Below are 40,935 nucleotides of genomic sequence, written 5' to 3' on the forward strand. Positions count from 1 at the left end.
GTGGGTGACCGCCGACCCGCCGCTGCCCGCCGGCGCGGTGCGCTGGGCCGATGCGCTGTCCGCCGGCCACCAGCCCGGCCCGCACACCGCCGGCCCCGATGACATGGCCCTGCTGCCCTACACCTCGGGTACCACCGGCCTGCCCAAGGGCTGCATCCACACCAACGCGACGCTGATGTCCAACACCGTCGGCGGCGGCCAGTGGGGGCATGCGGGCGCGGAATCGGTGGGCCTGTCGGTGGTGCCGATGTTCCACATCACCGGCATGCTCTACGGCGTGCTGGGCTCGATCTACCTGGGCATGACCATCGTGATCCTGCCGCGCTGGGATCGCGAGCTGGCCGGCAACGCGATCTCGCGCCACGGCATCACGCACTGGACCTGCATCCCGACGATGATCATCGACCTCTTCGGCAGCCCCAACTTCAAGAGCTTCGACCTGGGCCGGCTGAAGAACCTCAACGGCGGCGGCGCGGCGATGCCGCATGCGGTGGCCGAGCGGCTGAAGGCCGAGTACGGCCTGACCTTCTGCGAGGGCTACGGCCTGACCGAAACCGCCGCGCCTTCGCACGGCAACCCGCCCGAGCGGGCCAAGCTGCAGTGCCTGGGCATCCCGATCTACGGCGTCGATTCGCGCATCGTCGACCCGGTCACGCTGGAGGAGATGCCGATCGGCGAGGTGGGTGAGATCGTCACCCACGGGCCCATGGTGTTCAAGGGCTACTGGCAGCAGCCGGATGCCACCGAGGCGGCCTTCATCGAACTGGACGGCAAGCGCTTCTTCCGCACCGGCGACCTGGGCCGCATGGACGAGGAGGGCTACTTCTTCATCACCGACCGGCTCAAGCGGATGATCAACGCCAGCGGCTTCAAGGTCTGGCCCTCGGAAGTGGAGATGCTGCTGTACAAGCATCCGGCGGTGCAGGAGGCCTGCATCATCGCGGCCAAGGACGCCTACCGCGGCGAGACGGTGAAGGCCGTCGTCGTGCTGCGCGCCGAGGCCAAGGGCAAGACCAGCGCCGAGGACATCACCGCCTGGGCGAAGGAGCACATGGCGGCGTACAAGGTGCCCAAGCTGGTGGAGTTCGCCGACAGCCTGCCCAAGTCCGGCTCGGGCAAGGTGATGTGGCGGCTGCTGCAGGAGAAGGAAGAGACGTCGTCCTCAAAAGCCTGAGCCGGGCTGCTTCAGGAACTCGATTTCCTCGGGCGTGGACTCGCGGCCGAGGATCGCGTTGCGGTGCGGGTAGCGGCCGAAGCGCACGATGACCTCGCGGTGGCGGCGGGCATAGTCCAGCGCGTCCTTGAGCCGCGCATCACTGGCGGCCAGCGCCTCGAACTCGTGCACGCTGCGGTCCTGCACGGCGAGATCCTCGGCGTGTTCCAGCGGCATCAGCGCGAACCAGCGCTCCAGCGGCGCCAGCTCCACGCCGCTGTGCAGCAACTCCAGCGCGATCGTCAGCGCCTGCGGGTCGCCCGCGAAGGACCGGGCCTGCCCGCGGAAGGCATTGCGGGTGAACTGGTCCAGCACCAGGATGGCGGCGAGCTTGCCCTGCGGCCTGACCAGCCAGTCGTGCAATTCACCGTCCAGTGACTTCTCGATCAGTGCGCCGAAGCGCCGGCGGATCTCCTCGTCGAAGGCCTCGTCCTTGACGAACCATTGGCGGCGGATCTGGCCGTCGTCCGCGCTGCCTACGGCGCCGAACCAGAAGTTCAGCACCTGCTGCACCGCCGCCGGCTCCAGCAGCCGCTGCCAGCGCCGGTGCCGTGCCATGTGGACCTGCACATAGCTGCAGGCCGGCACCACCTGCAGCGCCAGCGGCGCGGCCCAGTGCAAGGCGTGCTCGACCATCTGCCCCGCCAGCCCCCGCCCGCGCAGCGCAGGATGCGTGCCGGTGTGGGTGAAGACCAGGCGCTCTCCCTGGCGCACATAGCTCACGTCGAGCGGATAACCGTCAAGTTCAGCGGTGAACTCGCCGCGCGCCTCATCGTGCGCGATCGTCAATGTGTCCTTCATGGTTTGCTCCTATGCCGAGGGCGCCCTGCGCTGTTCCAGAATCCGCGGATGAAAAAGACCGCCCTGCTGCTGTTCGCCGTCGCCACCCTGCTCGGCAATGCCCGTGCCGCTGACGACCTCATCTTCCAGCCGAATGCCAATCTCTACGCGGAGGGTATCCCGGCCGTGAGCCTGGCGCTGGCGAAGTCGGTCGAGCGTTATAACGACTTTCGCGGCCACGGCTTCGCGGCCTGGCATCCGGGCAAGCGCGAGATGCTGGTGAGCCACCGGCAGAAGGGCGCCAACACCGCGCAGATCTATCGCCTGGCCTCGCCGATGGGCGAGCTGGAGCCGCTGACCGAGGACAGCGACCCGATCAGCCAGGCCAGCTACGAGCCGCTCGCCGGCCGCTACATCGTCTTCCAGCGCGCCAGCGGCGGCAACGAGGTGAGCCAGCTCTACCGCCTGCAGGGCAAGGACAAGCCGGTGCTGCTGACCGACGCGGACCAGCGCAACGAGTTCGGCGGCTGGCTGCACGGCAGCGCCCGCATGATCTACACCAGCGTGCCGATCGACCGCACCGCCAGCGGCGGCTCGCGCGCCGAGATCAACACGAGCTTCTGGCTGATGGACCCGGACAAGCCGGCCGAGCGCAAGCGCCTGGCCGAGCTGCCCGGCGGCGGCTGGGGGCTGACCGCGGTGTCTCGCGATGACCGCCAGGCCGCGCTGATCCAGTACATCTCCGCCACCGATTCGCGCCTGTGGCTGATGGACCTCGCCACCGGCGAGCGCCGCCAGTTGCTGCCCGCCGCCGACGACAAGGGCAGCAGCAAGGCCAGCTACGCGGGCGTCGACTTCAGCGCCGACGGCAAGTCCCTGCTGGTGGTCACCGACCGCTTCGGCGAGTTCCAGGAACTGGCGCGCCTGGACCTGGCGAGCGGCAAGCTGGATCGGGTCACGGCCCACATCCCGTGGGACATCGAGGACGCCACGCTGACCGAGGATGGCAGCCGGCTGGTCCTCGTCGCCAATGCCGATGGCCGGCGCGAGCTGCACTTCCTCGACGGCCGCACGCTGAAGGAACAACCGGTGCCGGCCGGGCTGCCGGCCGGCAGCGTGACGACGGTGCGCTTCGACCGCCAGCGCGGTGAACTGGCCTTCGCCGTCAACGGCGCGCAGGGCCCCAGCCAGCTGTTCACGCTCGACGCCAAGGGCAAGCTGCAGCCCTGGACCCAGCCCTATGTGCCGGAGGGCATCGACACCGCGAAGTTCGCCGAGCAGCAGATCGTGCGCTGGAAGAGCTTCGACGGCCGCTCGATCTCGGGCCTGCTGACGCTGCCGCCGGCCGACCGCTTCCCGGGCAAGCGCCCGGTGCTGATCAGCATCCACGGCGGGCCCGAGGGCCAGGCCGGCGTCGGCTTCCTCGGCCGCAACCGCTACTTCACGCAGGAGATGGGCGTGGCGCTGATCCAGCCGAACGTGCGCGGCTCCAGCGGCTTCGGCAAGACCTTCATCTCGCTGGACGACGGCTTCAAGCGCGAGGACTCGGTCAAGGACATCGGCGCGCTGCTGGACTGGATCGCCACCCAGCCGGGGCTGGACGCCTCGCGCGTGATGGTCACCGGCGGCTCCTACGGCGGCTACATGACGCTGGCCGTGGCCACGCACTACTCCGACCGCATCGCCAGCGCGCTGGACGTGGTGGGCATCTCGCACTTCCTCACCTTCCTGAAGAACACGGAGAGCTACCGTCGCGACCTGCGCCGCGTCGAGTACGGTGACGAGCGCGAGCCGGCGATGCGCGATTTCCTCGAGAAGATCTCGCCGCTGACCAACGCGTCGAAGATCAGGAAGCCGCTGTTCGTCGTGCAGGGCCGCAACGATCCGCGCGTGCCCTACACCGAGGCCGAGCAGATCGTGGCCAAGGTGCGCGAGAACGGCACGCCGGTCTGGTACCTGCGCGCCGCCAACGAGGGCCATGGCTTTGCGCGCAAGGAGAACCAGGATTACCAGTTCTATTCGACGATCCTCTTCATGCAGCAGACGCTGCTGAAGTAACTCCTTACCTGCCGAGCTGCTGCCAGAGGAAGGAATACTCCAGCGCCTGCATCGTCGCGCGCTGCTCGTTGTCGGCCGCGCCGCCGTGGCCGCCTTCGATGTTCTCCCAGTACAGCAGCGGGTGGCCCTGGCTCTCCATCAGCGCGGCCATCTTGCGGGCGTGGCCGGGATGGACGCGGTCGTCGCGGGTCGAGGTGGTGAACAGCACCTTGGGCGTCTTCATGCCCGGCTTGACGTTCTGGTAGGGGCTGTACTTCGAGATCCACGCCCATTCGGCGGGCACGTCCGGGTCACCGTACTCGGCCATCCAGGAGGCGCCGGCCAGCAGCTTGTGATAGCGCTTCATGTCCAGCAGCGGCACCTGGCAGACGACGGCGTTGAAGAGCTCCGGTCGCTGCAGCATCGTGGCGCCGACGAGCAGCCCGCCGTTGCTGCCGCCCATGATGCCCAGGTGCTTCGGCGAGCTGATGCGGCGCTTGATGAGGTCCTGCGCCACGGCGATGAAGTCGTCGTAGCTGCGCTGCTTGTGGGCCTTGACGGCCGCCTGGTGCCAGCCCGGCCCGAACTCGCCGCCGCCGCGGATGTTGGCGATGACCAGCACGCCGCCGCGGCCATACCAGGCCAGGCCGCGGCCGCCCGAGTAGGCCGGCGCCATCGAGACCTCGAAGCCGCCGTAGCCGTAGAGCAGGGTCGGGTTGGCGCCGTCGGCTCGGGCGCCCTTGGGCCAGATCACGAAGTAGGGCACGCGGGTGCCGTCCTTCGATGCGGCGAACAGCTGCTGCACCTTCATGCCTGTGGCATCGAACTGCGGCTGGCGCGACTTGTAGGGTTCGCGCGCATCGGTGCCGGCCTTGGCGAGGTAGAGGGTGTCCGGGGTCAGGAAGTCGGCGTAGTGGACCCAGTAGCGATCGGCCAGTTCGTCCTTGGCGAGTTCGCTGTCGTACAGGCCCGCCACGCTCAGCGTGCCGGGGAAGGGCGCCTCGATCTTGCGGTGCGTCGGCTTGACGGCGGCGAAGCTCCATTCCTCCAGCCTGCTGGCCACGTTCTCGCTGATGTTCAGGATCACCTGCTCGTGGGTCACCGTCCAGCCGGCGAGCGAGCGGGTCTTGGTCGGCTTGAACAGGATCGTGAGCTTGCGTTCGCCGCGCAGCCAGGCGGCGGCGTCGGCGAGCAGCAGCGAACCGGCCGCATAACGCTGCTTCCCGACTGACCAGTCGCTGCGCGGGTGCAGCAGCAGGCGGCCGTTCCAGAACTGCTCCTGCAGGTCGTCGGGCAGGTCCAGTGCGCTGAGCTTGCCGTCGGCGCCGAGCAGGAAGCGGGTCTGGCGATAGAAGTCCAGTGCGCGGGAGAAGATCGTGTGCTCGAACCCCGGCGTGCGGTCGACCTGAACGCTGACCGAGACGTCCTTGGCCTCGCCTTCGAACACCGTCTTCGCCTCGGCCAGCGGCGTGCCGCGGGTCCACAGCTTGACGACGCGAGGGTAGCCCGAATCGGTCAGCGAGCCGGGGCCGAAGTCGGTGCCGACGTAGAGGTGGTCGGCGTCGCGCCACTCGGCGCGCGACTTGGCCTCGGGCAGCGCAAAGCCGCCGGCGACGAAGGCCTTGGCCTCGGTGTCGAACTCGCGTGCCACATGGGCATCCGAGCCGCCGCGGGACAGGTAGACCAGGCAGCGCTTGTAGGTCGGGCCCAGGCAACTGGCGCCGTGGAAGACCCAGCTCTCGTTCTCGGCGGCGCCGAGTGCGTCCAGGTCCAGCACCGTCTCCCAGGCCGGCTCGGGCTTGGCGTACTCGGCCAGCGTCGCGCGGCGCCACAGGCCGCGCTTGTGCTGCTCGTCCTGCCAGAGGTTGTAGAACCAGGGGCCGAGGCGGCTGACGCCGGGAATGCGGTCGCGCGCGTTCAGCACCTTCAGCAGGTCGGCGCGCAGTCCCTCATAGGCCGGGCCTTTCAGCGCCCGCTCGCTGACGGTGTTGTGCTCGCGCACCCAGGCGAGCGCTCGCTCGCCCTGCACGTCCTCGAGCCAGAGATTGGGATCTTCTTGGGCCATGGCGACTCCGCAGGACAGCAACAGGGTGGCGAGCAGCGACTTCACGCTTGGGCTTCCTTCAAGGCGTGCGGGTGGATTTCGACGGAGGCCTGCGAGGTCGAGACGTAGATGCCGCCGTCCTGCACGGTCACCTGCAGCTGCATGCTGCGCTCGGCCAGCGCAGCCAGCGCCTGCGACTGCTCGGCGGGAATCTGCCAGACGGCCAGGCGCGGCACGCGGGTCAGCTTGCCGGCGATGCCCTCCCACCAGACCGGCGTGCTGGACGCATAGGCATAGACGCTGACGCGGCCGGAGCGCCCGTGGGCCTTCTGCAGGCGGCGGTCATCGGGCTGGCCGAGGTCGATCCAGTGGACGACCTCGCCGGTCAGGTCGCGCTCCCAGAGGTCGGGTTCGTCGACGTCGGACAGGCCCTTGGTCAGCTCCAGCTTGCTGTGGGTGTCGTCGGCCGGCGCGTTCAGCGCAAAGGCGAGGATGCGGATCATCATCCGCTCGTCGGTCTCCGACGGATGCCGTGCAATGGTGAGGTTATGTTCGCCGTAGACGTTGCGGTCCATGTCGGCGATCTGCAGCAGGGCTTTGTGGATGGTGGCTTTGATGGCCATGGGGCGGCGGACTCCGGACGGGGGCTGGCAAAGCGGGCAATTATCGGGCCGGCATCGGGCCGGCTTACTGGTCGTTTCTGGAGGTTTCGGTCGACCGTGGCATCATTCGACCCTTCGCCGCCGCCCGTCGCGGAGGCTTGTTGATATCACGCATCGCCATGAAACGACTCCTGATCTCCCTCGCTGCTGCCGCCGTCCTGCTGCCTGCCATGGCGCAGACGACGGTCAACCCGAACGCCAAGGTCGACCCGAAGAACAACAAGGTCAGCAAGCCCGTCGTCGAGAAGGCCAAGCCGAAGCCGCAGCTGACCCGTGACCAGCTGCGCAGCTGCATGGACCGCAGTGATGCCAACAACGTCGAAGCCGACAAGATCAAGGGCCTGCAGGACAAGTACAAGGCTGACAGCGCCGCGCTGAAGCAGGAAAAGGCGGACATGCAGAAGCAGGAAGAGGCCAACGCCGCCCAGCTCGCCGCAGCCAAGGAAGAGCGCACCGCCATCGAGAAGTTCGGCGCCGACCTGACCGCCAACGGCTCCAAGCTGCCCAAGGACGAGCTCGAAGCCAAGAAGAAGGAATACCAGACCCGCGCCGCCGCCTTCGACGCCACGGCCAAGCAGGTCAGCGAGGCCAACAACGCGATGAACGCCCGTCGCGAGGCCTTCAACGCCCGCATCCCGGCCCTGGAAGCGCTGTTCAAGGAAATGGACGATCGCACCGAGGAACACTCGGACAAGATCAACGCCTGGAAGACCGAGTGCAGCAACAAGACCTTCGAGGAAGCCGACGAGATCGCGATCAAGAAGGAACGCGCCGCGGCCGGCAAGCAGTAAGCCGCTTCGGAGCTTGAGAATGACAAAGGGGCCGCGAGGCCCCTTTGTTCTTTGTGGCTGCTGCGCGCCGCGTGACGATCGTCAGACCAGCCCCTGCTTGCTCGCCAGCACCGCGGCTTCGGCGCGGCTGCTCACGTTCAACTTCTTGTAGATCGACTTGATGTGGTCGTTCACCGTGAACCACTTGATGCCCATCAGGTTCGCGATCTCCTTGATCGTGAAGCCCTTGCTGAGATAGGTCAGCACCTCGTTCTCGCGCGGCGTCAGGCGTTCCCACTCGGGCGGCGGGTCGAGCACCACGCCGCTGCGGCCGGGCGCGAACTGCGCGTTGGACTGCAGGCTGCCGAAGCCGGACTGCAGCGGCATCGGGCCGCTGTCGCCGGTGGAGCCGGGGCGGAAGTGCGAGAGCAGACGGCGCGCGATGGCCGGCGAGAGCGGCGGCTGGCCGCGCACGATGCGCTGCAACTCTTCCACGAGCACCTCGAAACGGTCTTCCTTCAGCAGGTAGCCGTCGGCGCCGCACTGCAGCGCGGGGAACAGGTGGTCGTCGTCGGAGTAGAGCGTGGTGACGATCTTGGTGGCCGGCGTGCCGGCCACTTCGCCGAGGAACTCCATGCCGTTGCCGTCAGGCAGTTCCAGGTCCACCAGCATCAGCTTGAAGATGCCTTCCGGGCCGGTCTCGGCCAGGCGGGCCACATGGCGGCGGGCGGTCTCGAGATCGCCGGCTTCGGTGATGTCCATCGCGTCGCTGAAACTCTCGCGAACGACCCGGCACAGAAAACTGCGGGCGACCGGGTTGTCTTCGATGATGAGTACTTTGACTGCCATGGTGTGCTCTGCGATCCGGAGTGAGCGAAGTGAGTCAATCCTAGCCCACAAAGCCTTACAAACCGCGTGACATATGCACAGCGCCCCCCAGCCGTGTGGCGGAGGGCGCGGCGGGCTGCAATCCCCTTAAATACTAGGGATTGCTCAATACCAGCTTGCCCACGACCTGCCTGCTCGCCATGCGCTCGAAGGCCTTCGGCAACTGCTCCATCGGCAGCACGGCATCGAGCACCGGCTTGACCTTGCCCTGCGCATACCACTGGGCCAGTTGCCCCAGCATCTCGGCATTGCGGCGGGGCTCGCGGCGCGCGAATTCGCCCCAGAAGACGCCCACCAGCGAGGCGCCCTTGAGCAGCGCCAGGTTCAGCGGCAGCGCCGGGATCTGGCCCTGGGCGAAGCCGATCACCAGGTAGCGGCCGCGCCAGGCGATCGAGCGGAAGGCCGGCTCGGCGAGGTCGCCACCGACCGGGTCGTAGATCACGTCCGGGCCCTTGCCCTCGGTCAGCGCCTTCAGCTCCTCGCGGAAGTTGCCGGTGCTGTAGTTGATCGAGGCATCGGCGCCGAGCTCGATGCAGCGCGCGCACTTGGCGTCCGACGAAGCGGCGGCGATCACGCGGGCGCCCGCGGCCTTGGCAATCTGGATCGCCGCGGTGCCGACACCGCCGGCCGCGCCCAGCACCAGCACCGTCTCGCCCGGCTGCAGGGCGGCCCGGTCGATCAGCGCATGGTGGCTGGTGGCATAGGTGCAGATGAAGGCCGAGGCATCCTCGAACGGGAAGCCGGGTGGCAGCGGCATGGCCAGCGCCGCGGGAATGCAGGCGTGGGTGCCGAAGCCGCCGGTGCCGCCGAAGGCCGCCACCGCATCGCCGACCTTCAGCCCCTTGACGCCTTCGCCGATCGCATCGACGACGCCGGCGAACTCGGTGCCCGGCACGAAGGGCAGCGGCGGCTTCATCTGGTACTTGTTCTGGATGATCAGCAGGTCCGGGAAGTTCAGGCTCGCGGCCTTGATGGCCACGCGGATCTGGCCGGCGGCAGGCTCGGGCGTGGGCAGTTCCTTCCAGACCAGCGCCTCGACGCCGACGGGGTTTTCGCAGAGCCAGGCTTGCATTGTTTCGTCTCCTTGAGGGGTTTGCGCGGGATCATAGGCAGCGCTGGTTTGGGTATCGGTCGCCCAGGTGACGCGGTGCCTACAATGAGCCCATGCGCATACTGATCGCCAATGATGATGGGTACCTGGCGCCGGGGCTCCATGCCCTGGTGAAGGCGTGCGAAGGCCTCGGTGAGATCGACGTGATCGCGCCCGAGCAAAACGCCAGCGGTACCTCCAACTCGCTCACGCTGAGCCGGCCGCTGTCGGTCTACACGGCGGCCAACGGCTTCCGCTATGTCAACGGTACGCCCTCGGACTCGGTCCATGTGGCGCTGACCGGCCTGCTGGACTACAAGCCCGACCTGGTGCTCTCCGGCATCAACAACGGCGCCAACATGGGCGACGACACGCTGTACTCCGGCACCGTCGCTGCGGCCACCGAGGGCTATCTGTTCGGCATTCCGTCGATCGCCTTCTCGCAGGCCGAGAAGGGCTGGGGCGAACTGGAGGCTGCCGCCGCCGCGGCGCGCCAGATCGTCGAGCAGGTGATTGCCGGCGGCCTGGCCCATCCCTTCCTGCTGAACGTCAACATCCCCAACCGCGCCGATGCCGCCAGCCTCCCGCGGCGCATCACGCGGCTGGGCCGGCGCCATGCCAGCGAGGCGGTGATCCGCCAGAAGAGCCCGCGCGGCGAGACGATCTACTGGATCGGCCCGGCCGGCGATGCCCGCGAGGCCGGCGAGGGCACCGATTTCCATGCCACGTCCAACGGGCAGGTCTCGATCACGCCCCTGCAGGTGGACCTGACCGACCACGCCGGCATGCCGGCATGGCGCGCGCGGCTGGGCCTGCAGGGATGAGTGAAAGTAACGCCAAGCCTCGACGGTTTCCGTTGGGCCTGGACAAGCTGGCTTCGCCCGCTGCCGCGAAGCCCCGCGAGGTGCTGATGCCGCAACGCCACCTGCGCGAGGCGGCCGCCGACGCGGCCCGCCAGCAGTCGCCTGCCGGCCTGGGCCTGGACTCCGACAAGGTGCGCCGCCGCATGGTGCAGCGCCTGCAGGCCGAGGGCCTGGCCGACGAGCGTGTGCTGCAGGCGCTGGCCTCGGTGCCACGCCACGATTTCGTGGACAGCGCGCTGGCCATCCAGGCCTACGAGGACACCAGCCTGCCGATCGGCCATGGGCAGACGATCTCCAAGCCCTCGGTGGTCGGCCGCATGATCGCGATGCTGTTCGCCGGCTCGACCGCGGCCGCCAGCGGGCGGCTCGGCAAGGTGCTGGAGATCGGCACCGGCTGCGGCTACCAGGCCGCCGTGCTGGCGCTGCTGGCGCGCGAGGTCGTCTCGATCGAGCGCCTGAAGCCGCTGCACGACAAGGCCCGCGCCAACCTGGCAGCCCTGCGCGGCACGCGTGTGCGCCTGGTGTACGGCGACGGGCGCGTGGGCCACGCGCCGGCCGCGCCCTACGACAGCATCATCGCGGCAGCGGGGGGCGACGACATCCCGCCGGCCTGGCTCGCGCAACTGGCGCCCGGCGGGCGCCTGGTGGCGCCGATGGCAGCGCCGGGCGGCCGCGGCCAGGTGCTGGTCGTGGTCGACCACCTGCTGGAGCGCGGCCAGAGCCGCTTCGTGCGCAGCGAGCATGAGGCGGTGCTGTTCGTCCCTCTAAAATCAGGCGTGATGTGAGGCCCACGGGCTTGCTCACCGCTCGACAGTCCGCGCCAACCCCGCACCCGGTGGTGCGCCCACAGATTCACAAGCGACGCATGCAAAAGACCTCCCAACGTTCCCTCCAGGTTCTTCTGGCCCTCGTCGTGGCCGCCGGCCTTTCGGCCTGCTCCGTCACGCCGCGCCGCGCGGCACCGGTGGAGGACCGTGCGCTGGGCAGCAACGGCACCCGTCCCGCGCCGCCGTCCGGCCCGGCATCGGCGGCCAGCGCCCCCAGCGATACCAAGCCGCTGCCCGGCGCGGAGAACGCCGGCAAGCCCGGCTACTACACAGTCAAGCCCGGCGACACGCTGATCCGCATCGCCCTGGACAACGGCCAGAACTGGCGCGACCTGGTCAAGTGGAACGGGCTGGACAAGCCCAACCTGATCGAGGTGGGCCAGGTGCTGCGCGTCGTGGCGCCCGGCGTGGACCCGACCGCAGTGGCCACGCGGCCGATCACCAGCGGCAAGGTGGAGTCCCGTCCGCTGGACAGCAAGCCGGTGGCCGGCGCCGCCTCGGCACCGGTGGCCGCAGCCAGCACGCCGGCTCCGGCGGTCGCTGCCGCCCCGGCTCCGCGCGACACCGGCGGCGATGACGAGCCCGCCTGGGGCTGGCCGGTCGCCGGCGCGGTCAGTGCCGGCTTCGATGACCAGCGCAACAAGGGCCTGGACTTCAACGGCAAGGCCGGCGAGCCGGTGCTGGCCGCCGCCGATGGCCGAGTGATGTATGCGGGCTCCGGCTTGCGTGGTTACGGCAACATGGTCATCATCAAGCACAACAACAACTACCTCACCGCCTACGCGCACAACCAGACCCTGCTGGTCAAGGAGGACCAGGCGGTGCGCAAGGGCCAGAAGATTGCCGAGATGGGTTCCAGCGACGCCGATCAGGTCATGCTGCACTTCGAGGTGCGCAAGCAGGGCAAGCCGATCGACCCGGCCAAGCTGCTGCCCGCTCGATAGCCCGAATCTTGCGCTGGATGGGCTCAGCCACTTCATGTCATGAAACGTGCTGCGCCCGACAAAACCGATGCTCCTGCATTGCCGCCGCTCGCGGCCCTGATCGGATCGACCAACGGCGAGGCGCCGCCGCCGGTTGCCGAGGAAGGTGCCGATGAAGACGAGGGCGTGCTTCGCAATGGCGCGATCGAGCAGGGCGAGGTCGAGGTGGGCAATGCGCTGCAGGCCTACCTGCGCGACATCCGCCGCACCCCGCTGCTGACGCCCGATCAGGAATACGAGACGGCCCAGCGCGCCCGCGCCGGCAGCTTCGAGGCGCGCCAGGCGATGATCGAGCACAACCTTCGCCTGGTCGTCAGCATCGCCAAGAACTACCTCGGCCGTGGCCTGCCGATGAGCGACCTGATCGAGGAGGGCAACCTCGGCCTGATGCACGCGATCGGCAAGTTCGAGCCCGAGCGCGGCTTCCGTTTCTCGACCTATGCGAGCTGGTGGATCCGCCAGAGCATCGAGCGCGCGCTGATGCACCAGGCGCGGCTGGTGCGGCTGCCGGTGCATATCGTGCGCGAGCTGAACCAGGTGCTGAAGGCGCGGCGCGCGCTGGAGGCGCTGCAGGGGCAGCGCGGCGCGGAAAGTGTCGTTCGCGCCGAAGACATCGCGTCCGCCCTGGGTCGTCCGCTGGAGGAAGTGTCGGAGCTGCTGGCCTTTGCCGAAGTGCCGAGTTCGCTCGATGCGCCGGTGGACCGCAACACCGAGGGCGGCGAGTCGATGATGGACCTGGTGGCCGACGAGCAGGCGGTCGACCCGCTGGGGCTGCGGCTGTCGCATGAAATCGAGCAACTGCTGGACCATGGCCTGGCCGGGCTCAACGAGCGCGAGCGCGAGGTGCTGGCGGGGCGCTACGGCCTGTCCGATCGCGAGCCCGAGACCCTGGACGTGCTGGCGATTCGCCTGGGCCTGACGCGCGAGCGCATCCGCCAGATCCAGATCGAGGCACTGGCCAAGCTCAAGCGCAACATGATGCGGCACGGGGTCGATCGGGATTCCATCTTCTGAGCCCGGGGATAATCCCCGGCATGAGTCAAGTTTCGGAATGGCTGAAGGTCGATGCGCTCGACCTGGACGCCCAGGGCATCGCCCGCAATTCAGAAGGCAAGGTCGTTTTCATCGAGGGCGCGCTGCCCGGCGAAGAAGTCCAGATCACCGTCGGCCGCAAGAAGAACAACTGGGAGCAGGGCGCGCTGACGGCGCTGCGCCGCGAGAGTTCGCAGCGCGTGTCGCATCCCGCCTGTCCGCATTTCGGCCTGCATGCCGGTGCCTGTGGCGGCTGCAAGATGCAGCACCTGCATACCGGCGCCCAGGTGGCCGTCAAGCAGCGCGTCGTCGAGGACAACCTCTGGCACCTCGGCAAGGTCAAGGCCGAGACGCTGATGCGCCCGATCGAAGGCCCGGCCTGGGGCTACCGCTACCGCGCGCGCTTCTCGGTGCGCTACGTGCCCAAGAAGGACAAGGTGCTGATCGGCTTCCACGAGCGCAAGAGCCGCTATGTGGCCGACATGGAAGTCTGCAAGGTCGTGCCGCAGGCGGTCAGCGACCTGCTGCTGCCGCTGCGCGCGCTGATCATGGCGATGGACGAACGCGACCGCCTGCCGCAGATCGAACTGGCGATGGGCGACCAGGTGATCGCGCTGGTGGTGCGGCACCTGAACCCGCTGGGCGCGGCCGACAAGCAGCGGCTGCGCGACTTCGCCGCCGAGCATCCGGCGGTGCAATGGTGGTTGCAGCCCAAGGGGCCGGACACGGTGCACCTGCTGGACGAAGGCGGCCCCGAGCTGTCCTACGCGCTGCCCGAGTTCGGCGTCGTGATGCCTTTCAAGCCGACCGACTTCACGCAGGTCAATCCGCACATCAACACGGTGCTGGTGGGCCGCGCGCTGCGGCTGCTGGACGTGCAGAAGAGCGAGCGCGTGATCGACTGGTTCTGCGGCCTCGGCAACTTCACGCTGCCGCTGGCGACGAAGGCGCGCGAAGTGCTGGGCATCGAGGGCAGCGAGACCCTCGTGCAGCGCTCGCGCGAGAACGCGAAGCGCAACGGGCTGGATGCGAACACGAGCTTCGTCGCCCGCAACCTGTTCGAGATGACGCCGGCGCAGCTCGCGCTGGACGGCGTGGCCGAGAAGTGGCTGGTGGATCCGCCGCGGGACGGCGCCTTCGCACTGGCCAAGGCGGTGGCCGATGCGGTGCAGGATCCGTCGCTGGCGCCGGGCTGGACGCCGCCGAAGCGGATCGTCTACGTCTCCTGCAACCCGGCCACGCTGGCGCGCGACGCGGGGCTGCTGGTCAATGTGGCGGGCTACCGCTGCACGAAGGCGAGTGCGGTGAACATGTTCCCGCATACCTCGCATGTCGAGAGCATCGCGGTCTTCGAGCGAGACTGAAAATGAAAACGGGGTCCGCGAGGACCCCGTTTGCTTTGGGCGTTAGCGGATCTTAGCGACGATCGCCGCCAAAGATGCCCAGCAGCGACAGCAGGCTCTGGAACACGTTGTACAGGTCCAGGTAGATGTGCAGCGTGGCCGAGATGTAGTTCGTCTCGCCGCCGTCGATGACGCGCTTGACGTCGTACAGCATGAAGGCCGAGAAGATCACCATCGCCATCGCCATGGTCGCCAGCATCATCGCGGAGGACTGCATGAAGATGTTCACGATGCCGATGACCATCAGGATCACCGCGCCGACGAACAGGAACTTGCCCATGCCGGACAGGTCGCGCTTGATCACCGTGGCGAGCGAGGCCATGGCGAAGAAGATCGCCGCCGTGCCGCCGAAGGCCATCATGATCAGCTGCGCGCCGTTGCTGTACGAGCGCAGCGTCAGCGCCAGCAACTGCGACAGCATCAGGCCCATGAAGAAGGTGAAGCCGAGCAGGGCGACGACGCCGGTGCTGCTGTTCTTGGTGCGCTCGATGACGAACATCAGGCCGAAGGCGCCGACGAAGAACAGGATCGTGCTGGCGCCGAAGCCCATCGCCGCGATCACGCCGGTGGTGACGCCGATCCAGGCGCCCAGCACCGTCGGGATCATCGACAGCGCGAGCAGCCAGTAGGTGTTGCGCAGCACCTTGTTGCGGTCGCCCGCAAAGGCCACGGTGCGGCCGTATTGGTCTTGCACTTGGTCAAACATGGAAAACTCCTTTCGTCTCACTGGGCATCACTCTAGCAGCGCACGCTGGGCAGAATTGCGATTTCCAGCAGGAATTCCCTGTGGGGATGCCGCTAAAGTGAGGCTTCCCAAAAGGATATCAAGCCATGAATCAGAAGCCTTACCTCAGCCTTAACGACGTCAAGAAGATCGCCGCCGCCGCCGAGGCCGAAGCCATCGCCAACAAGTGGGCCGTCAGCATCGCCATCGTCGACGATGGCGGCCACCTGCTGTGGCTGCAGCGCCTGGACGGCGCCGCCCCGATCTCCGCGCAGATCGCGCCCGCCAAGGCGCAGACCGCCGCTTTGGGCCGCCGCGAGTCGCGCCTGTACGAAGAGATGATCAACCAGGGTCGCGTCTCCTTCCTGAGCGCACCCGGCCTGCAAGGCCTGCTGGAGGGCGGTGTGCCCATCACCGTTGACGGCCATGTGGTCGGCGCCGTGGGCGTCTCCGGCGTCAAGTCGACCGAGGATGTGCAGATCGGCAAGGCCGGCATCGCTGCGCTGAACTAACCGACTATTTCGGTGGGGTCGCGTGGTTCGGGGTAACCCTGATCGGCTATACTTGATGGGTTTACCCCCAACCACCCGCCCCCAGCGAAACTCGACCCGTTTCCACCACCGGATTCAGGCTCGTACCAGGCCCGTCGCCGACTGACGAGCCCCGGTGCCCGAGCAGAGCTGGGCGCGCACAAACCGGAGTTCCTCCCCGTGCTGCCTGATCTGCTCAACAAACCCAAAGCGATCCTTGCCCTGGCAGACGGCACGATCTTCCAAGGCACCTCGATCGGCGCTGCCGGTCACACCGTCGGCGAAGTGGTGTTCAACACCTCGCTGACCGGCTATCAAGAAATCCTCACGGACCCGAGCTACTGCCGGCAGATCGTCACGCTGACGTATCCGCACATCGGCAACTACGGCGTCAACGAGGAAGATGTCGAGGCGTCGAAGGTCTTTGCCGCTGGCCTGATCATCAAGGAAGCGCCGCTTCTCGACTCCAACTTCCGCAAGACCCGCACGCTGCAGCAGTACCTGCGCGACGAGGGGACGGTCGCCATCGCCGACATCGACACGCGCCGCCTGACGCGCGTGCTGCGCACGACCGGCGCGCAGAACGGCTGCATCCTGGCGCTGGCCGCCGGCGAGGCCGTGACGGAAGCTCATATCGCCGATGCGATTGCGAAAGCCAAAGCGGCCCCGAGCATGGCCGGCCTGGACCTCGCCAAGGTCGTCAGCCGCACCGAGCAGCAAGCCTGGACGCAGACCGAGTGGAAGCTCGGCAGCGGCTATGGCGAGCAGACCGCGCCGAAGTTCCACGTCGTCGCCTACGACTTCGGCGTCAAGAGCAACATCCTGCGCATGCTGGCCGAGCGTGGCTGCCGCATCACGGTGGTGCCGGCGCAGACTCCCGCGTCCGCCGTGTTCGACCTGGAGCCGGACGGCGTTTTCCTGTCCAACGGCCCCGGCGACCCGGAGCCCTGCGACTACGCGATCAAGGCCACCACGCAGCTGATCGAATCGGGCATCCCGGTCTTCGGCATCTGCCTGGGCCACCAGATCATGGCGCTGGCTTCGGGTGCGAAGACCTTCAAGATGAAGTTCGGCCACCACGGCGCGAACCACCCGGTCAAGGACCTGGACAACGGCCGCGTGTCGATCACCAGCCAGAACCACGGCTTCGCGGTCGACGCCGAGACGCTGCCGGCCAATCTGCGCCCGACGCATATCAGCCTGTTCGACGGCACGCTGCAGGGCCTGGCCCGCACCGACAAGCCGGCCTTCTGCTTCCAGGGCCACCCGGAAGCGAGCCCCGGCCCGCACGACATCTCCTACCTGTTCGACCGCTTCATCGGCCTGATGGCGAAGGCATAAGGATTCAGACGCCATGGCAAAACGTACCGACATCAAGAGCATCCTCATCATCGGCGCCGGCCCGATCATCATCGGCCAGGCCTGCGAGTTCGACTATTCCGGCGCCCAGGCCTGCAAGGCGCTGCGCGAAGAGGGCTACCGCGTCATCCTCGTCAACAGCAATCCGGCGACGATCATGACCGACCCGGACACCGCCGACGCGACCTATATCGAGCCGATCACCTGGCAGGTGGTCGAGAAGATCATCGCCAAGGAACGCCCCGACGCGATCCTGCCGACGATGGGCGGCCAGACCGCGCTGAACTGCGCGCTGGACCTGCACAAGCACGGCGTGCTCGACAAGTACAAGGTCGAGATGATCGGCGCCAACGAGCACGCGATCGAGAAGGCCGAGGACCGCCTGAAGTTCAAGGACGCGATGACCAAGATCGGTCTCGGTTCCGCGCGCTCGGGCATCGCCCACTCGATGGAAGAGGCGCTGGCCGTCCAGAAGAAGATCAAGGAAGAGACCGGCAGCACCGGCTTCCCGATGGTGATCCGCCCCAGCTTCACGCTGGGCGGCACCGGCGGCGGCATCGCCTACAACCCGGAAGAGTTCGAGGAGATCTGCAAGCGCGGCCTGGACCTCTCGCCGACGAACGAACTGCTGATCGAAGAGTCGCTGATCGGCTGGAAAGAGTACGAGATGGAAGTCGTGCGCGACCGCGCCGACAACTGCATCATCGTCTGCTCGATCGAGAACCTGGACCCGATGGGCGTGCACACCGGCGACTCGATCACCGTCGCCCCGGCCCAGACGCTGACCGACAAGGAATACCAGTTGCTGCGCAACGCCTCGATCGCGATCCTGCGCGAGATCGGCGTGGACACCGGCGGCTCCAACGTGCAGTTCTCGATCAATCCGAAGGACGGCCGCATGGTCGTCATCGAGATGAACCCGCGCGTGTCGCGCTCCTCGGCACTGGCCTCCAAGGCGACCGGCTTCCCGATCGCCAAGATCGCCGCCAAGCTGGCTGTCGGCTACACGCTGGACGAGCTGAAGAACGACATCACCGGCGGCATCACCCCGGCTTCGTTCGAGCCCTCGATCGACTACGTCGTCACCAAGATTCCGCGCTTCGCCTTCGAGAAGTTCCCGATGGCCGACTCGCGCCTGACGACGCAGATGAAGTCCGTCGGCGAAGTGATGGCCATGGGCCGCAGCTTCCAGGAGTCCTTCCAGAAAGCGCTGCGCGGCCTGGAGACCGGCATCTCCGGCATGGACGAACGTTCGACCGATCGTGAAGAGATCGTCCAGGAGATCGGCGAGCCCGGTCCCGAGCGCATCCTGTTCGTGGCGGACGCCTTCCGCGTCGGCATGAGCATGGAAGAAGTCTTCGAAGAGACGGCGATCGATCCGTGGTTCCTCGCGCAGATCGAGGAACTCGTGAAGATCGAGAACTCGCTGAAGGGCCGCACGCTGGCGAGCCTGTCGACGGACGAGCTGCGCCTGCTGAAGAAGAAGGGCTTCTCCGACAAGCGCCTGGGCAAGCTGCTGGAAACGAACCAGTTCGAGGTTCGCAAGGCCCGCGTCGCTCAGAACGTCCGCCCGGTCTACAAGCGCGTAGACACCTGCGCCGCCGAGTTCGCCACCGAGACCGCCTACCTCTACTCGACCTATGACGAAGAGTGCGAGGCCGAGCCCACCAGCAACAAGAAGATCATGGTGCTGGGCGGCGGCCCGAACCGGATCGGCCAGGGTATCGAGTTCGACTACTGCTGTGTCCATGCGGCCCTCGCGATGCGCGAGGACGGCTACGAGACCATCATGGTCAACTGCAACCCGGAGACCGTCTCCACCGACTACGACACGTCCGATCGCCTCTACTTCGAGCCGGTGACGCTGGAAGACGTGCTCGAGATCGTCGACAAGGAAAAGCCGGTCGGCGTGATCGTGCAGTACGGCGGCCAGACGCCGCTGAAGCTGGCGCTGGACCTGGAGAAGGCCGGCGTGCCCATCATCGGCACGACACCCGATTCCATCGACATCGCCGAGGACCGCGAGCGCTTCCAGAAGCTGCTGCACGAGCTGGGCCTGAAGCAGCCGCCGAACCGCACCGCGCGTACCGAAGAGCAGGCCGTGGCCCTGGCCAACGAGATCGGCTACCCGCTGGTCGTGCGCCCGAGCTATGTGCTGGGCGGCCGCGCGATGGAAATCGTGCACGGCGACAAGGATCTGGAGCGCTATATGCGCGAAGCGGTGCGTGTGTCCGACAAGTCGCCGGTGCTGCTGGACCGCTTCCTGCAGGACGCCGTCGAGGTCGACGCCGACTGCATCAGCGACGGCGAGACGGTGATGATCGGCGGCATCATGGAGCACGTGGAAGCCGCCGGCATCCACTCGGGCGACTCGGCCTGCTCGCTGCCGCCGTACACGTTGTCCAAGGAACTGCAGGACGAACTGCGCCGCCAGACCGCGGCGATGGCCAAGGCGCTGAAGGTCGTCGGCCTGATGAACGTGCAGTTCGCGATCCAGGGTGACGTGACCGGCGGCCTCGACAAGGCGACGGTCTTCGTGCTGGAAGTGAACCCGCGCGCCTCGCGCACGGTGCCCTTCGTCTCGAAGGCCACCGGCCAGCAACTGGCCAAGATCGCCGCGCGCTGCATGGCCGGCCAGAAGCTGTCGGACCAGAAGGACCGCAAGGGCCGCGTGCCGGCCGAGGTGATCCCACCGTACTTCAGCGTCAAGGAAGCCGTCTTCCCGTTCAACAAGTTCCCGGGCGTGGATCCGATCCTGAGCCCCGAGATGCGTTCGACCGGCGAGGTGATGGGCGCGGCCAAGACCTTCGGCGAAGCGATGCTGAAGAGCCAGCTCGGCGCCGGCTCGCGCCTGCCGCGCCAGGGCAACGTGCTGATCACGGTAAAGAACAGCGACAAGGTGCGCGCCGTGGCCGTGGCCAAGGACCTGCATGCGCTCGGTTTCGGCGTTATCGCCACCAAGGGCACGGCCGCGGCCATCGCGGAAGCCGGCGTGCCGGTGACCGTGGTGAACAAGGTCAAGGACGGCCGGCCGCACATCGTCGACATGCTCAAGGGCGGCGAGATCCAGCTGGTGTTCACGACCGTGGACGAGACCCGCGCCGCGATCGCCGACAGCCGCCACATCCGCCAATCGGCGCTGGCCAACCGCGTGACCTACTACACGACGATGGCCGGCTGCGAAGCGGCGGTCGAGGGGATGAAGCACCAGGACGGTCTGCTGGTGCAATCCCTGCAGGAACTGCACGCTGAACTGAACTAAACTTTCCCCGACCACCCATTCCGCCGCCGTGTTCCGGTTCTTCCGGGGCGCGGCGGCGGAACTGCTTTTCTGAACCAAGGTTTTACTGAAAATGGCCACGATCCCACTGACCAAGCGCGGCGCTGAAATGCTCAAGGAAGAGCTGCATCGACTGAAGACGGTCGAGCGACATGCCGTGATCCAGGCCATCGCCGAAGCCCGCGCCCAGGGCGACCTGTCCGAGAACGCCGAGTACGAGGCCGCCAAGGACAAGCAGGGCTTCATTGAAGGCCGCATCCTCGAGCTGGAAGGCAAGCTGGCGGCTGCGCAGGTGATCGACCCGTCGGCCGTGGACGCCGGCGGCCGCGTGATCTTCGGCGCCACCGTGGACCTGGAAGAAGAGGCCAGCGGCTCGGAAGTGACCTACCAGATCGTCGGCGACGACGAGGCCGACCTGAAGCAGGGCAAGATCTCGATCAGCTCGCCGATCGCCCGCGCGCTGATCGGCAAGGAAGCCGGCGACGTGGCGGATGTCATGGCGCCTGGCGGCGTCAAGCGCTACGAGATCGTCGAAGTCCGCTACGTTTGAGCAGCGTGAAGCTGTACCGCGTTCGCACGATGCTGGCCGCCCTGTGGGGCGGCCTTCTCTTGTGCGTGGCCTTCGTGGCGACGAACAGCGCCTTCGCGGTGCTGGAGCGGGCTCAGGCCGGGATCTTCGTGGCGCGGGTGTTCGCGCTGGATGCCAACATCAGCCTGGCCGCGGGCCTGCTGCTGATGGTGATCGAGCGGCGGCTGACGCGGGATTCGGGCGGGCCGAATTTCACGGCCAACTTCCTGCTGCCGGCCGGTGCCTTGTTCTGCACGGTGGCCGGCTACTTTGCGCTGCAGCCGGCGATGGAAGCCGCGAAGGCGGGGCAGGGCAGCGTCTCGTTCCTGACGCTGCATGCGATCTCGCTGGGCTTCTACGGTGTGAAGGGCCTGCTGGTGCTGGCGCTGGCGTGGCGCGCGACGGCGTTACCGCCGCGCAGCTAACGCATTAGTTCGACTGCGCCAGCTTCTTGGCGCTGGTCGTGCGCTTCTTGGCGCGCTTCACCTCGCCGCCCTGGGCGATCCGCTGGTTGCCCAGCAGGTTGATCTTCTTCATCTGCGGACGGTGGTTGCCGCTCTTGGAGAACTTGACGATCTTGACCACGCGCGGGCCGGGCATCGCGTCCTCGGCGCGCTCGGCGGCTTCCTTCTCGGGAATCGGGCGCCACAGCACCAGCAGCTTGCCGATGTGCTGGATCGGTGCCGCGCTCAGCTGGTCGGCCAGGATGTGGAGCATGCCTTCGCGAGCAGCGCGGTCGTCGGACAGCACGCGGACCTTGATCAGGCCATGGGCATTCAGTGTGTTGTCGATTTCCTTCACCACGGCCGGGGTGAGTCCATCGCCGCCCACCATGACGACGGGGTCGAGGTGGTGCGCGTCGGCACGCTTGTCCTTGCGCTGGGCAGGGGTCAGTTGGATAGCAGGCATAACCCTTATTATCGTTGGAAGATGAAAGTTCAGACCAAAAGCAAGAAAGTCAACAAGGCCTGGCTCAACGACCATGTCAACGATCCCTATGTGAAGCTGGCGCACAAGGAGGGCTACCGCGCCCGTGCCGCCTACAAGCTCAAGGAGATCGACGAGGAGTTGAAGTTGCTGCGGCCGGGCCAGGTCGTCGTCGACCTGGGCGCCGCGCCCGGAGCCTGGAGCCAGTACCTGCGGCGCAAGTTCGCCCCCGCGGGCGCCGGTGTCGGCGAACTGAACGGCACGATCATCGCGCTGGACCTGCTGGAATTCGAGCCGATCGAGGGCGTGCAGTTCATCCTCGGTGACTTCCAGGAGGATGCGGTCTTGAAGGAACTGGAAGGCGCGCTGGCGGGGCGGCCGGTCGATGTGGTCGTCTCCGACATGGCCCCGAACCTCAGCGGCATCGAGAACGTCGACGCCGCCCGCATCGCCAACCTGATCGAGCTGGCGCTCGATTTCAGCCAGCAGCACCTGAAGCCGGACGGCGCCCTGGTGGCCAAGGTCTTCCACGGCAGCGGCTATTCCCAGCTGGTCGATCTGTTCAAGGCGCAGTTCAAGAAGGTCAAGGCGATCAAGCCCAAGGCCTCCCGCGATCGCTCCTCTGAAACATTTCTTGTCGGCATGGGCCTGAAGGCAGTTGCGGCCAAGCGGTAATCTGTTGCATTCCGCGATATGACCGCAGGAACAGGTCAGGGGCTTGACTGCAATAGAATCAACCCCATGTGTCGGGCTATGCCCGTGGACGCCCCGCTCGGGGGCGGCCGGTAAGAAATGACGACGAAGGAGTCGCGGTGAACAATCAGTGGTTCTCGAAGGTTGCCGTCTGGATCGTGATCGCCCTGGTGCTGTTCACTGTATTCAAGCAATTCGGCGACCGGGGTGCGGTGGGCGGCAATGCGCTCGCCTATTCCGACTTCCTCGAAGAGGTGCGCGGCAAGCGCATCAAGCAGGTCACCCTGCAGGAAGGCACGGGCGGCACCGAAATCGCCGCCACCCGTACCGATGACACCAAGGTCCGCAGCACCGCCCCGTTCTGGGATCGCGGCCTGTACGGCGACCTGATCAACAACAACGTCAAGTTCGACGTCAAGCAGCGCGAGGAGCAATCCTTCCTGGTGTCCATGCTGATCAGCTGGGGTCCGATGCTGCTGCTGATCGGCGTCTGGGTCTACTTCATGCGGCAGATGCAGGGCGGCGGCAAGGGCGGCGCCTTCAGCTTCGGCAAGAGCAAGGCCCGCATGCTGGACGAGAACAACAACACCGTGACCTTCGCCGACGTCGCCGGCTGCGACGAGGCCAAGGAAGAGGTCAAGGAGCTGGTGGACTTCCTGAAGGATCCGCAGAAGTTCCAGAAACTCGGCGGTCGCATCCCCCGCGGCGTGCTGATGGTCGGCCCTCCGGGTACCGGCAAGACGCTGCTGGCCAAGTCGATCGCCGGCGAGGCCAAGGTACCGTTCTTCACGATCTCGGGTTCCGACTTCGTGGAAATGTTCGTCGGCGTCGGTGCCGCCCGCGTGCGCGACATGTTCGAGCAGGCCAAGAAGAGCGCCCCCTGCATCATCTTCATCGATGAAATCGACGCGGTCGGCCGCCATCGCGGCGCTGGCCTCGGCGGCGGCAACGACGAGCGCGAGCAGACGCTGAACCAGATGCTGGTCGAGATGGACGGCTTCGAGACGAACCTCGGCGTCATCGTCATCGCGGCCACCAACCGCCCGGACATCCTCGACCCCGCGCTGCTGCGCCCGGGCCGCTTCGACCGCCAGGTCTACGTGACGCTGCCGGACATCCGCGGCCGCGAGCAGATCCTGAACGTGCACATGCGCAAGGTCCCGATGGGCCAGGACGTCAACCCCAGCGTGCTGGCGCGCGGCACGCCCGGCATGAGCGGCGCCGACCTGGCCAACCTGGTCAACGAGGCCGCGCTGTTCGCCGCCCGCCGCAATGGCCGCGTCGTCGAGATGATCGACTTCGAACGTGCCAAGGACAAGCTCTACATGGGCCCCGAGCGCAAGAGCATGGTGATGACGGACGACGAGAAGCGGGCCACCGCCTATCACGAGTCCGGCCATGCGATCGTCGCCGAGATGCTGCCGGGCACCGACCCGGTCCACAAGGTCACGATCATGCCGCGCGGCCGCGCGCTGGGCGTCACCTGGCAACTGCCGGAGCGCGACCAGTACAGCAAGTACTACAAGCAGATGCTCAACGAGATCAGCATCCTGTTCGGCGGCCGCGTCGCCGAGGAACTGTTCCTGAAGGACATCTCCACCGGTGCTTCGAACGACTACGAGCGCGCCACCCGCCTGGCCCGCGACATGGTCACCCGCTACGGCATGAGCGAGGTGCTGGGCCCGATGGTCTACGCCGAGAACGAGGGTGAGGTCTTCCTCGGCCGCAGCATGACCAAGACGGCCAATATCAGCGAGACCACGCAGCAGAAGGTCGACGCCGAGATGCGCCGCATCCTGGACGAGCAGTACGCGATCGCCAAGAGCATCCTGGTGAACCACCGCGACAAGGTCGAAGTGATGACCGATTCGCTGATGAAGTGGGAGACGATCGACCGCGACCAGGTGCTGGACATCATGGCCGGCCGGCCCCCGCGCGGCCCCGGCGAATCGCCGACGCCGCCCAGCGGCGGCCCGAGCGGTACGCCGCCGGTCAGCACCGACGGCGCGCCAGCCGCGGCCTGATCCCCGACAGGCACCCGAGGCCCGACTGAACAGGTCGGGCCTTTTTACTTCCATCGACCGATTCTTCTTTCCATGCACTGGCAGACCGCCCGCTTCCGCATCGACCTGAGCCGCCCGCGCGTGATGGGCATCGTCAATGTGACGCCCGACTCCTTCTCCGATGGCGGCCAGCACGGCACGGCCGCGGCCGGCATCGCGCACTGCAAGCGGCTGGTGGAGGAGGGGGCCGACATCCTGGACATCGGTGGCGAATCAAGCCGCCCCGGCGCCACGCTGCTGACCGTGGAAGAGGAATGGCAGCGCATCGCCCCGGTACTCGCCGAGGCCGTGAAGCTGAACGTGCCGATCTCGGTCGACAGTTTCAAGGCCGAGGTGATGCGCCGCGCGCTCGACGCTGGCGCCGACATCGTCAACGACATCCACGCGCTGGAGTCCGACGAGGCGCTGCGCGCCGTGCAGGCCCAGCCGCAGGCCGGCGTCTGCCTGATGCACATGCGCGGCGACTCGCAGACGATGCAGGGCCTGGCTCAGTACGAAGACGTTACCGTCGAGGTAGGCCGTTACCTCGACGCACGGGCCCGTGCCGTCCGCGAAGCCGGCATCGCTGCCGAGCGCATCGTGCTGGACCCGGGCTACGGCTTCGCCAAGACCACCGAGCACAACCTCGCGCTGCTGGCTCGGCAGTCGGAACTGCTGAAGCTCGGCTACCCCGTGCTCGCCGGCCTGTCGCGCAAGCGCATGGTCGGGGACCTTACCGGCCGGCCGGTCGGCGAACGCCTCGCCGGCAGCCTCGCCGCTGCCCTGGCTGCCGTGGCGCAGGGCGCGCGCATCATCCGCGTCCACGACGTGGCCCCGACCGTGGACGCCCTCACGTTGTGGGTGGCCGCCGGCGGATCGACGGGGTCGACTGACCGACAATAGCGCCCACCGAATATAAGCAGGAGATGCTCTCGATGAGCCGTACGTATTTTGGAACCGATGGCATCCGCGGCACCGTCGGCCAGTCGCCGATCACGCCGGATTTCATGCTGCGCCTGGGGCATGCGGTCGGCCGCGTGCTGCACAAGGAAGCGCGTGGCGGCAAGCCCAGCGTGCTGATCGGCAAGGACACGCGCATCTCCGGCTACATGATCGAGTCGGCGCTGGAGGCGGGCTTCGCCTCCGCTGGCGTCGACGTGCTGCTGACCGGCCCGCTGCCGACGCCCGGCGTCGCCTACCTGACCCGCGCGCTGCGCCAGGACCTGGGTGTCGTCATCAGCGCCTCGCACAACGCCTACCCCGACAACGGCATCAAGTTCTTCTCGGCCAAGGGCGAGAAGTTGCCCGATGCCTGGGAGATCGCCGTCGAGCAGGCGCTCGAGGAGCCCGCGAACTGGGTCGACTCCGCCAGCCTGGGCCGCGCCAAGCGCATTCCCGAGGCGCGCGGCCGCTACATCGAGTTCTGCAAGAACAGCTTCGGCCCGGACCTCACGCTCAAGGGCCTGAAGATCGTCGTCGATGCGGCCAACGGCGCCGCCTACAACGTGGCGCCCGAGGTGTTGCACGAGCTGGGCGCCGAGGTCATCTCGATCGGCTGCAAGCCCGACGGCTTCAACATCAACGCCGGCTTCGGCGCCACCTCCCCGGCCGCGCTGGTGGCCGCGGTCAAGGAGCACGGTGCCCACTACGGCATCGCGCTGGACGGCGATGCCGACCGGCTGCAGTTCGTGGACGGCGCCGGCCGCCTCTACAACGGCGACGAACTGCTCTACGTGATGGTGGCCGACCGCCAGGCCCAGGGCCAGCGGGTGCCGGGCGCCGTCGGCACGCTGATGACGAACATGGCCGTCGAGCTGGCGCTGAAGGCGCGCGACGTCGAGTTCGTCCGCGCCAAGGTCGGCGACCGCTACGTGCTCGAAGAACTGGCCGCCCGCGGCTGGCAGCTCGGCGGCGAAGGCTCCGGCCACCTGCTGGCGCTGGACAAGCACACGACGGGCGACGGCATCGTCAGCGCGCTGCTGGTGCTGCAGGCGATCCAGCGCACCGGTCGCCCCCTGGCCGAGCAACTGGCCGGCGTCGAGCTGTTCCCGCAGACCCTGATCAACGTCCGCATGCAGCCCGGCCAGGACTGGAAGGGCAATGCCCGCCTGGCCCAGGAGCAGGCCGAGGTGACGGCCGAACTCGGCCGCCGCGGCCGCGTGCTGATCCGCGCCTCCGGCACGGAGCCGCTGCTGCGCGTGATGGTCGAAGCGAGCGATGAGCAATTGGCGCGCCAGTGCGCGCAGCGACTGGCCGAAGCCGTGAAAAACTGACCGAAATGCGGCTGTCACAAAGTTTGTGACAGCCCGTCGAGGCTGGTTGTTAGTTGTCACTGGCTTGTCATATTGGGTTTCTACGATGGCGAGAGTTGCCCATCAACCAACCCAACGGACAGGCTACAGATGAAATTCAGCACGCTTCACATCGCAGCATCGATCGCCACCCTGGCCCTGCTGCCCATGATGGCGAATGCTCAGGACGTCACCGGCGCCGGCGCCTCCTTCCCGGCTCCGGTCTACGCCAAGTGGGCCGATGCCTACAACAAGGCCACCGGCACCCGTATCAACTACCAGTCGGTCGGCTCCGGCGCCGGCATCAAGCAGATCAAGGCCAAGACGGTCGACTTCGGCGCTTCCGACGCTCCGCTGACCGATGAGGAACTGGCCAAGGAAGGCCTGATCCAGTTCCCGACCGTGATCGGCGGCGTGGTGCCCATCGTGAACATCCCCGGCATCGCTGCCGGCCAGATCAAGCTCGATGGCAAGACCCTGGGCGACATCTACCTGGGCAAGATCGCCAACTGGAACGATGCGGCCATCAAGGCGCTGAATCCCGGCGTCAAGCTGCCCGACACGCTGATCACCGTCGTGCGCCGCGCCGACGGCTCCGGCACCAGCTTCCTGTTCACCAACTACCTGTCCAAGACCAACGCCGACTGGAAGTCCAAGGTCGGCGAAGGCACGGCCGTGAACTGGCCGGCCGGCGTGGGCGGCAAGGGCAACGAAGGCGTCTCCGCCTATGTGATGCGTCTGAAGAACTCGATCGGCTACGTCGAGTACGCCTATGCCAAGCAGAACAAGATGGCCTTCGTGCTGATGAAGAACCAGGCCGGCAACTTCGTCTCGCCCAGCGACGAGGCCTTCAAGGCTGCCGCCGCCGGCGCCCAGTGGGACAAGAGCTTCTACCAGGTGCTGACCGAGCAGGCCGGCAAGGACAGCTGGCCCATCACCGGCGCCACCTTCATCCTGATGCACAAGACCCAGGAGAAGCCCGCCAACGCCGCCAACGTGCTGAAGTTCTTCGACTGGGCCTACGCCGCCGGCGGCGACAAGATGGCCGACGACCTCGACTACGTGCCGCTGCCCGGTACGCTGAAGGACCTGATCCACAAGCAGTGGGCCAGCAACCTGAAGGACAGCGGCGGCAAGGCCATCACCATCCGCTGATCGCATGCCCTTCGCAGAAGGGTCAAAATCGAAGCCCGGCCACCTTGTCGCAAGGCGCGCCGGGCTCTCTTTCGAGCAAGTCAGCAAGCTAACCCCTCAACCAAGCGGAGTCCCCTTGGCTGCCATCCTCCCCGCCAATCCCCTCGAGATGGCTGACCGCGCCGAGCGCGTGCAGCCGCTCGGCCCGCCACCGTCGCGCAAGCGAGTCGCGCCCTGGGCCGACACCCTGTTCGCCGCGCTCGCGCAGGGCGCCGCCTGGCTGACGCTGGCGATGATGGCCGGCATCATCATCTCGCTGCTGGTCGGCGCCGCGCCGGCGATCCAGAAGTTCGGCCTGGGCTTCCTGCTCAGCACCGACTGGGATCCGGTCAAGGAGAACTTCGGCGGCCTGGCGATGATCTACGGCACGCTGATGACCTCGTTCATCGCCTTGCTGATCGCCGTGCCGGTGAGCTTCGGCATCGCGCTGTTCCTGACCGAGCTGTCGCCGGGCTGGCTGAAGCGACCGCTGGGCATCACGGTGGAACTGCTCGCCGCCGTGCCGTCCATCGTCTACGGCATGTGGGGCCTGATGGTCTTCGGGCCGCTGCTGTCCTCCTGGGTGCAGCAGCCGCTGCAGGCGCTGCTGGGCAACGTGCCCTTCCTGGGTGCCCTGGTGTCCGGCCCGCCGGTGGGCATCGGCATCCTGTCCGCCGGCATCATCCTGGCCATCATGATCATTCCGTTCATCGCCTCGGTGATGCGCGACGTGTTCGAGGTCACGCCGCCGATGCTCAAGGAATCCGCCTACGGCCTGGGCTCGACCACCTGGGAGGTCGTCTCCAAGATCGTGCTGCCCTACACCAAGACCGGCGTCATCGGCGGCGTCATGCTGGGCCTGGGCCGTGCCCTGGGCGAGACGATGGCCGTCACCTTCGTGATCGGCAACACGACGCAGCTGAATTCGCTCTCGGTCTTCGAGGCCGCCAACAGCATCACCTCGGCGCTGGCCAACGAGTTCGCCGAAGCCGGCGAGGGCCTGCACCAGGCCTCGCTGATCTATCTCGGCCTGGTGCTGTTCTTCATCACCTTCGTCGTGCTGGCGTTCTCGAAGCTGCTGCTGAGCCGCCTGAAGAAGAATGAAGGAGGTCGGGCATGAGCCGTGAATCGATGCAGGCGCGCCGCCGGCGCGTCAATGCGGTGGCGCTGACGCTGTCCCTCGGCGCCATGGCCTTCGGCGTGTTCTGGCTGGTCTGGATCCTCTACGAGACGGTCCACCTGGGCATCGGCGGCCTGAACGTCGCCACCTTCACCGAGATGACCCCGCCGCCGCAGGCGGAAGAGGGCGGCCTGGCCAATGCCATCGCCGGCTCCGCGATGATGGTGGCGCTGGCCACCTTTGTCGGCACCCCGATCGGCGTGCTGGCCGGCGTCTACCTGGCGGAATACGGCCAGAAGAGCTGGCTGGGCAGCGCGGTGCGCTTCATCAACGACATCCTGCTGTCGGCTCCGTCCATCGTCATCGGCCTGTTCATCTACTCGCTGGTGGTGGCGAGGATGAAGAGCTTCTCCGGCATTGCCGGCGTGATGGCGCTGGCGCTGATCGTGATCCCCGTGGTGATCCGCACGACCGAGAACATGCTCTCGCTGATCCCCAACGCGCTGCGCGAGGCCGCCTACGCGCTGGGCACGCCGAAGTGGCGCGTGATCCTGTCGGTGACGCTGAAGTCGGCCCGCGCCGGCGTGATGACCGGCGTGCTGCTGGCGGTGGCCCGCATCTCGGGCGAAACCGCGCCACTGCTGTTCACGGCCCTGTCGAACCAGTTCTGGAGCGCGGACCTGAGCCAGCCGATGTCGAGCCTGCCGGTGACGATCTTCAAGTTCGCGATGAGCCCCTACGAGAACTGGCAGAAGCTGGCCTGGGCGGGTGTCTTCATCATCACGATGGGTGTGCTGGCGCTGAACATCATTGCCCGCACCCTGTTCAAGAACAAGCACTGACAAGCAACGAGCAAACCATCATGGACGCGAAAGTCGAAATCCCCGTCACCGAGCGCGCCAAGCTGTCGGTGCGCAACCTGAACTTCTTCTACGGTGGCTTCCACGCGCTGAAGAACATCAACCTGGACATCCCGGAGAAGAAGGTCACCGCCTTCATCGGCCCCTCGGGCTGCGGCAAGTCCACGCTGCTGCGCACCTTCAACCGCATGTTCGAGCTCTATCCCGAGCAGCGCGCCGAGGGCGAGATCATCCTCGACGGCAGCAACATCCTGGCCAGCAAGGAAGACGTCTCGCTGATCCGCGCCAAGGTCGGCATGGTGTTCCAGAAGCCGACGCCGTTCCCGATGTCCATCTACGACAACATCGCCTTCGGCGTGCGCCTGTTCGAGACGCTGCCCCGCGTGGAGATGGACGAGCGCGTGGAGTGGGCGCTGAAGAAGGCGGCGCTGTGGACCGAGGTCAAGGACAAGCTGAACCAGAGCGGCTCCGGCCTCTCCGGCGGCCAGCAGCAGCGCCTGTGCATCGCCCGTGGCATCGCGATCAAGCCCGAGGTGCTGCTGCTCGACGAGCCCTGCTCGGCGCTGGACCCGATCTCCACCGGCAAGATCGAGGAACTGATCCACGAGCTGAAGAGCGACTACACGGTCGCCATCGTGACCCACAACATGCAGCAGGCCGCGCGCTGCTCGGACTACACCGCCTACATGTACCTGGGCGACCTGATCGAGTTCGGCCCCACGGCCGAGCTGTTCATGAAGCCCAAGCGCAAGGACACGGAAGACTACATCACGGGCCGTTTCGGCTGAGGCGCAAGCAATGAGCGACAAGCATCTTTCGACCCAATTCGACGCCGAGCTGAGCGGCATCTCCACGCGCGTGCTCGAGATGGGCGGCATGGTCGAGGCCCAGGTGGCCCAGGCCGTGCAGGCGCTGACCACCTTCAGCACCGAGCAGGCATCCTTCGTGCTGCAGACCGAGGAGAAGGTCAATGCGATGGAGGTCGACATCGACCGCAACCTGCACAGCATCATCGCCCGCCGCCAGCCGACGGCGCGCGACCTGCGCCTGCTGATTGCCGTCTCCAAGACCATCGCCAACCTGGAGCGCGTCGGCGACGAGGCGGCCCGCATCGCCCGCACGGTGCAGCGCCTGATCGATGCCGGCGTGTCCACCCGGCTGCCGATCTCGGACCTGTCCTTCGAGGCCCAGCTCGCCACCGCGCAGCTGCGCAAGGCGCTCGACGCCTTCGCCCGCCTGGACGTGGACCGCGCGCTCGAAGTGCTCAAGCAGGACGACGAGATCGACAAGGAATTCGACGGCCTGATGCGCAAGCTGATCACCTACATGATGGAAGATCCGCGCACGATCTCGGCGGCCATCGACCTGGTCTTCGTCGCCAAGGCGATCGAGCGGGTCGGCGACCACGCCAAGAACCTGGCCGAAGTGATCATCTACGTGGTCAAGGGCACGGACGTCCGCCACAACACGCCGGAAGCGGCAGAAACCATGGTGCGCTGAAGCTTATGGGAATGAGCCGAATCCTGGTGGTCGAAGACGAGGCCGCCATCGCCGAGCTGATCTCGATCAACCTGCGTCACGCGGGCTTCGAGGTCGCCATCGCCGCCACCGCCAGCGCCGCGCAGGACGAGGTCGACCGCGTGCTGCCCGACCTGGTGCTGCTGGACTGGATGCTGCCGGGCCAGTCGGGCCTTGCGCTGGCGCGCCAGTGGCGCTCGGCCACGCGCACCAAGGAGCTGCCGGTCATCATGCTGACCGCCCGCGCCGAGGAGAGCGACAAGGTGTCAGGTCTTGATGCCGGCGCCGACGACTACCTCACCAAGCCCTTCTCGACCAACGAGCTGCTGGCCCGCATCCGCGCGGTGCTGCGCCGCAAGGCGCCGAACGCGCTGGATGCGGTCGTGGAAGTCGGCCAGCTGACGCTGAATCCGACGACCCACCGCGTCAGCCGCGACGGCGTCGAACTGAAGCTGGGCCCGACCGAGTTCCGCCTGCTGCACTTCCTGATGACGCATCCGGAGCGGGTGCATGCGCGCTCGCAGCTGCTGGATCGCGTCTGGGGCGACCATGTCTTCATCGAGGAGCGCACGGTCGACGTCCACGTCAAGCGGCTGCGCGAGGCGCTGGACAAGGTGCAGTGCGCCCGCATGATCGAAACGGTGCGTGGCGCCGGTTACCGGCTGACACAGCACGTCAGCGCCCTCTCGGCCTGATACTGGGCCGATGAAGGACTCGCTTGCCTGGCTGCCCCCGCGGCTGATCTACGCGGCGCTGTCGGTCGCGATGGCCTCGCTGGTCGGATGGTGGGTGGATGGTGCCTTCCACCACCGCTGGCTGACGATGCTGGCGGTGGCCGTCAGCGGCGTGGCGGTGGTGACCGTCGTCGACGCCGTGCGCGGCCATCGGCTGCTGCAGTGGCTGCGCGGCGACCAGGACGGCACCGCGCCGCGCGACACCGGCCTGTTCGGCGAGATCGCCTATCGCATCGAGCGGGCGATCCGCGAGCGCGACAAGACCATCACCCGCGAGCGCCTGCAACTGGCCCAGTTCCTTTCCGCCATCGAGGCCTCGCCCAACGGCGTGCTGATGCTGGACGAGAACGACCACATCCACTGGTGCAACAGCGTGGCGGCCGAGCACTTCGCGCTCGATGCCCGGCGCGATCTGCGCCAGCGCATTACCAACCTCGTGCGCTCGCCGGGCTTCGTCACCTACCTGCAGGCCGGCCAGTTCGCCGAGCCTCTGATGCTGCCCAACGTCCGCGGGCCGGGCACGCTGTCAGTCATCGTAAGAAGTTATGGCGACGGCATGAAGCTGGTGCTCTCGCTGGACATCACCGAGCGCGAGCGGGCCGATGCGATGCGTCGTGACTTCGTCGCCAACGTGTCGCACGAGATCCGCACGCCGCTGACCGTGCTGGCCGGCTTCATCGAGACGATGGATTCGCTGCCGCTGTCCGAAGCCGAGCGCCGCCGCGTGCTGCAGCTGATGGGCCAGCAGACCCAGCGCATGCAGACCCTGGTCAGCGACCTGCTGACGCTGGCCCAGCTGGAAGGCAGCCGGCGGCCGGCGGCAGACCAGTGGGTGTCGCTGGACGGGCTGCTGAGGCGGGTCGCGTCGGACGTCACGGCCCTGTCGGCCGGCCGCCATCGCATCACGGTGCAGGCCGAGACGCGGGTGGAACTGGCCGGTGTCGAGGCCGAACTGCTCAGCGCCATCGCCAACCTCGCCACCAACGCGGTGCGCTACACGCCGGACGAGGGCGCGATCGAGATCCAATGGCGCCAGCTCGGCGACGGCGCCGGCGAGATCAGCGTGATCGACACCGGCGTGGGCATCGCCCGCGAGCACATCCCGCGCCTGACCGAACGCTTCTACCGCGTGGACGGTAGCCGCTCACGCGAGACCGGCGGCACCGGCCTGGGCCTGTCCATCGTCAAGCACGTGCTGCAGCGCCACGGTGGGCAACTGCAGGTGGAGAGCGAGCCGGGCAAGGGCTCGAAGTTCAAGCTCGTGCTGCCGGCGTCGCGGGTGCGCCAGGCGGCGGCGCAGGCGCTGGCGGCGGTGGTCTGAGAGACGTCAACGACGCCTGAGCACGACGTAGTTCAGCTGCCGCTCCGAGGGGCGGCGCACGACGGCGATCTGCTCCCAGCCCTCGGGCACCGTGGCCAGCCCGCTCTGCACGGCCCAGCGGCATTCGCTCTTCGCCAAAGGCAGGTCGGCGCGCACGGTCCAGCGGCCCTGGAACTCCAGCGCGGCCAGCATCGACAGGGCCTGGCCCGGCGCAGCCACGCAGGCGCCGTCGGTCGGCAGGTGCGGGCGCAGCCGCTCGACCAGCGGGCTGTTGCTGCGCACGTAGTTGGCGATCGGCAGCCACAGCGTCATCGCCAGCAGCCAGCACAGGGCGACGCCGCCGGCCGGTAGCGCCAGGCTCTTCCAGAAGGCATGGCGGATGCGGGCCGTACGCCAGCGCACCAGGGCCAGCCAGGCGGCCGTGGCCACCAGCGCGAGCAGCAGGGCGACCAGGTTGAAGCTCGGCTGGAAGCCGACGTACAGGCGCTGCACGTTGGCCAGCGGCCGGGTGCTCGGCCAGCCCCATTGCATCGACAGGTAGTACAGCCAGACGAAGATTGCGCAGGCGGTGAAGAAGAACACCGCGTACCAGTCCATCGCCGCGGCGATCCCGCGCCTCAGCGTCGGCAGCGCGAAGGCGGCCAGCACGGCGAGCGCGGGCAGCGCGAGCAGCAGCGCGCTGTCCTGGCCGTTCATCAGCAGGCTGGTGACGATCGGCACCAGCGCCGTCACGGTCGGCACCAGGATATGGCGGCGCTGCCAGTGCGAGCGCCAGCGCCACAGCGTCCACAAGGCCAGCGGCCAGACCGGCCAGCAGAACCAGCCGATCAGGGCCAGCATCTCGGTGGGTAGCGCGATGCCGTCGTCCAGCCGCACGCGCCAGGCCCAGCCCTTGAAGGCGGTGGCGCTCAGGGCCGTCAGCAGGCCGGCGCCAAGCAGCCACCAGGCGAGCACGCGCACCTCCTCGTAGCTGGAGCGGCGGCACAGCCAGGCACCGATGACGGTCAGCGCCAGGGCCACCGCCGGAGCCCCGCTGGCACCCAGCATCGGCAGCGAGACCAGCAGCGCCCAGCGGGCCTTGCCGGCGCGGAAGGGCGCGGCGGCCATGCCGTAGAGATAGAGCGTTATGGCGAGCAGCTGCAGCAGTTCGGGCGTGGTCTCGTGGCCCAGCCGCAACAGACCCAGCGTGGCGATCATCGCCAGCAGCGCGCCGTCGGCCAGCGCGCGGGCGTAGTCGATCGAATGCGCCTCGCCGCCGAAGGCGAAGGCCACCGGCTGCGCGGCCTCGGTGCGCGCGAGATGGAAACTGCTGTACCAGGCGAGTATCAGCACCAGCGCCAGCGCGACGGCGTAGGGCAGCCGCGCGGCGAAGGCCGCGTCGAGGAAGGGCAGGGCCTTGATCGCCAGCGCGCCGATCCAGTAGGGCAGCGGGGCACCCTCGGCCGGGATGCCGGCGATGGCCGGCTGCCACCAGGAGGCATGGCCCTGCGCGATGCTGGCCATGAAGCCGAAGGCGGAGAGGTCGGCATTGCGCCACGGGTCGCGGCCGAACAGGCCGGGCAGCACATAGGCCGCGCAGAAGGCCAGCAGCGCCCAGCGCGGCAGCCGCTGCGCGCCGCGTTCGGCAACGATGGCGGGGGTCGGGAGATTCACGCGGTCTGGAGTTCTAGTTGTTCGGGAAGGTCGGTCGGCATCATGCCCCAGGAAATAAAAAAGCAGCCCGAAGGCTGCTTTCTGAGATGCAAATCCGAAGAGGATTTACTTCTTGAACTGGGCAAACTTGTTGCGGAACTTCTCGACGCGACCGCCCAGGTTGTCGATGGACTTCTGGGTGCCCGTGTAGAACGGGTGCGATTCGCTCGTGGTTTCCAGCTTCACCAGCGGCATGGTCTTGCCGTTGAATTCGATGGATTCCTTGGTCTGGATGGTCGAACGGGTCACGAACTGGAAGCCGTTGGACTGGTCCACGAAGACAACTTCGCGGTAGTTGGGGTGAATGCCGTCTTTCATGGAGCTCTCTCGAGATCAGTGCCGGGAGCCACGCCGCAAACCAGATGCCGCGCACTTTCCTGCTTAGGGAACCGCGGATTATAGGGGAAATGAAAAAGGCCGGGCAAGAGCCCGGCCTGTGGATGCCTGAGGTCGGATCAACCGCCGCGGCGCATCATGTCGAAGAAGTCGTGGTTGTTCTTCGATGCCTTCATCTTGTCGAGGATGAACTCCATCGCCTCGATCTCGTCCATGTTGTAGAGCAGCTTGCGCAGGATCCAGCTCTTCTGCAGGATCTCGGGCTTGAGCAGCAGCTCTTCGCGGCGGGTGCCGGACTTGTTGATCAGGATCGACGGGTAGACGCGCTTCTCGGCCATGCGGCGGTCCAGGTGGATCTCGCAGTTGCCGGTGCCCTTGAATTCCTCGTAGATGACTTCGTCCATCTTCGAGCCGGTGTCGATCAGCGCGGTGCCGATGATGGTCAGCGAGCCGCCTTCCTCCACATTGCGCGCGGCGCCGAAGAAGCGCTTGGGGCGCTGCAGCGCGTTGGCGTCGACGCCGCCGGTCAGCACCTTGCCGGAGCTGGGCAGCACGTTGTTGTAGGCGCGGGCCAGGCGGGTGATCGAGTCCAGCAGGATCACCACGTCCTTCTTCAGCTCGACCAGGCGCTTGGCGCGCTCGATCACCATCTCGGCGACCTGCACGTGGCGGGCGGCCGGTTCGTCGAAGGTGGAGCTGATGACCTCGCCGCGGACGGTGCGCAGCATCTCGGTCACTTCTTCCGGGCGCTCGTCGACCAGCAGCACGATCAGGTGGCAGTCCGGGTGGTTGGCCACCAGCGCGTGCGCCAGGTGCTGCATCATCACCGTCTTGCCGGTCTTGGGCTGGGCCACCAGCAGCGCGCGCTGGCCCTTGCCGATCGGGGCGATCAGGTCGACGATGCGGCCGACGATGTTCTCGTCGCCACGGATCTCGCGCTCGAGCCTGAACTGTTCCTTGGGGAACAGCGGCGTCAGGTTCTCGAACATGATCTTGTGCTTGCTCTCCTCGGGCGTGAGGCCGTTGACACGGTCCACCTTCACGAGCGCGAAGTAGCGCTCGCCGTCCTTGGGCACGCGCACCTCGCCTTCGATCATGTCGCCGGTGTGCAGGTTGAAGCGGCGGATCTGGCTCGGCGAGAGATAGATGTCGTCGGTGGAGGCCATGTAGCTGGCCTCGATCGAGCGCAGGAAGCCGAAGCCGTCCGGCAGGACTTCCAGCACGCCGTCGCCGAAGACCTGCTCGCCGGCCTTGGCGCGCTTTTTCATGATCGCGAACATCAGCTCCTGCTTGCGCAGGCGGGCAACGTTCTCGATCTCCAGCTCTTCGCCCATCTTGATCAGGGCGGAGACGTGAAGCGCTTTCAGTTCGGAAAGATGCATGGGTGAACACCCGGTGAGAGGGCCGATCTCCCTGCCCAGGAGCGGCGGCCAGAAGCTTCGGCGATGTGCCACAAGCGCCCGTGCGGGAACCCGTCAGGGGTCGTCACACGAACAACGTCAAATCAAGAAACGCGGGAGCTTGGGCGCCGAGTCCATGCACGGTCACCCAAGGCGGGCCGGCATGTTGGCAGTCGGTCCGGCGCGCTGTTTACAGCAAGCGCGCCGGCCTTGGAGAGGAATTATAGGTGCTGGTCGAGGAAGGCCGTCAACTGGGCCTTCGACAGCGCGCCGACTTTCGTGGCGGCGAGCTGGCCGTCCTTGAACAGCATCAGCGTCGGGATGCCGCGGATGCCGTACTTGGCCGGCACTTCGCGGTTCTCGTCCACGTTCATCTTGGTGACCTGCAGGCGCTCGCCGTAGGTGGACGAGACCTCGTCCAGGATCGGGGCGATCATCTTGCAGGGGCCGCACCACTCGGCCCAGTAGTCCACCAGCACCGGCTTGCCGGACTTGATGACGTCGGTGTCGAACGACGCGTCGGAGATGTGTTTGATCAGTTCGCTGCTCATGGGGGATGTCCTTGGACGTACGGGAAGATTCTGACACAAAGCCCCTCGGCACGAGGGAGAGCGGTCATCGACATCCAGGTGAGGGCAGGGCGACCCGGTTCAAGACGCAAGTGCTGACCCTGGCGACCCCTGACGGCGAATTTCGACTGACCGCTCCGGAGGCGGGTGAAAACCGGGCTAGAATACGAGCTTCGTCGGAGCGTAGCGCAGCCTGGTAGCGCATCTGCTTTGGGAGCAGAGGGTCGCGAGTTCGAATCCCGCCGCTCCGACCACCAAAATGATTGGCCCGCAACGGTGTCTGCCGTTGCGGGCCAAGTCATTTCTGCGCCGCGGTTCTGCGCCGCGACAAGGCCTCAGATGAACATCCGCACCCCCGGCTTCATCTTCGGCGTGAAGTGCTTCAGGGGCTGGCGGCCCTGCAGGTGCTCGATGAAGTAGTCCCAGGTCCGCTTGTGGAAGTAGGCCTCGGCCGAGAAGCCGTGGTTGCGGCCCGGCAGCATCAGCAGGTCGAAGCTCTTGCCCGCGGCGATCAAGGCATTGGCGAAGTGGAAGAGGCCGGCGGGCTGGATGTTCTCGTCCAGGTCGCCGCCCGCCAGCAGCAACTGGCCCGCCAGCCGCCCGGCCATGCGGCTCGGCGACATGGCCTGGTGCTTGGGCGCCACCTCGTCCGGCCGGGTCTTCACGAAACGGTCCGCCTCGTAGGCGGGCCGGCCGAAGTAGTTCTCCAGGCCGGCATAGGCCCAGGCCACGTCGTACATGCCGGCCGAAGACACGCCCACCTTGTAGAAGTCGGGCTCCAGCAAGAGCGCCGCGGCCGTGCCGTAGCCGCCGAAGGAATGGCCGCGCACGCCGACGCGGGACAGGTCCATCCAGGGCCGGCTCGCCGCCGCGCCTTCCAGCGCCGCCCGGTGGTGCGCGGTGCCCCAGCGGTCGGCCTGGCCGTAGGTCATGTCGTGGAAGGCCTTGGAGCGCGACGGCGTGCCGGGCCCGTCCAGCACCGCCACGATGAAGCCCAGGTCCGCCAGCGTGTTCATGCCGTAGAGGAAGGAGCCGTTGATCCCGTCGAGGAAGGTGCGCGGCTGGGCGACGATCTGCGGGCCGCCGTAGATGTGTTCGATGACCGGATAGCTGCGCTGCGGATCGAAGTCGCGCGGCTTGACGAGCACACCGTAGAGCTCGGTGACGCCGTCCGCGGCCTTCGCGGAGAAGATCTCCGGCGGGCGCCAGCCGGCGGCTTCCAGCGCGGACGCATCGGTGCGCGCGATCTCGCGGATCGCCCGGCCGTCCTCGGCATCGCGCACGATGAAGCGGGCCGGCAGGTCGACCCGCGTGACCGTATCGAGGAAATAGCGCGCGGAGGGCGAGATCGGCCTCAGGCCGGCGGGGCGGTTCAGCGAGCGCACGACCGCGGGCGTCGGCTCGCCGCTGAAGCCGTGGTCGGCATCGTCCGACGTCAGCAGCGTGAGGCCGGCGTTGGGGCCGCCGCTGCCATCGAGGTCCACGCGGTAGAGATGGCGGTAGTACGGGTGACGTCCGGGCTCGCGGCCGCCGGCGGTGAAGAACACGCGGTCCTCGGTCATCCCGATGATGTCGTTGACCGCCCATGCGCCCTCGGTGAGCGCGCGCACGGCGCCGGTCCGCAGGTCCAGCAGGTACAGGTGCCCCCAGCCCGATCGCTCCGAGAACCAGATCGCCTCGCGCCCGTTGGCGCGCATGCGCACATTGGCCCGGTTGTAGAGATAGCTGTTGAAGTCGAAGAAGCTGTCCACCACCTCCTGGTGGATCACCCGCGCCGCGCCGCTGGCCAGCTCGATCTCGACGAAGGCCGCGCGCCGCGCGTCGAAGCTCGTGGCCACCGTGTGGGCATGGCGGCCATCGGCGCTCCACCACAGCGCGCCGACATCCGGGCGCAGCTTCAGGCCGTCGGTCAGCGGGCCGATCGGCGTGCGCGCGCCGCTGTGGCTGTCGATCAGCGCGAAGGCGTGCGGCGGCGGCGCCTCGCCGAGCATCGTGTGGCGGATCAGGTGCAGCTTGGGCCGCACCGAGCCGTCCGCGGGCACGTATTCCACATACGGATAGGGCTCGACGCCGCGCTCGTCGGCCCGCTCGGCGAGGATCAGCCGCCCATCGTCCGACCAGTGCAGGCCGGTCGGTAGCGGCGGGACCTGGCCGCGGTTCTCGGCCACGCGGCGCATGTTGAAGTCCGGGCCGTGGCCCCAGGCGAAATGGGCCTCGCCGTCGGTGGTCAGCGCGCGTTCCTCGCCGGCGCTGTCGCGCACCCACAGGTTGTGCCCGCGCAGGAACAGCACGCGGCCGTCGGGCCCCGCGAGCTCGGCCGGATTGGCGCGCGGCGCCGGCGTGGCGGAAGCATCGACGGGATCGATGCGGAAGTTGCCCTTTGCCGTCGTGGCGACGAGGGCGGCACCGCCGTCCACGAACTCGAAGCTCGTGATCGGCAGCGCGGCCGCATCGGCCGGCACCTCCACCGAGCGCAGCGCCTGCGCCACGCGCTCATGGTCGAAGGCCGGCCGGCTCTCGCCGGTGGGCGCGTCGACGACGAGGAAGCGGTGGCCGCCCTGGTGCTCGTCCTTGAACCAGAAGCGGTCCTCGCGGCCGAACCAGTGCGGCACGATGTGCGCGTTCCTGACCAGGTCCAGCACATGGCCCGGCCACAGCTCGATGGCGCGGGTGTAATCGGCTTCTCTCATCGCTCCGCTGGCTGCGATCGTCGTCACTTCGGTGCTCCTCGGGGTCAATACCGCGCACCTTAGCCAGCTGCCACAGCGGGCGCTTTGGGCAAGGCCCGCAGTTTTTACTCCGGATGCATCATCATGATGTTCATCGCGGAGCACCTCCCGCCACCACCCGCTTCACCGCCTCCACGATCGCGGCGACGGTGATCCCGAAGTGCTCGTACAGCGCCGCCACCGGCCCCGATTCGCCGAAGCTGTCGATGCCGACGACGGCGCCCTCGAGGCCGACGAGCTCGCGCCACCAGCCGGTCACGCCGGCTTCCACCGCCACGCGCGGCAGGCCTGGCGGCAGCACGGCGGCCTGCCAGGCTGCGTCCTGGCGTCGGAAGCGGAACCAGGACGGCAGCGAGACCAGGCGCACCGCGATGCCCTCGGCCGCCAGCGCCGCCTGCGCCTGCGCGGCCAGCTGCAACTCGCTGCCGGTGGCGATCAGCACGGCGCTCGCCGCCTCGGCGTCGCGCAGCACATAAC

General features: G+C 67.4%; 37 protein-coding genes and 1 tRNA gene. 25 read left to right on the forward strand and 13 right to left on the reverse strand.

All coding sequences use genetic code 11. From position 1 onward, the window contains the following. Positions 1-1,174: AMP-binding protein (locus B0W88_RS06235; protein WP_077033798.1), on the forward strand; the 1,174-nt coding region annotated here is incomplete at its 5' end. Here the strand turns inward: B0W88_RS06235 and B0W88_RS06240 are convergent. After that, the gene (locus tag B0W88_RS06240) at positions 1,163-2,014 is read right to left on the reverse strand and encodes a DUF924 family protein (RefSeq protein WP_158080807.1); all 852 of its coding nucleotides are present in this window, start codon (positions 2,012-2,014) and stop codon (positions 1,163-1,165) included. The two genes, B0W88_RS06235 and B0W88_RS06240, sit on opposite strands and share 12 nt — an antisense overlap. Before the next feature lie 48 nt (positions 2,015-2,062). On the opposite strand from B0W88_RS06240, the gene B0W88_RS06245 reads away from it, so the two are divergent. Then, complete coding sequence (locus B0W88_RS06245; protein ID WP_083748617.1) at positions 2,063-4,051, forward strand: prolyl oligopeptidase family serine peptidase; 1,989 nt, start codon at positions 2,063-2,065, stop codon at positions 4,049-4,051. 4 nt (positions 4,052-4,055) lie between these two features. Here B0W88_RS06245 and B0W88_RS06250 read toward each other — a convergent pair whose 3' ends face one another. Then, complete coding sequence (locus tag B0W88_RS06250) at positions 4,056-6,095, reverse strand: prolyl oligopeptidase family protein (protein WP_077033831.1); 2,040 nt, start codon at positions 6,093-6,095, stop codon at positions 4,056-4,058. A gap of 41 nt (positions 6,096-6,136) precedes the next feature. Next, complete coding sequence (locus tag B0W88_RS06255) at positions 6,137-6,697, reverse strand: YaeQ family protein (protein WP_077033799.1); 561 nt, start codon at positions 6,695-6,697, stop codon at positions 6,137-6,139. A gap of 158 nt (positions 6,698-6,855) precedes the next feature. On the opposite strand from B0W88_RS06255, the gene B0W88_RS06260 reads away from it, so the two are divergent. After that, positions 6,856-7,527 (forward strand): hypothetical protein, encoded by a 672-nt coding sequence (locus tag B0W88_RS06260; RefSeq protein ID WP_077033800.1) that lies wholly within the window; start codon positions 6,856-6,858, stop codon positions 7,525-7,527. 81 nt (positions 7,528-7,608) lie between these two features. On the opposite strand, the gene B0W88_RS06265 is transcribed toward B0W88_RS06260, so the two are convergent. Continuing rightward, complete coding sequence (locus tag B0W88_RS06265) at positions 7,609-8,355, reverse strand: response regulator transcription factor (protein ID WP_077033801.1); 747 nt, start codon at positions 8,353-8,355, stop codon at positions 7,609-7,611. A 133-nt stretch (positions 8,356-8,488) separates the two neighbouring features. Next, positions 8,489-9,466, reverse strand: a complete 978-nt coding sequence (locus B0W88_RS06270; protein ID WP_077033802.1) for an NADPH:quinone oxidoreductase family protein — start codon at positions 9,464-9,466, stop codon at positions 8,489-8,491. A gap of 92 nt (positions 9,467-9,558) precedes the next feature. On the opposite strand from B0W88_RS06270, the gene surE reads away from it, so the two are divergent. The 5 genes from surE (at position 9,559) to rlmD (ending at position 14,553) form a co-directional block, all read left to right on the forward strand. Beyond that, a complete protein-coding gene (surE, locus tag B0W88_RS06275; protein WP_077033803.1) occupies positions 9,559-10,308 on the forward strand; it encodes a 5'/3'-nucleotidase SurE in 750 nt (249 codons plus the stop codon). Continuing rightward, a complete protein-coding gene (locus tag B0W88_RS06280; protein ID WP_077033804.1) occupies positions 10,305-11,132 on the forward strand; it encodes a protein-L-isoaspartate(D-aspartate) O-methyltransferase in 828 nt (275 codons plus the stop codon). The genes surE and B0W88_RS06280 overlap by 4 nt, the downstream gene beginning before the upstream one ends. Before the next feature lie 80 nt (positions 11,133-11,212). Further along, complete coding sequence (locus B0W88_RS06285; RefSeq protein ID WP_077033805.1) at positions 11,213-12,118, forward strand: peptidoglycan DD-metalloendopeptidase family protein; 906 nt, start codon at positions 11,213-11,215, stop codon at positions 12,116-12,118. Positions 12,119-12,196: 78 nt separating this feature from the next. Beyond that, entirely contained in the window at positions 12,197-13,171 is a 975-nt protein-coding gene (gene rpoS / locus B0W88_RS06290; protein WP_369973849.1) for an RNA polymerase sigma factor RpoS, read from the forward strand. 20 nt (positions 13,172-13,191) lie between these two features. Then, a complete protein-coding gene (rlmD, locus tag B0W88_RS06295) occupies positions 13,192-14,553 on the forward strand; it encodes a 23S rRNA (uracil(1939)-C(5))-methyltransferase RlmD (RefSeq protein ID WP_077033807.1) in 1,362 nt (453 codons plus the stop codon). A 52-nt stretch (positions 14,554-14,605) separates the two neighbouring features. On the opposite strand, the gene B0W88_RS06300 is transcribed toward rlmD, so the two are convergent. Next, positions 14,606-15,298, reverse strand: a complete 693-nt coding sequence (locus B0W88_RS06300) for a Bax inhibitor-1 family protein (RefSeq protein ID WP_077033808.1) — start codon at positions 15,296-15,298, stop codon at positions 14,606-14,608. A gap of 125 nt (positions 15,299-15,423) precedes the next feature. On the opposite strand from B0W88_RS06300, the gene B0W88_RS06305 reads away from it, so the two are divergent. The 5 genes from B0W88_RS06305 (at position 15,424) to B0W88_RS06325 (ending at position 21,478) form a co-directional block, all read left to right on the forward strand. Further along, positions 15,424-15,828: a heme-binding protein gene (locus tag B0W88_RS06305; RefSeq protein ID WP_077033809.1), complete on the forward strand. Its 405-nt coding sequence runs from the start codon at positions 15,424-15,426 to the stop codon at positions 15,826-15,828. Between the two features lie 198 nt (positions 15,829-16,026). Next, positions 16,027-17,187 carry a glutamine-hydrolyzing carbamoyl-phosphate synthase small subunit gene (carA, locus tag B0W88_RS06310; RefSeq protein ID WP_077033810.1) on the forward strand — a complete coding sequence of 387 codons (1,161 nt, stop codon included), beginning with the start codon at positions 16,027-16,029 and terminating at the stop codon, positions 17,185-17,187. Positions 17,188-17,200: 13 nt separating this feature from the next. Then, positions 17,201-20,467, forward strand: coding sequence for a carbamoyl-phosphate synthase large subunit (carB, locus tag B0W88_RS06315; RefSeq protein WP_077033811.1), 3,267 nt, complete (start codon positions 17,201-17,203; stop codon positions 20,465-20,467). Between the two features lie 91 nt (positions 20,468-20,558). Next, positions 20,559-21,035: a transcription elongation factor GreA gene (gene greA / locus B0W88_RS06320; RefSeq protein WP_077033812.1), complete on the forward strand. Its 477-nt coding sequence runs from the start codon at positions 20,559-20,561 to the stop codon at positions 21,033-21,035. Positions 21,036-21,040: 5 nt separating this feature from the next. Beyond that, positions 21,041-21,478 carry a DUF4149 domain-containing protein gene (locus tag B0W88_RS06325; protein ID WP_233151638.1) on the forward strand — a complete coding sequence of 146 codons (438 nt, stop codon included), beginning with the start codon at positions 21,041-21,043 and terminating at the stop codon, positions 21,476-21,478. 4 nt (positions 21,479-21,482) lie between these two features. Here B0W88_RS06325 and B0W88_RS06330 read toward each other — a convergent pair whose 3' ends face one another. Then, on the reverse strand, positions 21,483-21,962 hold the full coding sequence (locus B0W88_RS06330; RefSeq protein WP_077033813.1) for a YhbY family RNA-binding protein: 480 nt from the start codon (positions 21,960-21,962) through the stop codon (positions 21,483-21,485). A gap of 21 nt (positions 21,963-21,983) precedes the next feature. Between B0W88_RS06330 and B0W88_RS06335 the strand changes: the two genes are divergently transcribed. The 11 genes from B0W88_RS06335 to phoR all read left to right on the forward strand — a co-directional run bounded on the left by B0W88_RS06335 (position 21,984) and on the right by phoR (position 33,732). Continuing rightward, positions 21,984-22,655 (forward strand): RlmE family RNA methyltransferase, encoded by a 672-nt coding sequence (locus B0W88_RS06335; RefSeq protein WP_077033814.1) that lies wholly within the window; start codon positions 21,984-21,986, stop codon positions 22,653-22,655. A gap of 137 nt (positions 22,656-22,792) precedes the next feature. Next, a complete protein-coding gene (gene ftsH / locus B0W88_RS06340) occupies positions 22,793-24,697 on the forward strand; it encodes an ATP-dependent zinc metalloprotease FtsH (RefSeq protein ID WP_077033815.1) in 1,905 nt (634 codons plus the stop codon). A gap of 72 nt (positions 24,698-24,769) precedes the next feature. After that, on the forward strand, positions 24,770-25,618 hold the full coding sequence (gene folP, locus B0W88_RS06345; protein ID WP_077033816.1) for a dihydropteroate synthase: 849 nt from the start codon (positions 24,770-24,772) through the stop codon (positions 25,616-25,618). Positions 25,619-25,650: 32 nt separating this feature from the next. Continuing rightward, positions 25,651-26,988 (forward strand): phosphoglucosamine mutase, encoded by a 1,338-nt coding sequence (gene glmM, locus B0W88_RS06350; protein WP_077033833.1) that lies wholly within the window; start codon positions 25,651-25,653, stop codon positions 26,986-26,988. A 129-nt stretch (positions 26,989-27,117) separates the two neighbouring features. Continuing rightward, positions 27,118-28,161, forward strand: coding sequence for a phosphate ABC transporter substrate-binding protein PstS (pstS, locus tag B0W88_RS06355; RefSeq protein ID WP_077033817.1), 1,044 nt, complete (start codon positions 27,118-27,120; stop codon positions 28,159-28,161). A 148-nt stretch (positions 28,162-28,309) separates the two neighbouring features. After that, positions 28,310-29,299, forward strand: a complete 990-nt coding sequence (pstC, locus tag B0W88_RS06360) for a phosphate ABC transporter permease PstC (protein WP_077033818.1) — start codon at positions 28,310-28,312, stop codon at positions 29,297-29,299. After that, positions 29,296-30,141: a phosphate ABC transporter permease PstA gene (gene pstA, locus B0W88_RS06365; RefSeq protein ID WP_077033819.1), complete on the forward strand. Its 846-nt coding sequence runs from the start codon at positions 29,296-29,298 to the stop codon at positions 30,139-30,141. The genes pstC and pstA overlap by 4 nt, the downstream gene beginning before the upstream one ends. Before the next feature lie 20 nt (positions 30,142-30,161). After that, entirely contained in the window at positions 30,162-30,947 is a 786-nt protein-coding gene (gene pstB / locus B0W88_RS06370; RefSeq protein WP_077033820.1) for a phosphate ABC transporter ATP-binding protein PstB, read from the forward strand. A 10-nt stretch (positions 30,948-30,957) separates the two neighbouring features. Then, on the forward strand, positions 30,958-31,659 hold the full coding sequence (phoU, locus tag B0W88_RS06375) for a phosphate signaling complex protein PhoU (protein ID WP_077033821.1): 702 nt from the start codon (positions 30,958-30,960) through the stop codon (positions 31,657-31,659). Positions 31,660-31,670: 11 nt separating this feature from the next. Beyond that, a complete protein-coding gene (gene phoB / locus B0W88_RS06380) occupies positions 31,671-32,372 on the forward strand; it encodes a phosphate regulon transcriptional regulator PhoB (protein WP_077033822.1) in 702 nt (233 codons plus the stop codon). A 10-nt stretch (positions 32,373-32,382) separates the two neighbouring features. After that, on the forward strand, positions 32,383-33,732 hold the full coding sequence (phoR, locus tag B0W88_RS06385; protein WP_077033823.1) for a phosphate regulon sensor histidine kinase PhoR: 1,350 nt from the start codon (positions 32,383-32,385) through the stop codon (positions 33,730-33,732). A gap of 6 nt (positions 33,733-33,738) precedes the next feature. Here phoR and B0W88_RS06390 read toward each other — a convergent pair whose 3' ends face one another. The 4 genes from B0W88_RS06390 to trxA form a co-directional block, all read right to left on the reverse strand. Next, on the reverse strand, positions 33,739-35,385 hold the full coding sequence (locus tag B0W88_RS06390) for a hypothetical protein (protein WP_077033824.1): 1,647 nt from the start codon (positions 35,383-35,385) through the stop codon (positions 33,739-33,741). A 105-nt stretch (positions 35,386-35,490) separates the two neighbouring features. Further along, entirely contained in the window at positions 35,491-35,742 is a 252-nt protein-coding gene (locus tag B0W88_RS06395) for a type B 50S ribosomal protein L31 (protein WP_077033825.1), read from the reverse strand. A gap of 137 nt (positions 35,743-35,879) precedes the next feature. After that, the gene (gene rho / locus B0W88_RS06400) at positions 35,880-37,142 is read right to left on the reverse strand and encodes a transcription termination factor Rho (protein ID WP_077033826.1); all 1,263 of its coding nucleotides are present in this window, start codon (positions 37,140-37,142) and stop codon (positions 35,880-35,882) included. A gap of 239 nt (positions 37,143-37,381) precedes the next feature. Beyond that, positions 37,382-37,711, reverse strand: a complete 330-nt coding sequence (trxA, locus tag B0W88_RS06405) for a thioredoxin TrxA (RefSeq protein ID WP_077033827.1) — start codon at positions 37,709-37,711, stop codon at positions 37,382-37,384. A gap of 195 nt (positions 37,712-37,906) precedes the next feature. Between trxA and B0W88_RS06410 the strand changes: the two genes are divergently transcribed. Continuing rightward, positions 37,907-37,983, forward strand: a tRNA-Pro gene (locus B0W88_RS06410). 81 nt (positions 37,984-38,064) lie between these two features. On the opposite strand, the gene B0W88_RS06415 is transcribed toward B0W88_RS06410, so the two are convergent. Both B0W88_RS06415 and B0W88_RS06420 read right to left on the reverse strand, forming a co-directional pair. After that, on the reverse strand, positions 38,065-40,446 hold the full coding sequence (locus B0W88_RS06415; RefSeq protein ID WP_158080808.1) for a DPP IV N-terminal domain-containing protein: 2,382 nt from the start codon (positions 40,444-40,446) through the stop codon (positions 38,065-38,067). A 103-nt stretch (positions 40,447-40,549) separates the two neighbouring features. Continuing rightward, on the reverse strand, positions 40,550-40,935 hold a 386-nt coding region (locus B0W88_RS06420), incomplete at its 5' end, for a transketolase C-terminal domain-containing protein (RefSeq protein ID WP_304442573.1).

The sequence above is a fragment of the Pelomonas sp. KK5 genome (assembly GCF_001984095.1).
Taxonomy (GTDB): Bacteria; Pseudomonadota; Gammaproteobacteria; order Burkholderiales; family Burkholderiaceae_C; genus KK5.

Bases quoted from the DNA above. Each gene is read 5' to 3' on its own strand.
- B0W88_RS06240 (WP_158080807.1), bottom strand. From the start codon at position 2,014: ATGAAGGACACATTGACGATCGCGCACGATGAGGCGCGCGGCGAGTTC.
- B0W88_RS06245 (WP_083748617.1), top strand. From the start codon at position 2,063: ATGAAAAAGACCGCCCTGCTGCTGTTCGCCGTCGCCACCCTGCTCGGC.
- B0W88_RS06250 (WP_077033831.1), bottom strand. From the start codon at position 6,095: ATGGCCCAAGAAGATCCCAATCTCTGGCTCGAGGACGTGCAGGGCGAG.
- B0W88_RS06255 (WP_077033799.1), bottom strand. From the start codon at position 6,697: ATGGCCATCAAAGCCACCATCCACAAAGCCCTGCTGCAGATCGCCGAC.
- B0W88_RS06260 (WP_077033800.1), top strand. From the start codon at position 6,856: ATGAAACGACTCCTGATCTCCCTCGCTGCTGCCGCCGTCCTGCTGCCT.
- B0W88_RS06265 (WP_077033801.1), bottom strand. From the start codon at position 8,355: ATGGCAGTCAAAGTACTCATCATCGAAGACAACCCGGTCGCCCGCAGT.
- B0W88_RS06270 (WP_077033802.1), bottom strand. From the start codon at position 9,466: ATGCAAGCCTGGCTCTGCGAAAACCCCGTCGGCGTCGAGGCGCTGGTC.
- surE (WP_077033803.1), top strand. From the start codon at position 9,559: ATGCGCATACTGATCGCCAATGATGATGGGTACCTGGCGCCGGGGCTC.
- B0W88_RS06280 (WP_077033804.1), top strand. From the start codon at position 10,305: ATGAGTGAAAGTAACGCCAAGCCTCGACGGTTTCCGTTGGGCCTGGAC.
- B0W88_RS06285 (WP_077033805.1), top strand. From the start codon at position 11,213: ATGCAAAAGACCTCCCAACGTTCCCTCCAGGTTCTTCTGGCCCTCGTC.
- rlmD (WP_077033807.1), top strand. From the start codon at position 13,192: ATGAGTCAAGTTTCGGAATGGCTGAAGGTCGATGCGCTCGACCTGGAC.
- B0W88_RS06300 (WP_077033808.1), bottom strand. From the start codon at position 15,298: ATGTTTGACCAAGTGCAAGACCAATACGGCCGCACCGTGGCCTTTGCG.
- B0W88_RS06305 (WP_077033809.1), top strand. From the start codon at position 15,424: ATGAATCAGAAGCCTTACCTCAGCCTTAACGACGTCAAGAAGATCGCC.
- carB (WP_077033811.1), top strand. From the start codon at position 17,201: ATGGCAAAACGTACCGACATCAAGAGCATCCTCATCATCGGCGCCGGC.
- greA (WP_077033812.1), top strand. From the start codon at position 20,559: ATGGCCACGATCCCACTGACCAAGCGCGGCGCTGAAATGCTCAAGGAA.
- B0W88_RS06330 (WP_077033813.1), bottom strand. From the start codon at position 21,962: ATGCCTGCTATCCAACTGACCCCTGCCCAGCGCAAGGACAAGCGTGCC.
- B0W88_RS06335 (WP_077033814.1), top strand. From the start codon at position 21,984: ATGAAAGTTCAGACCAAAAGCAAGAAAGTCAACAAGGCCTGGCTCAAC.
- folP (WP_077033816.1), top strand. From the start codon at position 24,770: ATGCACTGGCAGACCGCCCGCTTCCGCATCGACCTGAGCCGCCCGCGC.
- glmM (WP_077033833.1), top strand. From the start codon at position 25,651: ATGAGCCGTACGTATTTTGGAACCGATGGCATCCGCGGCACCGTCGGC.
- pstS (WP_077033817.1), top strand. From the start codon at position 27,118: ATGAAATTCAGCACGCTTCACATCGCAGCATCGATCGCCACCCTGGCC.
- pstC (WP_077033818.1), top strand. From the start codon at position 28,310: ATGGCTGACCGCGCCGAGCGCGTGCAGCCGCTCGGCCCGCCACCGTCG.
- pstA (WP_077033819.1), top strand. From the start codon at position 29,296: ATGAGCCGTGAATCGATGCAGGCGCGCCGCCGGCGCGTCAATGCGGTG.
- pstB (WP_077033820.1), top strand. From the start codon at position 30,162: ATGGACGCGAAAGTCGAAATCCCCGTCACCGAGCGCGCCAAGCTGTCG.
- phoU (WP_077033821.1), top strand. From the start codon at position 30,958: ATGAGCGACAAGCATCTTTCGACCCAATTCGACGCCGAGCTGAGCGGC.
- phoB (WP_077033822.1), top strand. From the start codon at position 31,671: ATGAGCCGAATCCTGGTGGTCGAAGACGAGGCCGCCATCGCCGAGCTG.
- phoR (WP_077033823.1), top strand. From the start codon at position 32,383: ATGAAGGACTCGCTTGCCTGGCTGCCCCCGCGGCTGATCTACGCGGCG.
- B0W88_RS06395 (WP_077033825.1), bottom strand. From the start codon at position 35,742: ATGAAAGACGGCATTCACCCCAACTACCGCGAAGTTGTCTTCGTGGAC.
- rho (WP_077033826.1), bottom strand. From the start codon at position 37,142: ATGCATCTTTCCGAACTGAAAGCGCTTCACGTCTCCGCCCTGATCAAG.
- trxA (WP_077033827.1), bottom strand. From the start codon at position 37,711: ATGAGCAGCGAACTGATCAAACACATCTCCGACGCGTCGTTCGACACC.